The sequence below is a fragment of the Methylobacterium sp. CM6257 genome (assembly GCF_054611515.1).
In genome coordinates this window covers 3407125-3464667 of sequence record NZ_CM137735.1, presented here as the reverse complement: position 1 = coordinate 3464667, position 57543 = coordinate 3407125, and the positions used below count along the sequence as shown (strand labels likewise).

The 57543-nt window shown below is 66.6% G+C and carries 47 protein-coding genes, 4 pseudogenes and 1 riboswitch (1 of these 52 only partly in view); of the genes and pseudogenes, 21 read left to right on the top strand and 30 right to left on the bottom strand.

Annotated features, from left to right (window positions below; translation table 11 throughout):
• Positions 1–29: 29 nt before the first annotated feature.
• From ACYCO6_RS16950 to ACYCO6_RS16925, 6 genes are all read left to right on the top strand, one after another.
• Positions 30–1013: a GlxA family transcriptional regulator gene (locus ACYCO6_RS16950; protein WP_459773093.1), complete on the top strand. Its 984-nt coding sequence runs from the start codon at positions 30–32 to the stop codon at positions 1011–1013.
• Complete coding sequence (locus ACYCO6_RS16945; RefSeq protein ID WP_459773092.1) at positions 1010–1366, top strand: hypothetical protein; 357 nt, start codon at positions 1010–1012, stop codon at positions 1364–1366. Before ACYCO6_RS16950 ends, ACYCO6_RS16945 begins: the two co-directional genes overlap by 4 nt.
• A gap of 90 nt (positions 1367–1456) precedes the next feature.
• The gene (locus ACYCO6_RS16940) at positions 1457–2272 is read left to right on the top strand and encodes an HD domain-containing protein (RefSeq protein ID WP_459773091.1); all 816 of its coding nucleotides are present in this window, start codon (positions 1457–1459) and stop codon (positions 2270–2272) included.
• A gap of 543 nt (positions 2273–2815) precedes the next feature.
• Entirely contained in the window at positions 2816–3412 is a 597-nt protein-coding gene (locus ACYCO6_RS16935; RefSeq protein WP_459773089.1) for a hypothetical protein, read from the top strand.
• Between the two features lie 49 nt (positions 3413–3461).
• Positions 3462–3526: riboswitch (Fluoride riboswitch) on the top strand.
• 100 nt (positions 3527–3626) lie between these two features.
• Positions 3627–3758 carry a hypothetical protein gene (locus ACYCO6_RS16930; RefSeq protein ID WP_459773087.1) on the top strand — a complete coding sequence of 44 codons (132 nt, stop codon included), beginning with the start codon at positions 3627–3629 and terminating at the stop codon, positions 3756–3758.
• Entirely contained in the window at positions 3755–4354 is a 600-nt protein-coding gene (locus ACYCO6_RS16925) for a cation transporter (RefSeq protein ID WP_459773085.1), read from the top strand. Before ACYCO6_RS16930 ends, ACYCO6_RS16925 begins: the two co-directional genes overlap by 4 nt.
• A gap of 337 nt (positions 4355–4691) precedes the next feature.
• Here the strand turns inward: ACYCO6_RS16925 and ACYCO6_RS16920 are convergent, their stop codons facing one another.
• The 4 genes and pseudogenes from ACYCO6_RS16920 to ACYCO6_RS16905 all read right to left on the bottom strand — a co-directional run.
• Positions 4692–4868, bottom strand: coding sequence for a hypothetical protein (locus tag ACYCO6_RS16920; RefSeq protein ID WP_459773083.1), 177 nt, complete (start codon positions 4866–4868; stop codon positions 4692–4694).
• Positions 4869–4895: 27 nt separating this feature from the next.
• Positions 4896–5597 (bottom strand): GntR family transcriptional regulator, encoded by a 702-nt coding sequence (locus ACYCO6_RS16915; RefSeq protein ID WP_459773081.1) that lies wholly within the window; start codon positions 5595–5597, stop codon positions 4896–4898.
• 302 nt (positions 5598–5899) lie between these two features.
• The gene (gene oxlT / locus ACYCO6_RS16910) at positions 5900–7216 is read right to left on the bottom strand and encodes an oxalate/formate MFS antiporter (protein WP_459773080.1); all 1317 of its coding nucleotides are present in this window, start codon (positions 7214–7216) and stop codon (positions 5900–5902) included.
• Positions 7217–7573: 357 nt separating this feature from the next.
• A pseudogene (locus ACYCO6_RS16905) lies at positions 7574–7726 on the bottom strand (IS5/IS1182 family transposase); the annotation flags it as partial.
• 839 nt (positions 7727–8565) lie between these two features.
• Between ACYCO6_RS16905 and ACYCO6_RS16900 the strand changes: the two are divergent.
• The 6 genes from ACYCO6_RS16900 to ACYCO6_RS16875 all read left to right on the top strand — a co-directional run bounded on the left by ACYCO6_RS16900 (position 8566) and on the right by ACYCO6_RS16875 (position 15258).
• Positions 8566–8823: a hypothetical protein gene (locus ACYCO6_RS16900; protein WP_459773079.1), complete on the top strand. Its 258-nt coding sequence runs from the start codon at positions 8566–8568 to the stop codon at positions 8821–8823.
• Positions 8824–8930: 107 nt separating this feature from the next.
• Positions 8931–10174 (top strand): IS3 family transposase gene (locus ACYCO6_RS16895; protein WP_459761871.1). Its coding sequence is split into 2 segments (ribosomal slippage): positions 8931–9255 and positions 9255–10174, totalling 1245 coding nucleotides; the frame shifts between segments, so codons are not numbered across the junction.
• 553 nt (positions 10175–10727) lie between these two features.
• On the top strand, positions 10728–12071 hold the full coding sequence (locus ACYCO6_RS16890; RefSeq protein WP_459773603.1) for a glycosyltransferase: 1344 nt from the start codon (positions 10728–10730) through the stop codon (positions 12069–12071).
• A gap of 655 nt (positions 12072–12726) precedes the next feature.
• Positions 12727–13158: a YybH family protein gene (locus tag ACYCO6_RS16885; RefSeq protein ID WP_459773077.1), complete on the top strand. Its 432-nt coding sequence runs from the start codon at positions 12727–12729 to the stop codon at positions 13156–13158.
• A gap of 262 nt (positions 13159–13420) precedes the next feature.
• Complete coding sequence (locus ACYCO6_RS16880; protein ID WP_459773076.1) at positions 13421–14401, top strand: ABC transporter substrate-binding protein; 981 nt, start codon at positions 13421–13423, stop codon at positions 14399–14401.
• 626 nt (positions 14402–15027) lie between these two features.
• Positions 15028–15258, top strand: coding sequence for a DUF6429 family protein (locus ACYCO6_RS16875; RefSeq protein WP_331327277.1), 231 nt, complete (start codon positions 15028–15030; stop codon positions 15256–15258).
• A gap of 21 nt (positions 15259–15279) precedes the next feature.
• On the opposite strand, the gene tnpC is transcribed toward ACYCO6_RS16875, so the two are convergent.
• The 3 genes from tnpC to tnpA form a co-directional block, all read right to left on the bottom strand.
• Entirely contained in the window at positions 15280–16800 is a 1521-nt protein-coding gene (gene tnpC, locus ACYCO6_RS16870; protein WP_459764270.1) for an IS66 family transposase, read from the bottom strand.
• Between the two features lie 68 nt (positions 16801–16868).
• The gene (tnpB, locus tag ACYCO6_RS16865; protein ID WP_042671684.1) at positions 16869–17225 is read right to left on the bottom strand and encodes an IS66 family insertion sequence element accessory protein TnpB; all 357 of its coding nucleotides are present in this window, start codon (positions 17223–17225) and stop codon (positions 16869–16871) included.
• Positions 17222–17626 carry an IS66-like element accessory protein TnpA gene (gene tnpA, locus ACYCO6_RS16860; RefSeq protein ID WP_459764273.1) on the bottom strand — a complete coding sequence of 135 codons (405 nt, stop codon included), beginning with the start codon at positions 17624–17626 and terminating at the stop codon, positions 17222–17224. Before tnpA ends, tnpB begins: the two co-directional genes overlap by 4 nt.
• Positions 17627–18266: 640 nt before the next feature.
• On the opposite strand from tnpA, the gene ACYCO6_RS16855 reads away from it, so the two are divergent.
• A complete protein-coding gene (locus ACYCO6_RS16855; protein ID WP_459773073.1) occupies positions 18267–21416 on the top strand; it encodes a PAS domain-containing protein in 3150 nt (1049 codons plus the stop codon).
• A 48-nt stretch (positions 21417–21464) separates the two neighbouring features.
• Here ACYCO6_RS16855 and ACYCO6_RS16850 read toward each other — a convergent pair whose 3' ends face one another.
• The 6 genes from ACYCO6_RS16850 to ACYCO6_RS16825 all read right to left on the bottom strand — a co-directional run bounded on the left by ACYCO6_RS16850 (position 21465) and on the right by ACYCO6_RS16825 (position 31797).
• Positions 21465–23210, bottom strand: a complete 1746-nt coding sequence (locus ACYCO6_RS16850; protein ID WP_459773071.1) for a methyl-accepting chemotaxis protein — start codon at positions 23208–23210, stop codon at positions 21465–21467.
• Positions 23207–23575 carry a hypothetical protein gene (locus tag ACYCO6_RS16845; RefSeq protein WP_459773070.1) on the bottom strand — a complete coding sequence of 123 codons (369 nt, stop codon included), beginning with the start codon at positions 23573–23575 and terminating at the stop codon, positions 23207–23209. The genes ACYCO6_RS16850 and ACYCO6_RS16845 overlap by 4 nt, the downstream gene beginning before the upstream one ends.
• 97 nt (positions 23576–23672) lie before the next feature.
• Positions 23673–26060 carry an EAL domain-containing protein gene (locus ACYCO6_RS16840; RefSeq protein WP_459773068.1) on the bottom strand — a complete coding sequence of 796 codons (2388 nt, stop codon included), beginning with the start codon at positions 26058–26060 and terminating at the stop codon, positions 23673–23675.
• 534 nt (positions 26061–26594) lie between these two features.
• Positions 26595–29093 (bottom strand): GAF domain-containing protein, encoded by a 2499-nt coding sequence (locus tag ACYCO6_RS16835; RefSeq protein WP_459773067.1) that lies wholly within the window; start codon positions 29091–29093, stop codon positions 26595–26597.
• Positions 29094–29870: 777 nt separating this feature from the next.
• The gene (locus tag ACYCO6_RS16830) at positions 29871–31223 is read right to left on the bottom strand and encodes an IS701 family transposase (RefSeq protein WP_459763495.1); all 1353 of its coding nucleotides are present in this window, start codon (positions 31221–31223) and stop codon (positions 29871–29873) included.
• Between the two features lie 292 nt (positions 31224–31515).
• Positions 31516–31797, bottom strand: coding sequence for an ADP-ribosylglycohydrolase family protein (locus ACYCO6_RS16825; RefSeq protein WP_459773601.1), 282 nt, complete (start codon positions 31795–31797; stop codon positions 31516–31518).
• A 156-nt stretch (positions 31798–31953) separates the two neighbouring features.
• Here ACYCO6_RS16825 and ACYCO6_RS16820 point away from each other — a divergent pair, with 156 nt between their 5' ends.
• From ACYCO6_RS16820 to ACYCO6_RS16810, 3 genes are all read left to right on the top strand, one after another.
• Complete coding sequence (locus tag ACYCO6_RS16820) at positions 31954–33129, top strand: YncE family protein (RefSeq protein WP_459773066.1); 1176 nt, start codon at positions 31954–31956, stop codon at positions 33127–33129.
• A 1229-nt stretch (positions 33130–34358) separates the two neighbouring features.
• On the top strand, positions 34359–35696 hold the full coding sequence (locus tag ACYCO6_RS16815) for a DUF2157 domain-containing protein (RefSeq protein ID WP_459773599.1): 1338 nt from the start codon (positions 34359–34361) through the stop codon (positions 35694–35696).
• The gene (locus tag ACYCO6_RS16810; protein ID WP_459773064.1) at positions 35693–36355 is read left to right on the top strand and encodes a GDYXXLXY domain-containing protein; all 663 of its coding nucleotides are present in this window, start codon (positions 35693–35695) and stop codon (positions 36353–36355) included. Before ACYCO6_RS16815 ends, ACYCO6_RS16810 begins: the two co-directional genes overlap by 4 nt.
• Positions 36356–36746: 391 nt before the next feature.
• On the opposite strand, the pseudogene ACYCO6_RS16805 reads toward ACYCO6_RS16810, so the two are convergent.
• Positions 36747–36905: pseudogene (locus tag ACYCO6_RS16805) on the bottom strand (transposase); the annotation flags it as partial.
• A 115-nt stretch (positions 36906–37020) separates the two neighbouring features.
• Positions 37021–37239 (bottom strand): annotated as a pseudogene (locus ACYCO6_RS16800) (integrase); the annotation flags it as partial.
• A 327-nt stretch (positions 37240–37566) separates the two neighbouring features.
• On the opposite strand from ACYCO6_RS16800, the gene ACYCO6_RS16795 reads away from it, so the two are divergent.
• Complete coding sequence (locus ACYCO6_RS16795) at positions 37567–39462, top strand: potassium transporter Kup (protein WP_459773062.1); 1896 nt, start codon at positions 37567–37569, stop codon at positions 39460–39462.
• Between the two features lie 7 nt (positions 39463–39469).
• Here ACYCO6_RS16795 and ACYCO6_RS16790 read toward each other — a convergent pair whose 3' ends face one another.
• The 5 genes and pseudogenes from ACYCO6_RS16790 to ACYCO6_RS16770 form a co-directional block, all read right to left on the bottom strand.
• On the bottom strand, positions 39470–39940 hold the full coding sequence (locus ACYCO6_RS16790) for a 4-hydroxythreonine-4-phosphate dehydrogenase PdxA (RefSeq protein ID WP_459773597.1): 471 nt from the start codon (positions 39938–39940) through the stop codon (positions 39470–39472).
• 289 nt (positions 39941–40229) lie between these two features.
• Positions 40230–40760 (bottom strand): annotated as a pseudogene (locus ACYCO6_RS16785) (four-carbon acid sugar kinase family protein); the annotation flags it as partial.
• A gap of 57 nt (positions 40761–40817) precedes the next feature.
• Positions 40818–41870, bottom strand: a complete 1053-nt coding sequence (locus tag ACYCO6_RS16780; RefSeq protein ID WP_459773061.1) for a 2-keto-3-deoxygluconate permease — start codon at positions 41868–41870, stop codon at positions 40818–40820.
• Positions 41871–42717: 847 nt separating this feature from the next.
• Positions 42718–43635, bottom strand: a complete 918-nt coding sequence (locus ACYCO6_RS16775) for an inositol monophosphatase family protein (RefSeq protein WP_459773060.1) — start codon at positions 43633–43635, stop codon at positions 42718–42720.
• Positions 43636–43913: 278 nt separating this feature from the next.
• A complete protein-coding gene (locus ACYCO6_RS16770; RefSeq protein WP_459773058.1) occupies positions 43914–44447 on the bottom strand; it encodes a DUF1003 domain-containing protein in 534 nt (177 codons plus the stop codon).
• A 455-nt stretch (positions 44448–44902) separates the two neighbouring features.
• Between ACYCO6_RS16770 and ACYCO6_RS16765 the strand changes: the two genes are divergently transcribed.
• The 4 genes from ACYCO6_RS16765 to ACYCO6_RS16750 all read left to right on the top strand — a co-directional run bounded on the left by ACYCO6_RS16765 (position 44903) and on the right by ACYCO6_RS16750 (position 47381).
• Entirely contained in the window at positions 44903–45514 is a 612-nt protein-coding gene (locus ACYCO6_RS16765) for a cysteine hydrolase family protein (RefSeq protein ID WP_459773057.1), read from the top strand.
• A 138-nt stretch (positions 45515–45652) separates the two neighbouring features.
• A complete protein-coding gene (locus ACYCO6_RS16760; RefSeq protein ID WP_459773055.1) occupies positions 45653–46285 on the top strand; it encodes an SGNH/GDSL hydrolase family protein in 633 nt (210 codons plus the stop codon).
• Between the two features lie 47 nt (positions 46286–46332).
• Positions 46333–46644, top strand: a complete 312-nt coding sequence (locus tag ACYCO6_RS16755) for a hypothetical protein (protein WP_459773053.1) — start codon at positions 46333–46335, stop codon at positions 46642–46644.
• A gap of 497 nt (positions 46645–47141) precedes the next feature.
• Positions 47142–47381, top strand: coding sequence for a hypothetical protein (locus ACYCO6_RS16750; protein ID WP_459773052.1), 240 nt, complete (start codon positions 47142–47144; stop codon positions 47379–47381).
• A gap of 84 nt (positions 47382–47465) precedes the next feature.
• Here ACYCO6_RS16750 and ACYCO6_RS16745 read toward each other — a convergent pair whose 3' ends face one another.
• The 10 genes from ACYCO6_RS16745 to frc all read right to left on the bottom strand — a co-directional run.
• Entirely contained in the window at positions 47466–47633 is a 168-nt protein-coding gene (locus ACYCO6_RS16745; protein ID WP_459773051.1) for a hypothetical protein, read from the bottom strand.
• A gap of 213 nt (positions 47634–47846) precedes the next feature.
• Positions 47847–48092 (bottom strand): hypothetical protein, encoded by a 246-nt coding sequence (locus ACYCO6_RS16740; protein WP_459773049.1) that lies wholly within the window; start codon positions 48090–48092, stop codon positions 47847–47849.
• Positions 48093–48108: 16 nt separating this feature from the next.
• Entirely contained in the window at positions 48109–49158 is a 1050-nt protein-coding gene (locus tag ACYCO6_RS16735; RefSeq protein WP_459773047.1) for a ketopantoate reductase family protein, read from the bottom strand.
• 506 nt (positions 49159–49664) lie between these two features.
• Positions 49665–51062, bottom strand: coding sequence for an NAD(P)(+) transhydrogenase (Re/Si-specific) subunit beta (locus ACYCO6_RS16730; protein ID WP_459773046.1), 1398 nt, complete (start codon positions 51060–51062; stop codon positions 49665–49667).
• 4 nt (positions 51063–51066) lie between these two features.
• Positions 51067–51522, bottom strand: coding sequence for a proton-translocating transhydrogenase family protein (locus ACYCO6_RS16725; RefSeq protein ID WP_459770243.1), 456 nt, complete (start codon positions 51520–51522; stop codon positions 51067–51069).
• A gap of 22 nt (positions 51523–51544) precedes the next feature.
• On the bottom strand, positions 51545–52714 hold the full coding sequence (locus ACYCO6_RS16720) for a Re/Si-specific NAD(P)(+) transhydrogenase subunit alpha (RefSeq protein ID WP_459770240.1): 1170 nt from the start codon (positions 52712–52714) through the stop codon (positions 51545–51547).
• Positions 52715–52720: 6 nt separating this feature from the next.
• Positions 52721–53605: a succinate--CoA ligase subunit alpha gene (gene sucD / locus ACYCO6_RS16715; protein ID WP_459773045.1), complete on the bottom strand. Its 885-nt coding sequence runs from the start codon at positions 53603–53605 to the stop codon at positions 52721–52723.
• Between the two features lie 2 nt (positions 53606–53607).
• Positions 53608–54804 carry an ADP-forming succinate--CoA ligase subunit beta gene (gene sucC / locus ACYCO6_RS16710; protein WP_459771942.1) on the bottom strand — a complete coding sequence of 399 codons (1197 nt, stop codon included), beginning with the start codon at positions 54802–54804 and terminating at the stop codon, positions 53608–53610.
• A gap of 349 nt (positions 54805–55153) precedes the next feature.
• A complete protein-coding gene (oxc, locus tag ACYCO6_RS16705) occupies positions 55154–56899 on the bottom strand; it encodes an oxalyl-CoA decarboxylase (RefSeq protein WP_459768642.1) in 1746 nt (581 codons plus the stop codon).
• Positions 56900–57164: 265 nt separating this feature from the next.
• On the bottom strand, positions 57165–57543 hold the 3' end of the coding sequence (frc, locus tag ACYCO6_RS16700) for a formyl-CoA transferase (protein WP_459768638.1). It continues 872 nt past the right edge of the window; only the last 379 of its 1251 coding nucleotides appear in the window; its start codon lies beyond the right edge, outside the window — the gene reads right to left on this strand; it ends in the stop codon at positions 57165–57167.

The window sequence follows — 57543 nt, the reverse complement described above, 5'->3', positions numbered from 1 at the left end:
GCTACACATCTGCGATCTCGGAGGTGGCAATGCCCGACCGTAGTGTCGCAATCGTGATCCATGCCGGTGTCCAGGCGCTCGACGTCGCAGGCCCGGTGGACGTCTTCGCCGAGGCGAACGGCCTTGTGGACGGGAATGGCCGCTACCGGACCGTGCTGGTGGCGCGGACGCGTGCGCCCATCACCGCATCGAACGGCATGCGCCTGCTTGCCGATCTCAGCTTCGAGGAGGCGCAGCAGCCCTTCTCGATCGTACTCGTGGCTGGTGGACCCGAGCTTCCGGCGTCGCCGCCTGACGCGGAACTCTCAACTTGGCTGAGGACGGCCGCCGCCCGTGCGGACCTTTACGGCTCGATCTGCACCGGCGCCTTCGCGCTCGGCCATGCCGGGCTCCTCGACGGCCGGGCAGCGACGACCCACTGGCAGATCGCCCAACATCTCGCCGCCCTCTTTCCGCGGGCCAAGATCGATCCCGACAGGATCTACCTGCGCGACGGCGGCCTCATCACGTCCGCCGGCGTCACGGCGGGGATTGATCTCGCTCTGGCTCTGGTTGCGGAGGACCACGGCGCTGCGGTCGCGCAGGCCGTCGCCAAGCGACTGCTGGTCATCGCCCAGCGACAGGGCGGTCAGTCACAATTCAGTCCCTTCCTGATGGCCCCGGTCGGCGCGGATTCACCGCTCGCCCGAGTGCAGCAATATGTGCTGGAGCATCTCGGGGAGGCGCTCACTGTCAAACAGCTCGCCGCCGTCGCGCAGACCAGCGAGCGAACGTTGTGGCGACTGTTCAAGGACGCTGGCCTGACGCCGCACGACTTCGTGGAGGGAGCGCGGGTGGACGTGGCGCGCAATCTGTTGGAGGGCAGCGAGATCCCACTGAAGACCGTCGCCTACGATTGCGGCTTCGGTAATCCCGAACGGATGCGCGCGGTCTTCTGCCGACGGCTGGGTCTCTCGCCCGCGCAATACCGCGATAGCTTCCGCATGCGAACAGGCAGGTTCAACGCCGCTTGATCGGCGATGAAGAGCGCCGGATTCCCTGTCAGGAGCCGGCGGCGCGTGCAGCCAAGCGGGATCACGACAAAGTTCGTAGAAGATCACGACGCCGTTGCAATCGCGCCAGCCAAAGCACCGGTTGCTATCAGGCGCATATGATTGAGCTTCCCAAGCGCGTCGACTCGGCGACCGGGGCAATTTCAGACTGCGGGTTTGTGCGCCAAGAACATGCTCTCAGAGCGCTGTTGGACGGTGCAGCCATACTCTGTTCCGGTCTCACCCCAGTTGAGCAAATCGCCTCGGCCAAAGCGTTCGCCGCTGCCGCGCCACCTGCCCCAGCCCTGCCGATTTGGCAGAAAATGCAGGCGTGATGGCGGCGATTGGACGGTCCGACCCGTTGAAAGGGCAGGGCTGTACCTTCACCATCTTACCAACAAGGGTTTCTCAGTTCCCGACGCGATGTGAAGCAGGCCGATGGCGGGGCAACTTGCGGCCGTCAGAAGGCGGCATGCTTCGGGCTGAGTGCCATTGCGGCCTGGCACGGGCTGGACACTTCCGCCACGGCTGACGGCCAAGCACGAATGCACCCAATCGTGCGGGCGATGAACATCAAAACAGACGGAAAACGGAGCTGCGCAATGGCCGACATGATTTCCGGCATCAAGATCCCCGATAGCAACATCGCGCGCCAAGCTGCCGAACTGGTGAGGCAGCATGAATCTGAAATGTTGTTCAACCATTCCGTCCGGGTTTACGTCTTCGGCGCGATGAGGGGGATTCGCGAGGCCCTGAAATTCGATTCGGAATTGCTCTACGTGGCAGCCTTGTTCCATGACTTGGGGCTTGTAGACGCCTACCACACTCAGACGAAGCGCTTCGAAGTCGATGGCGCCGATGCTGCGCGAGAATTCCTCAGGAGCCATGGGATTCCCGAGCCGAAGGCAGATCTTGTTTGGGAGGCGATTGCGCTTCATACGACACCCGGGATTCCCGAATATATGCGGCCGGAAATCGCCCTCACGCGGGCGGGCGTCGCGATGGATGTGGTGGGAGTTGGATATGACGAGTACACGTCAGAACAACGCGTCCAGACCCTCGCCGCATTTCCGCGGGGCGACTTCAAGAGGGAATTTGTTCAAGACCAGCTTCGTTCGGCCTTGAAGAAGCCTGAGACGACTTTTGGAACGGTCAACGTCGAATACATTGAGCATTTCGACCACACATTCTGCAAGCCAAACGTCTGTATGCGCATCCACGATGCGCCTTGGCAAAGTTGAACACAGAACGAAGCTGTGCCGGCATCCACAGGCGGCGTAGATCTGACCGAGAGATCCTGTTCGATCCAGATTACGTCCGCAAAAGCACTGCTCGGTCAGCCGCCTGAGAACTGACCGTACGGACAACCGGGGCGGATTCACTTTCAGCCGGCCGCGTGAGCCGCAACGAAGGTCCGCTCCTGCGGTTTGAGAGCCTGGATCGGTCGGGCGGCTTTTGGGCCAGATCCGGCCGGCCGCTTCGTGGTCAAGGCAGCTGCCGAGCGGAGCGGCTGGCCTGCTCCGAAGCGGACACGTGGTGCAAATGGGCGAACGTCACAGAAGGGTGGGTAGCGGACGCTCGACCGTCTAATCTCGCAAGCCTGCTTTCCTACCGGATGCGGACCTTCGCCCATTGAGCGTTATGGAGGCTCCAAGCTTCGCCCCAGTGGGATCCTGCTGGCGCCCTGTCCTGCGGCATTCAGACCTCCCCGAACGAGAGTAAGTCCCTTGAGACCGGACCTGTGCTAAAATGACAGATGGGGTCTTCGTTAGCAGGCGACCGTGATGAGCATGCTCGGCGTGTTCGTGTTGGGCCTCGTGGTGGGCGGCCTCTTTGTTCTGGCCCGTCTGAACTTCACCCACCTGACGCGGCGGCGGGAGTGCCGCAGCCTCACGTCAGCCCTGATCGGCGAGATTGTCGCCCTGCTGGATGCGGTCGAAGCCCACGCGGTCGTGCAGAGGCTCGATGCGATTGCCCAAGGTGAGCAGGCAGTACTCAGCCCACCCGCGTCGTTGCCCATGATCGTCTTCAGCGCCAACGCCGACAAGCTCGATCGCTTCCCGGCCCCGCTGCCGCGCAAGCTCGCGTACTTCTACACACGCCTTGCAACCCTCTGGGGCCGGCTCGAGGCGGTAACCGCGACCTTGGCGACCCAGCAGAGCCTGACCGCACAGGAAGCCTTGGCACTCTCCCAGGCGCTCAAGGGCACGTTGGACTTGGCCGACGACATCTTACGGCAGTTGCGCCGGGGCCTCGCGCAGCATCGCCTGCGCCTCCGCTTCCGGCGGGAGATTATCTCGACCCTACCCGCTTATCGACGGTTCGCCCGGCCGACGCTGCTTCACCCGTTTGCCAAGCGGCCGTTCGTGCCGCGCCACTGAACTGCTGCGCGGGACTTTCACACTTCGGTCAAGGTTGATAAGGGGTCGGCCGTGTGATGGGGATGGAGCTCCCCGACAACCGCCTGTGCGAAGGCTGATAGCTCCTGCTGCGAGGGCACGAGATTGCCTGCTCGTGGCGGGAGTGCGCCCTACGCGAACCCGCTGTGAGGCGGGTCTTATGTTGCCCTTCGACCAATGGACGAAGGAGCAGAGTGTGGGCTTCTTGATCGTGTTCCTGGGCGCGGGGATCGGCGGCGCCTGCCGTCACGGGATCATCCTCGCCATCACCGCCTTGTTTGCTGCCCTCATGCCGATGCGCCTTCTGCTGAATGGAGGTGCGGCATGAAACCGATGGATGCCACTGCCACAGGGCTGCGCCGGGTCGTCCGGCTCGTGGCCCTTCTGAACCTCGGGTACTTTGGGGTCGAATTCGCCGTCGCGCTGGCGATCGGCTCGGTATCGCTTTTTGCCGACAGCGTCGATTTCCTCGAGGACGCCTCGGTCAACTTCCTGATCGTCGCAGCACTCGGTTGGACGGCTCGGAACCGGGCACGGATGGGGATGCTGCTTGCGGGTATCCTCTTGGTGCCGGGCTTGGCGACGATCTGGACGGCGTGGGAGAAGCTCTGGGCTCCGATCGCTCCGGAGCCGATCCCGCTCTCGCTGGCCGGCCTGGGCGCACTGGCGGTCAATCTCTCCTGCGCGTTCATGTTGGCCCGCTACCGCCACCACAGCGGGAGCCTCACTCGGGCGGCATTCCTGTCTGCCCGCAACGATACCCTCGCCAATGTGGCGATCATCGCTGCTGGGTTGGCCACGGCCTTCGTGTGGCGCTCGGCATGGCCGGATTTGATCGTGGGTCTCGCCATCGCGGCGATGAACGCTGACGCCGCTCGCGAGGTTTGGGGAGCGGCGCGCGAGGAGCATCGAGCAGCAGCTTGACCGGCTTTCCTACCGCGCACTCAGAATACCAGCGTTCCGATCAGGCAGGCCCGTATATAGTGCTCTGACGCCGACAAACAGCACACAGAGCAACGCGCTTTTCGAAATGCTAGCAGCACGTTAGCGGCCAAGCACGTGGTGCGTTCGTCGGCGCCCGTGCGCTAGTAGACTCAACCTGGCCTGGATGGACGAGGAAGACCAGGAGCTGATCGCGAGCACGGCCGATCTTGACTTGGAGATCGCAAATCAGGACACGGGGTCGGCGCCGATCTCGGCGCCGCCGGCAACACCGCGGGCCAGATGGTCGAGGCAGGTCTGACGTTCGGTCCCGTGCTTCTCATTCGGCCAGCACGAAGATAAGGCCGAGGATTGCCAGCAGCAGCGCTCCGCCCGCAAGGTTCTCCCCGGTCTCCTCCACAAGATGCCTAGCCCTGCTCGCGACGCTTGCAGCGATGAGCGCGGCGATCAGAAAGCCGAGCCCGAGCAGGTCGGTACTGTGAGCGGACGGCAGCATGGATCAGTTCTCCGCCAGAGACAGCTCTCACTTCTCCGGGAAGGCCCAGTGCTCTTCGACATGCGTGGCTAGACCCAGGGCATGGTCCCGAACCAGGATGGCCGCGCGCTCGGCGTCCCGAGCCCGCAACGCCGTGATGATAGCAGCATGCTCGCGCAGTGAGCGCTCGGCGCGGTCGGCCTGATGGATCGCCCGCGTCCGGATCGCCCGCACATGGACGAACAGGTCGCCGGCCATCTCGGCCATCAGCCCACAGCCGCCGAGCTGAATGATGGTCTGGTGAAAGGTCAGGTTGGCCTGCGAGTAGTCCTGCAGCTGATCGGCCAGGTTCGCGGACGTGAGAGCCTGGAATTCTCCTCCGAGTGCAGCGAGCTGTGCATCGCTGGCGGCTCCCGCCGCTGAAGCGGCCGCTGCGCTTTCGAGCGCGGCCCAGACCGCAATGATGTCGAGGATCTCGCGCTTGGTCTTGCGTACCATGATGGTGCCGCGCCGCGGCACAGAGCGCACGAAGCCTTCACGCTCCAGCAGCATCAGCGCCTCCCGCACCGGCGTTCGACTGATACCCAGGTCTCGCGCGATCCGTCGCTCGTCGAGCTGGATCTCGCCTGGATCGCTCCAGGGATCCGTTGTGATGATCGACTGCCTGATCGCGTCGTAGGCGAGCGTGCGCAGGCTTGTGGCCCGCTTCAGCGCCGTGACGCGAAACATCGGGTCGGGACGCTCAAGCATGGCGGGATCCCGGAAGAGATGGGAACCTCGAATGACGTGCGCCACGCGGGCGCAGCATTATGAAGGGGCGAAGCATCATCGAAAAGCCCACGGCCACGCATCAGCCGCCCACATACTCGAGCGGCCACCAAATTGATCAGCGCCAAGTGCCCTCTGCGAGCTGTTGCGACGACCTTTGGATCTGCCGGCTGGGCACCGCACGTCGCGTCGCAGGGCGAAGCATTGCGGGGAAGCCTCGGCAGAAGGGGCACCGGATGGTGATCCGGTGCCCCATATCGCTCGGTAGGGTCGCAGGCCTCCGTTCAGGCCGTCGCAACCTGTTTAGCGGCTGAGACGTCCGTGCTGATCTGTGCACCAGCGACGACGCGCTTGCGCCAGGGCTTCAGCACCGCGATGGCCAGGATCGAGGCCAGGATGTTAGCGCCTGAGGCGGCCAGGAACACGCCATTCCAATTGCCGGAGCTCTGCTGCAAGTAATTGGCGAACGGCACGAGCAACGCCGCCGTCCCCTTGGCAGTGTAGAGCAGCCCTGCGTTCGTGGCGGCGAACTTCGAGCCGAACGTGTCCGTGCAGGTGGATGGGAACAGGGAGTAGATTTCACCCCACGCAAAGAACACGAAGCCCGAGAGGAGCACAAACCACAGCGGATCGCTACCCCAGAGGTAGAGCATGTAGATGCCGAAGCCTTCCATCGCGAAGGCGATGAACATCGTGTTCTCCCGCCCGATCCGATCCGAGACCCAACCGAAGAACGGCCGCGTCAAACCGTTGAGGACGCGGTCGATCGTGGCCGCGAAGGTGATCGCCACCATGGTCACGCCCAAGAGCGTCACTGGCACCTTGTCGACGCCGATGTCAGCCGCGATCGGCTTCAGGTTGGCGGTGATCATCAGGCCGCCGGCGCCGACGATGACGAACATGAAGTACATCAGCCAGAAGATCGGCTGCCGCACCACCTCGCTCGGCGTGTAGTTGCGCCGCGTCTGGATGACGGCACTGTTATTCGTCACCTCAGGGATCTGCCCTTTTCTCGGCGAGGCGAGCAGAAAGGCGAGCGCGGCTACGATCAAACCTTGACCGACGCCGAAGTAAAGGAAGGCGGCCTGGAAGCCCTTATCGGCGATCATCCACTGGATCGGCGCGACGGTGAGTGCGGAGCCGGCTCCGAAGCCAGCGGCCGTGATGCCGGAGGCCAGCCCGCGCTTGTCCGGGAACCATTTCAGCGCGTTGCCGACGCAGGTGCCATAGACCGCGCCGGCGCCGATGCCGGCGATAACCTGGCCGAGGTAGAACATGCCGAGTGTGCCGGCATAAGCGTTGATGACCCAACCGATCCCGCATAGGGCGCCGCCGAACAGGACCACGACCTTAGGGCCGTACTTGTCGACGAACCAGCCCTCGACGGGCACGAGCCAGGTCTCAAACAGCACGAACAGGGTGAACGCCCACTGGATCGCTGCGCGGTCAAACCCGAATGTCTTTTGAATCTCGGGAACGAAGAAAGTCCAGCCATATTGCAGATTGGCAATCATCACCATGCAGACAACGCCGATGAACAGCTGCATCCATCGGTAGCCGTCGCTCACGCGCTGTGATTCCGCCTCGATCGGTGTTGGCATTGTCATCCTCCCTGTTGAGCGACCGACGTGCAGTCAGCCGCATCTCGTCTGGTTATTTTTGTCTTCACTCGTTTTCGCACGAGTTATTGCCATCGAACATTGCAAAGCGCAGGGTTACGACCCGGCGGCGGGCAATGACCGACGGTTTCGAAGATGAAGTCGGCCTTGTACGCAGGTCGCGGCTGCGCGAATCGCGATCCATATCCGGTCGGTCGCATCGACCGCCCGTTCTTGTATATGGTATGCCAATCATATGACATACCAGGCCCGCGTCAAGCGCATGCTGCGGGAATTTGATTTTGCGGTGCAAACCTCGAATGTGAACAGCGGCTCGTGAGAACTGACAGGCTTACAAGGTGTCGAGGCGTAGAACGGGGCCAGCTCCTGGCGCAGTACCGTCAGGTCGACGAAGCGATCGATGGAGCGCAGCAGATGGTCGCCGGGAACGTCGGTGCCGAGCGAGAGCTCGTGGAACATGGCACCTTGCTGGACTTGCCGAGGTCCCATCATCTGCTTCGATCTCCGTCTCTCGACCGAAGTGAATCACCCCGCAAATACCGCTGCAGCGCCGCAATTTTTCAACACAATTCGCCCATTTCGGTCATTGGACCGAGGTCGCGCACTTCTCCGAAGCGGGCGCGCCACCAATTCCTGTTATGGTCCGCCTCACCCAATCGCTGGAGCCTCGCTTCCTGCTAGAAAGAAGCGCTCGCCTCACAGTATGCGGCGCCGACATCAGGTTCTTTGAATTCGCTCCTGCGGCCTCGTCTCCAGCATGTCTGGCCACGAGGGCAGGAAAAGTAGGTTCAATCGCGTCCAGGTGGCCGCCGACGTGAACGGTTCTTCGGTTTCATGGCCTACATCCATACGGCAGCCGTCCTATCGGAGGCGTAGCATGACACCCAATCACCTCGCTCCAATCCGCCATGCGGAAGAACACGAAACTATGGGCGCGGCAGAGGATGGCAGCCCTGAAGAGCAAAGCATGATGCTCCGAGGATGGCAGCGTGCCGGCGCGCTTGCCCGGCTCTTCTATCCTGCGGGGCGAGGACTGCAGACTCCAAACACCATCGTTGCATCATCGAGCGCGTGAGATGGCGAGAACCGTCGCCCTGGGCAGACGGTAACGCCACTCCATGAGCTGTTGCAGACCAAGGGCGGGATCGTCTTCAATCGGGGTTTCGCTAAGCCGGATACCGCCAGCCTCATGGAGGCGGTGATGGCATGTTCTGGAACTGTGCTGATTGCCTGGGCACACTCGCGTATCCCTGATTGTATCGCTGCGCTCCCAAACCCGCCTCCCGCTCCCGATGAATGGCCGGCCGACCGCTAAGATTTGATGGGGGTCCTTGATCGAGGGGATGATGGCTGGGAATTCCAACAAATCACGCAGGATCTCCCGGCCGGTGATCGGTCCTATCTGTGAAAGCCAGCTGGAGTACTTCGTGAATGCGCGTGTGATGGGTTCCGAGATTCATGCGCGAGCCAGGGAGCTTCTGGTAGCGATGCTGGTCATGGATGCGATTTTTGGGATCCCCGGCGTGGCTGCGGCTCCAATCTACTATGCTTATCCCAAGAATGAGCTCTCCGCGCGAAGCCTGATCTGACTGGAGCGACCGGAATATAGGGTGTTGGCGATGCGCATCCGTCCTCCGCCTCCCGGTTGCTTGAGACACCCCGTTAGCGGACGGTCTCCGCGACAGGGGTGAGGACGATGAGCTCGGATACGAAGGCAGATGCAGGCGCAGTCGGTCCTGGTCGCGGCGGGCGCATGTCCCGGCAGCGCAAGCGGGATGCGGTGCTGCGGCTGCTGCGCGGCGAGGACCTGGAGAGCGTCTCGCGCAGCTTAGGCGTGACGGCCGCGACCTTGTCGGGCTGGCGCGACGCCTTCCTGACGGCGGGCGAGGCCAGTCTCTCCACCCGGTCCCTTGATGCGGACGCGCTGGAGAGCGGGCGACTGAAGGCCAAGCTCGGCGAGATGCTGATCGAGCGCGAGTTGCTGGAGGCCAAGATCGCTGCCCTGGAGGCGCGCGGCCCCGGCCCTTTGGCCCGCAGGAGGTCGCGGCTATGAGCCGGGCCGTCTCGCCTGCCAGCGGCAAAGCTTACGGACTGGCCCGGGTGTGCCGGATCTGGCGCGTGTCGCGCGCCACCGTCCACCGGCACCTCTCACCCGCCCGGCCCGAGCCGTCGCGCCGTCCCGGCCCGGTCGGGCCGATGCCGGATGCGGCGCTACTCACGCAGATCCGCGCCACCCTCACGGACAGCCCCTTTCACGGCGAGGGTCACCGCAAGGTCTGGGCGCGGCTGCGCCACAAGGGCGTGCGCACCTCCAAACGCCGCGTGCTGCGCCTGATGCGCGCCCATGATCTGCTCGCCCCCTCTCGCGTCGGCACACCGCGCGGCCCGCGCAACCACGACGGCACCATCGTCCCGGAGAGGGTGGACACGATGTGGGGCACTGATCTGACCACCACCTGGACGGCTGAGGGGCAGGTCGCGGTGTTCGTGGCCGTCGACCACTGCTCGGCCGAATGCGTGGGCCTCCATGCGGCGCGCCGGGCCACGCGCTTTGAGGCGCTGGAGCCGATCCGCCAGGGTGTGCGGCAGCGCTTCGGCGGCTTTACGGCCGAGATCGCCTCCGGCCTGAGTGTCCGGCACGATCACGGCAGCCAGTACATGTCGGACGATTTCCAGGCGGAGCTGGCGTTCCTGGGTATCGCAAGTTCGCCCGCCTTCGTGCGAGCGCCGGAAGGAAATGGCTGCGCCGAGCGCTTCATCCGCACGCTCAAGGAGAACCTGCTGTGGGTGAAGCACTTCGACACGGTCGAGGACCTGCGCCGCGCGCTGCTGGCGTTTCGCGACCTCTACAATAAGACGTGGCTGATCGAGCGGCACGGGTTCCGACCACCAGCCGCCATTCGCACCGCGCAGCTTCCACCCGCGGCCTTGGCCGCATAGGCTTCAGATCGGTGTCTCACAATCCGCGGGCGGTACATCCGGGCTGCACCACAACGGCCGAGATAGGCTCTCCAGACGCTAGTCCGCGAACGTTTGCTTCCGATGGTGATGCAATTCGTTGCTGGCGCTTCGCGGAATGCCGCCCGGCCAGTCTTCAACGCCTGCCGTCGCCGACTGAGCCAGATCCGGCCGGCAGCTTTGCGCCCGCGATGGTCATTTAACGAGCATCGGGCGCGGCTTCGGAGCGGACGATCAGTGCGACAGCTGCCAGGTGACGATCGTCGCGGGGTGCGATGCCGCTTCGGCTAACGCCTCGCCGCTACTACTCGCAGTCGGCATACAGGACACCGCGCCGAGTTACAGCACGTCCTTGTACCCGCCGTAGGCTCGCATCGATGGCAAAGGCGCCGACAACGAGCCTGCCGACGTGGTGGTTCCGCTGAGGAACCACCCATGTCTTCATGGCGCTGAAGCACCCAACGGTGAGCATGAATGGGGCAGCCGAGGAGACTGGCGCGCCAGAAGGCGTTACGATCCCTCAGCCTTGAGCGAGGTGCAGGATGATCTCGCAAAGAGCTCACAGCGCAGCCCGCAACGAGGTAGTACGGTGCGGATCGCGCTGACCAGCTTCGGGACCCGCGGCGACGTACAGCCCTTCCTAGTCCTCGCGCTAGCTCTGCAGGCGCGCGGGCACGATGTGATCCTGGCGGCTCCCCCCAACGTCGTGGGGTGGGCCGCTCGATGCGGAGTTCGCACGGAGCGCATTGGCTTCGACACCCAGGCCTATATGGACTCTCCCGAAGGCCAAGCCCTGTTTGCATCCGGCAACGTCCGGGCGATCATGAAACGCATGCAGGCGCTGATGCACGAGCATCAGGATCTGCTGATGGCGGACCAAATGCGTATCTGCGACGGTGCAGATGTTATCGTGGCAGGCGTCCTGACAGAGGATCACTCGGCGGTGATGGCCGAGGCGCAGGGTAGTCCCCTGATCGCGCTGCACCTCGCCCCGTTCAGGCCCACCGGTGACTTCGCCCACAGTCTCGTCACCACGCGAGACCTGCGCTCGCGCCTGCTCCACCGCCTGACCTACACTGTGGTGGAGCGGCTGTGGTGGGCCGCTCATCGCGACAGCATCGCGGCTCTGCGCCGTCGCGTGGGACTCGCCCCCACACGTCAGCCGACCCAGCAGCGCCTCGCCGCGGCGCGGTTGTGCACCGTGCAGGCTTTCTCGCCACAGCTCGTTTCTCGGCCTTCAGACTGGGATCCGATGCAGCGGATGATCGGCGCTTTTCAGCTTCCGAAGGCAGTGTGTGCGAGCCTCGGGGAAGCAGCCTCGCCGCCGCACCTCGCCGCTTGGCTTGAGGCCGGTCCGGCACCGGTCTACGTCGGTCTTGGCAGCATGCCGGTCAGAAACCCTGTCGGGATGCTGAACCTCCTCAGTGAGGTCGCTCGCCGCTGCGGTCGCCGCATGGTGGTGGGCGCCGGTTGGTCGCACATGGCAGCACTAGAGGAACCATCGCCGGAGATCCGCCTCGTCGGCGCGGTCGACCACGACTGGCTCCTGCCCCGTTGCTCAGCCGCCGTCCACCACGGTGGTGCTGGAACGACTCATGCCATCGTAAGGGCGGGCTTGTCGTCTGTGGTTGCATCGGTCTTTGCCGATCAACCGTTCTGGGGCGCGCGACTGATGCGGCTCGGTCTCGGCTGCCATGTGCCGTTCGGAAGACTGACAAGCGACAGCTTAGAGCGCGGGCTACGCCATGTCTCGGACGCTGCTGCGGTCGCGCGTGCGGCGGTGTTCGCGGCGCGCATGCGATCCGATCCCGATCCTGTTTCAGAGGCTGTACAAATCATCGAAGAGAGCACGTCGACTGCCTTTCGCTATCCTCCCTGAGCGTCGCCGGCGAGCTCCTGTGAACGTTGAGCCGTGGATCGCCGCCCTGCTCAACCGCCCTCGACCCCGGTCGCAACCATGCCGATACGCTTGAACTGCGGCCAGCCGGAGCCGTCGTGCTGGCCAGTGCCACTAGGGGCCGGGCACAGGTTCACGTTGATTTCAGGCGTGCCAGGGATCGCTCCGTCATCAGTTTCGTAGAGGCTGAGTCATCCTTTGGTCTGCTCCGATGTGGTGAACAGACCGAAGGACTTACGCACCGACCCTGAGCAGCTGCTCGCCCACCCAGCCGCGATCATGAGGTTAGAACTCCGCCGTTGACCACATCACGCTTGGCATATGGGCTCGAAAATGCGTCACATGGCGAGCGGCTGCCCGGATGTTTTTTCCAAGCCAGTTTCCGAACGCTTATCATTTCTACAGCCAGACAGCGGCGACGCCGCAGGTTCGCAGCCCGACGTAATGCCGAGCCTCGCTTCTTCAGCTTGTTGTCTGAATCTCTCGCTCAAAGCTGGATTAAAGCCAGCCCAAAAACGTATATAGCTCGTCTGCTGACCATAATGGGAATAATACAGTGTTCGTGCGCAGACCGGATACGGTACTTGCCGCAATGCCAGCGCCCGCACTAAGATGAGTATGCAGAGGGGAGGGTTCGATGCGCCGGAACTTTGTTTTCCCGATAATGGATCTCGGGATGCTGGCGGCCTCCAGTCCAGCCCTGTCCGATACTCTGCAATCCGATGCACAGGGCGCGGCAATCAAGTGGGATGAGGCCTACAACAGCGGCGACATGAGCGTCCTTGGCAAGCTCTATACCACTGATGCTATAGTCGCGACGAAGGGCATGCCGCAGTCGGGTGGGGGCATACAGAAATTCTTCTCGGGACCGAAGTCGAAAGGTTGGGCGGATCACAAAACGACTGTGCAGATGGCTCTATCAAGAGACAACTTGCTCATCGTGCCTGGGCGTTGGGAGATGACCGGCCCCGTCGAGGGCGGAACGAAGAAGAAGTTCGAGGGGAACTGGGTGAACGTGATGGGACGCCGCAACGACGGCTTGCGCACGGTCCTTCATACCTGGAACTAAGTATCGCTCCGGAAAGCTTGTTTCACCTGGGCACGGCCAGCATCGACTTCCGACAGAAATCATGGAAGGACGCCGCGAAATCATGCGTTCTGTTCACGCTCCCCGTACTCAATGTCACCTCGGCCCAGGCACTCCAAGCAGACGGCCTCCCATAACTTGGCCTCACAAGAGGTGCGATTTCTCATCATTACTGCATTCAACACGCGCACGAAGCGCCATATTCCTCACATTCGACGTTTGCGTCGACCGAGCGCAAACAGCGATGATGAAGGTGATTACCATACCGATCTTGTCACTCATGTTATGCTCAAGTATCGCCGTTGGGGAACAGCACTACATAGAGAAAAAAGTGGCGATTGTCACAAATTTCTCAGAAAACGATCCCATTGCAGAGAACCTTGTAAGGGGATTTTCAGAAACTTTGGACAGCAAGAAGCAAAAAGATATCACGATAAAGTACGAATATTACTGGTCAGGGGGCAGTACAGACATCGCTAAGCTTCATGCCACAAATATCGTTTCCAGTCGTCCCGACGTGATCTTTGCTGCGACCACTCCAGTAGTGAGAGCGCTATTGAATGAAACCAAAACTATACCCATCGTATTTGCGACTGTAGCCGATCCGGTCGGGAGCGGCTTCGTAGAAAATTTGGCTGCCCCTGAAAAAAACGTGACTGGATTCATCAATTCGGAGGGCAGCATCGCTGGCAAGTGGGTTCAATACCTTAAGGAGCTTTTGCCAGAGATGTCATGCATATCGATGATGTATAATCCTCGCACGGCGCCATACTTTAAATACTATATTGGACCATTCGAAGAGACCTCGAAGTCCATGAAACTTTCACCTATGCTGTCACCTGTTGACAGCGAACGAGAAATTGAAGAGACGATAACCTCTCTGTCGAACGGCAAATGCGGCCTGGTGCTGATGAACGATAGTTTTAATTTTGTCCATCGTCATAATATTAGCAAAATATCTGAGAAGTACGGCGTTCCAGTGGTTGCTTATAACAAGGCCACAGTTTTGAATGAGGCACTCATAGCTTATGGCCCAGAGGAGCTGGACGCATACAAGAATGCTGCGGGATATGTAAAGAAAATAATTGATGGAGCTCAAGTATCTGGTCTTCCTGTGCAGCTAAATACCCGTTTTTATTTGTCTATAAATCTTGGAAAAGCTAAAAAACTCGGCATACAAATCCCCGCCTCATTCCTGTCCCGTGTTGATGATGAGGTCGAGTAAGTTCGCACAGCTCTTGCATGCGGAACGTGCCTTCGTCGAAGTCCCTTTGTGGAGTGACCGTCTTATTTAACCTGAGCCGAGGAAGAGGGACGCTTCGACGCCGATCCACACCTGACAATGATGGCGGCTTCAGTACGGTCGCTGCGCGGAAGCAGACCGGCCGAAATCACCCGTACCGGCCGGTAGTTTGCTGCCTGACCGAACAGCCTGCAAGCGGACGTTCCCGGCTTCGGCAATGGGTCGAGAGCGGCCGTCACACCGACGCCCGCTTTTCTGGTCTCCAGTTCGGAAGTGGACGGGCCGCAATCGGCCAGCCTCGGTCATCGCGCAGCCCTGCGTGAGTGTCTCAGATGGGTGGCAAGCAGGCACTCAGCCAGACGCCGCCGCATCGAGCTGCTTTGCTACCAAGATCGGACGTTTGCTGACCGAGCGTGCTGGAGCCTGTTACGAGCTGCTCTGCCAGGTTCCGAGAAGCTTCTCCAGCGACCGCCGTAGCTCTGGGCCGCGGATCGGTTTGGCCGGGCGCAGTCGATCTCCGTAGCCCGGATCGTTCCTGACCGTCACTTCACCGTAACCGATCGGCTGGGACCACGCCCGGTCTGAGCGCGGCGTGCTAATCTGCTCGGATGGCGGTCGACGAGGAGCGCATCGACGAGGCGGTGCTCGCCCTTCTGTGGCTGACGCTCCACGACGGGCGTCGGGCCTGGAAGGGCTTCGACTGGGCCGTGCTTGGCCGTCTCCACGCCAAGGGGCTCATCGCCGATCCGGTCGGACGCGCCAAGTCGGTGGTGCTGACCGACGAGGGACTGCGCCAATCCGAGGCGCTGTTTCGGACCCTGTTCACGCGGCCCGACTGACGCGCCTGGGCTGCAGCGTTCTCAGGCGACCGCTTGGAGCGTGGGTGTGCTCGGGTAGGCCCAGGGCAGAAGCTCGTCGAGGCGCCGCTGCGGATGGCCGTCGACGATGCGGGTGATGACGTCGGCCAGGTAGGCCTGCGGCTCGACTTCGATGAGCTTGCAGGTCTCGACCAACGAGGCGATCACCGCCCAGTGCTCGCCCCCGCCGTCCGAACCAGCAAATAGGGCATTCTTCCGATTCAAGGTCAGAGGCCGGATTGCGCGCTCGACGGTGTTGGAGTCGATCTCCACACGCCCGTCGTCGAGGAACAGGCTCAGCCCCGCCCAGCGGCTCAGGGCGTAGCGGATCGCATCCGCCAAGTTGCTCTTGCGGCTCAGGAGGCCGAGCTTCTCCCGCAGCCACGCCTCCAGCGCCTCGACCACGGGCCGGCTTCGTTCCTGCCGGGCCGCCCGTCGCTCCTCGGCCGAGCGCCCGCGGATCTCGGCCTCGATCCGGTAGAGCGCGGCGATGCGCGACAGCGCCTCCGTCGCGATCGGTGAGGCGGCGGCGAGATCATAGAATTGCCGACGCACATGGCTCCAGCAGTAGGCCAGCCGCACCGCGCCGCCCTTGGCCAAGCTCTCGTAGGCCGCGTAGCCGTCGACCTGGAGCACGCCTGCAAACCCGCAGAGATGCGCGATCGGTCGTCCAGCCTTGCGGTCGGGGGCGTAGACGTAGGCGACGCCGGGCGGATCGGTCCCGCCCCAGGGCCGGTCGTCGCGCGCATACGCCCAGAGCTGGCCGGTCTTGGTGCGGCCGCGGCCCGGATCGAGCACCGGTGCCGTGGTCTCGTCGGCAAACAGCTTGCCCGAGCGCTTGAGCGTCTCCAGGAGCCGCTCGTGCACGGGCCGGAGCAGGAAGGCGGCGCGCCCGACCCAGTCGGCCAGCGTCGAGCGGTCGAGGCTGACGCCCTGGCGGGCGAAGATCTGCGCCTGTCGATACAGCGGCAGGTGGTCGGCGTATTTGGAGACGAGCACCTGCGCGACGAGAGCGTCGGTCGGCAGGCCGCCCTCGATCAGCCGCGCCGGTGCCGGGGCCTGCACGACCGCGTCCCCGCAGGCGCGGCAGGCGTAGCGCGGGCGGCGGATCACCAGCACCCGGAACTGCGTCGGCACCACGTCGAGGCGCTCGGATACATCCTCACCGATCCGGTGCAGGGCACCCGCGCAGCACGGGCAGGCGAGGCTGTCGACGTCGACCACGCACTCGACCCGCGGCAGGTGGGCGGGCAGTGCCCCACGGTTCGTGCGCCGCTTGACCCTCTGGGCCTCCTTGGCGGGCTCCGTTTCCTCGGCGGCAAAGCCCGCGGCCTCGACCTGCTCGGCCTCCTCCAGCCCGAGCAGGAGCTGATCCTCCGGCAGGCTCTCGGCGCGGCGGCCGAAGCGGTGGCGCTGCATGGCCAGGATGATCTGGCGCAGCCGCTCGTTCTCGGCGCGCTCCTCGGCGAGCAGCGCCTTGAGCGTCTCGGGATCGTCGGACGAGGGCGAAGCAGGCGCGGCCACGAAGCGGATGAGAGCAGATCCGCCAGTGACTTACTACCGCGATTAAGCCTGTCCGCCAGTCTTTTTGCTCAGCCGGCAACCGCCGGCACGCCCACGGCACGAGCCGCATGGACGCGCTTCCAGTCCAAGCCTTCGACGAGCGCCGCGAGCTGCGCCGCGCTCAGCCGAACCACGCCGTCCTCGATCTTCGGCCAACAGAACTGGCCAGCCTCCAAACGCTTGGTCGCGAGGACCAGCCCGCTTCCATCCCAGACCAGGAGCTTCACCCGGTCGGCGCGTTTTGACCGGAACACGTAGACCGTGCCGGAGAACGGATCCGCGCCCATCGCGTCGCGCACCAGAGCGGCCAGCCCGTCCATGCCCTTGCGGAAGTCCACCGGCCGTGTGGCCAGCATCACGCGCACCGCGCCGGAGGGCCCGATCATAGGGGAGCCTTCAGCGCCCGGATCACCGCGGCGATCTGAGCCGCGCTCGCGCCCTGAGCGATGCGGACCGTGGCGCCTGCGATCTCAACTTCGATGCCGTGACAGCCGCGTTGCTCACGCAGCCCGGAGCCCGTCTGCGCAGACACCGGCTCCTGCGGGCCCACACTCAGGACGGCCGGCACGAACCGTACTGTGCGGTCGTCGTGCCTCCCAGCCTGACGCGCCAAGCGCCGCCACGTGAACAGCTGCGAGGCGCTCAGTCCGTGTCGGCGTGCCACCGCGCTGATCGAGGTGCCCGGCCCATCACTCTCGGCGACGATGGCGGCCTTTTCCTCATCCGACCACGTCCGCCGCCGGCCGGCCCCGGTAAACAGCTCCAGGCGCCGGATCGGCTCCGACATAGCCATACGCCCTGGCATCGACATGTGACGGAGCTCCCATTCCGCTCCGTATGTCGCCTTCACACCGCTTGCCGGAAGGTGCCGCCCAGACAGCGCTTACACTTCACCCGTGGCAAACAGGAAGGGCACACCCAGAGCGGCCAGCCGGCTGGCGAGCGGGTAGGCCGTCTCCTCCAAGGTTCACGTCCAGCACGGCTGCGTCGGGGGCACGCTGAGACGCTGCTCCCGGCCCGCCGCATCGACCAGGGGGAAGTCCGTCGCGCTGATCCAGCGCTCTTCGCCGTCGGCCGGGCGGCGGCAGCGACAGGAAGCGGCGGTTCAGCCAGCCGAACAGGGCCGAGAGGGTCAGGAGGAGCGCGGCGAGGTCGAAGAGGGAGAACACGTCTGCTCCGGGGGCTGGCAGGGCTCGCTGGGCCGCATCGCCGTCCCGGACAACGCGGATCGGCAAGAAGCCGCAGGCCGGGTCCGTTCGTTCAGCCTTGCCACGCTCTAGGTTATGGGCCCAGGTGTCATGCCGAGATGCGGAACCTGGGCCGGGCGCGCGGCAGGGACCTCCCGGCGATAGTCGAGGCAGCCCCCGGGACCCATGTTCGATAGCGCCACCTCAATGGTCCCATTCTTCCTCGCAGGAGGCGGGGGGATGGGCGCGATGATGCGCGGCCACGACTGGTCCGGTTCGCCGCTCGGGCACCCGGACACCTGGCCTCCTTGCCTGCGCTCGACCGTGAGCCTGCTGCTCGGTTCGCGCTTCCCGATGTTCGTGGCCTTCGGGCCCGAGCTCGGCTTCCTATACAACGACGCCTATGCCGAGATACTCGGAGGCAAGCACCCGGCCGCGCTCGGTCGGCGCTTCCACGAGATCTGGGCGGAGATCTGGCCCGACATCGCCCCCCTCATCGAGAGGGCGCTGTCCGGAGAGCCAACTTGGTCGGAGGATATGCCGCTGACCATAAACCGGCGCGGCTACGACGAGCTGACCTGGTTCACCTTCTCCTACTCGCCCGTCCGCGACGAGGAGGGCCGGGTGACCGGCATGTTCTGCGCCTGCACCGAGACCACGGGCCGCGTCCGGGCCGAGGTGGGCCTCCGGGAGGCGGAGGCGCGGCTGCGGGCGCTCGCCGACCACCTGCCGGGCGGCTACGTCTATCAGCTCGCCACGCCTCGGGACGGCTCGGGGCGCCGGTTCCTCTACGTCTCGCAGGGTTTCGAGCGCATGACCGGCCTGCCGGCCGAGGCGGTGCTCGCTGACCCGGCCGCCGCCTACGACCTGTTCCTGCCCGAGCACCGGGAGCGTCTCGCGCAGGCCGAGGCCGTGGCCATTCGCGACCTCGCGCATTTCGACGTCGAGGCGCCGATGCGCCGGCCAGACGGCGGCATCGTCTGGACCCGCGTCATCTCGGCGCCCCGGCTCGTCGACGACTATGTGGTCTGGGACGGCCTGCACCTCGACGACACGGCGCGCCGCCAGGCCGAGGACCAATTGCGCGAGAGCGAGCGCCGCCTGCGGCTGGCGACCGAAGCGGCCGAGGTGGGGCTGTGGGACGTGGACGAGGTCGACCAGACCCTGTTCTGGCCGGCGCGGGTGAAGGCGATGTTCGGGATCTCGCCGGACGTGCCGGTCTCCATGGCCGACTACTACGCCGGCCTGCACCCCGAGGACCGGGACGCCACGAGCGGGGCCTACGCCGCCGCCGCGGACCCGGAGCGGCGCGCCATCTACGACGTCGAGTACCGCACGGTCGGGAAGGAGGACGGCGTCGTGCGCTGGGTCGCCGCGAAGGGCCGTGGCGTCTTCGAGGGCGACCGCTGCATCCGCGTGCTCGGCACCGCCATCGACATCACCGCGCGTAAGCAGGCCGAGGCGGCCCTGCGCGCCAGCGAGGAGCAGTTCCGCGTCCTCTCCCAGGTGCTACCGAACTTCGTCTGGGTCACCGGTCCGGATGGGCTCGCGAACTGGTTCAACGAGCGCGTCTACGCCTACGCCGGCGCCGCGCCCGGCGCGCTCGACGCCTCCGGCTGGCGCGACATCATCCACCCCGACGACCGGGAGTCGGTGACCGAGACTTGGCTTGCGGCGGTCGCCGCCCGCTCGGACTACCAGAGCGAGTACCGGCTGAGGCGCGCGGACGGCACCTATCGCTGGTTCCTGGCCCGGGCGCAGCCGGTCCTGGCAAGCGACGGCACAGTGGTGCGCTGGGTCGGAACCAGCACCGACATCGACGACCAGAAGCGCGTGATGGCCGAGCTCGTGCGCTTCAACGAGACCCTGGAGCAGCGCGTCGCGGAACGCACGGCCGAGCACGACCGGGTTTGGCGCAATTCACGCGACCTGCTCGTCGTGGTCGGGGCCGATGGCGTCTTCCGGGCGGCCAACCCGGCCTGGGAGGCGATCCTGGGGCACAACCCCTCCGAGGTCGTGGGCCGCCACTTCGGCGCGTTCATTTGGGCGGACGACGCCGAGATCACGCGGGCCGCCCTGGAGCGTGCCGTCACGGTCGGGCCGCTCACCGACTTCGAGAACCGCTACCGGCATCGGGACGGCACCCCGCGCTGGATCTCTTGGCGCACGTCCATCGAGGGCGACCTCGTTTACGCCTACGGGCGCGACGTCACCGCGGAGAAGCAGCAGGCCGAGGCGCTGCGCCAGGCCGAGGAGGCGCTGCGGCAGTCCCAGAAGCTGGAGGCGGTCGGGCAGTTGACCGGGGGCGTGGCGCACGACTTCAACAATCTGCTGACCATCATCCGCTCGTCGGTGGATTTCCTGCGCCGCTCCGACCTGCCCGAGGAGCGCAGGAGTCGCTATCTCACGGCGGTCTCAGAGACCGTTGACCGGGCGGCCAAGCTGACCGGCCAGCTCCTGGCGTTCGCGCGGCGGCAGGCGCTCAAGCCCGAGACGCTCGACGTTGGCGCCCGCCTGCGCAGCGTCGCAGACCTGCTCGACACGGTCACGGGCGCGCGTATCCGGGTGGTTACGGAGCTGCCCGAGCGGCCCTGCTTCGTCCGGGTCGATCTCAGCCAGTTCGAGACGGCGCTGGTCAACATGGCCGTGAACGCCCGCGACGCGATGGAGGGCGAGGGCACGCTGAGGCTGCGCCTCGATTGCGGCCTGCCATTGCCCGCGATCCGCGGCCATGCGGGCGCGCCGGGCCCATTTGCGGCGGTGTCGCTGCACGACACCGGGTCGGGCATCGCCCCTTCCATCCTAGCGCACGTCTTCGAGCCCTTCTTCACGACGAAGGAGGTGGGCAAAGGGACCGGCCTCGGCCTCAGCCAGGTCTTCGGCTTCGCCAAGCAGTCGGGTGGCGACGTGGCGGTCGACAGCGCTCCCGGCCGTGGCACGACCTTCACGCTCTACCTGCCCGAGGTCGAGCCGGAGGACCCAGCTGACGCGTGCGACGGCGATGTCGGCTCCGTCGAGACGCGCGGCATCGGTCAGCGGGTGCTGGTGGTTGAGGACAACGTCGAGGTCGGGCGCTTCGCCACCCAGATCTTGGAGGATTTCGGCTACGCCACGACCTGGGCGGCCAACGCCGAGGACGCGCTGGACAAGCTCGGCTTCGATGGCGCCGGCTTCGACGCGGTTTTCACCGATGTGGTCATGCCGGGCATGGGCGGGATCGAGCTCGCCCGGCTCCTGAAGCGGCGGCTGCCGCACCTGCCTGTGGTGCTGGCCTCAGGCTACAGCCACGTGCTCGCTCAGGAGGGCGGGCACGGCTTCGAGCTGCTGCAGAAGCCCTACTCGGCCGAGCAACTCTCTCGCATCCTCCAGCGCGTCATCCGGCGTCGGTAGAGTGTGGGCGCGAGGGACCGCCCCGCCGCGCGGGACGGCTGACCCGGGTCAGGCCGCGAGGTTTGGCACCACATTCACGGCCGGGTGGCGAAGGCCGTCGCGGACATCTAGGCCCGCTTGTCCTCCCGCGCTCCACGCGACGGTCGCCGGCATGCGGCTTCCGTCGTCCGTCTCGATCTCGACCGCCTGGCCGCTTGTGAGATACGGCGCCTCCGAGAGGCGCGCGCCGTGGGAGGAGATCTCGACGACGCGCACCGGGTGCCGTCGCCCGCTCACATGCAGGAAGCCTGCCTCATCGACGCCGACGCGCACGGTCCCGCGGCGCTCCTCCAGGTCCGTTGTGACGCGCTGCACGAACTGCGTCACCGAGCGCGCAAGGTCCGCCGCGACCGCCTTGAGCGACTCCGATGCGGCCAGGGCCGTCCCGGCATGACGCTGCGTCTCCTCGGTGGCGCGCGAGACGGACATCGCACCCGCATGCGCCTCCGTGCTGCCCTGGGCAACCTGAGAGACGGTGCGCGAGATCTCCTGCGTCGCCGCACGCTGCTGGTCGACCGATGCCGCGATGGAGGTGGTCAGGGCGTTCACCTCATGGGTCGCGGAAGCCATCGCCTGAACCGATCCGACGGTGCGCCGCGTGGAGGCTTGGATCGCCTCGACCTCCGCGACGATCTCGTCCGCCGCCTTCATGGTCTGGCCCGACAGCGCCTTGACCTCGGAGGCAACGACCGCGAAGCCGCGGCCCGCCGCGCCGGCGCGCGCCGCCTCGATGGTGGCGTTGAGCGCCAGGAGGTTGGTCTGGTCGGCCACCGACTTGATCAGGCCCATGACGGTGCCGATGCGGTCGGCCACGACAGCGAGTTGCTCGACCTCGCCGCTCGTCGTTCGGGCGATCTCGGTCATGTGTGCGATCAGCTCCTGCGCCCGCACCGTCTGCCCGGCGATGTCGGCGATGGAGGCGCTGAGCTCCTCGGCGCCTGCCGAGACCGAGAGCACGTTCTGCGCCGTCGCCGACGCCGTGATCTCGGACGCCGCGGCCTGCCGGCTCGATTGCACCGCGACGTCGCTCAGGGCAAGCGCGGTCTCGCGCATCCCGCTGGTCTCACGCTCGACCTTATGCTCGATGGCGACCAACTCGTCGCGGAACTCGGCCACGACCACGCCGAGCCGGCGCTGACGGTGGGCTTCCAGGTTGCGGTCCTGGCTCGCTGCGGCCTCGGCGCGGCGCTGTGCCAGCACGCTGTCGGCGGCCTGCCGGGTCGCCGTCTCGGCCGAGGAAAGCGCCTTGGCGAGTTGGCGAGCCGCCAGCACCAGGGCGGCCGCTTCCGTGACGAGGACGACGGCGTGCAGGACGACGCGCAGGTACTCGGCCCCGTTCGGGAACACCGCGGCCGGGTAGAGCACGTTCAGCGCGAGGTGGTGGACTGCCACGACCCCGGCGGCCACCAGGATGGAGGACCAGCAGCACCAGCCCGCAACGATCGCGAGGGCGGCAAAGAAGACCATGTGCATGTCAATCTGGAGATGCGTGCCGGAGGTGACCAGCACCAGCAGACCGACCAGCATCATCAGGGTGGCGGCGGAAAGGTGGCGCGTGCCTGCGGCGGGCCCCAGGCGCCGAGCGCTCGCGACCGTCGCGGCGAGCAGGAGGCCGGCGAGACCTGTCACGGCGACGGGCATGACGTCCCGCCACCAAGCGAGCGCCGTCACCAGCATCGCAAGGATGCCGAGCGCGCCCAGCATGATCGGCAGGAAGGCGATGCGGAGGCGGTCGAGGCTGCTGCTGTCGGTCACGGCTGGCGCGTTCCTGCGAGGGTGGAGGGAAGCCGGAAGCCTGGCAGGCACGGCCCGAGGGGGCCGGCGGCGAGGACGAGAACGGCGCCGGACCGGCGCAGGACGGCGACCAAGTCGGGTTCGGTCCCGTCCAGGACCGCGACATGGCCGGCGCTGGAGAGCCACAGGATGGGTGCCCCGGTGGCAGCGACCGCGCGCGGGACCGCCGCATCGGGGAAGGGCGTGAACACCGCAACTGGCTCGCCGGCCCGCGGTGTGAGGGCGAGCGCGACCGGGGCGAGGCCGCAGCCCGCGACCAGGGCGGAGGTCAGGGCGGCAGCGCGGAGCCGGGATTGCAATCGTGGGGGATGTCGCGCCGCGAGCACCAGGTCTGCCCTCCCATGCACCACCTTCTTCGAAGGCAGTATTCGCGGCCGTTTTACTCGGCCGAACAAAGTTGATAATTGCTTGTCCTCAGCCGACTCAGGCGCGTTTTCTGTCCTCGGTCGTGGCCGGGAGCGTGCCATGCGTGTGTAAGGCGAACTGCCCGATGGGCGCGGGCCGGCCCATCAGGTAGCCCTGCGCCGCGTGGCACCGTTCGGCGGCGAGGAAGCCCAGTTCCGCTTCGGTCTCGACGCCCTCGGCCAGCACCGGCAGCCCGAGACCGCGCCCCAGGCCGAGCACGGATCGCACGATGGCTGCGGTCTGCTCGTTGCTGTCGACCGAACGCACGAACGAGCCGTCGATCTTGATCTTGTCGAACGGGAACGAGCGCAGGTTCGACAGGGACGAGTACCCCGTGCCGAAGTCGTCCATGGCGATGTGCAGGCCGAGCGCCTTCAACTGCCGCAGCGTCAGGAGGGCCCGGTTCGGGTCGCTGATCAGTGCCGTCTCCGTCACCTCGATCTCAAGCCTGCCCGGGGCGAGCCCGGTCTGGAGCAGGACCTCGTGCACCAAGGTGACGAAGTGGATGCTGTGGATCTGCACCGCCGAGACGTTCACCGCGATGGTGAGGGGCTGCGGCCAGGTCGCCGCCTCGCGGCAGGCCTCGCGCAGCACCCACTCGCCGATCTGCAGAATGGCGTCGCTTTCCTCCGCGATGGGGATGAACACGGCCGGCGAGATGAAGCCGCGCTCTGCATGCTTCCAGCGTAGCAGCGCCTCAAAGCCCGTGACCTCGCCGGTGCTGACCGCGGTCTGCGGCTGGTAGACGAGGTGCATCTCGCCGCGGGCCACCGCGTGGCGTAGGTCGTGCTCCAAGAGGCGACGCTCGCGCACCTCGATGCCCATCTTCGCCTCGAAGAAGCGGTAGGTGCCGCGTCCCTCCGACTTCGCCCGGTACAGCGCCGTGTCGGCATTGCTCAGGAGTGTGGCCCGCTCCCGCGCGTCGTCGGGATAGAGCGCGATGCCGATGCTGGTCGCGACCTGGGGCCCGCCTCCCTCGGCCCGGCCGGAGCGTAGCGCCTCCAGGATGCGCTCGGCTAAGCGCCCGGCGGCTGACGCGTTCTCACACGGCATCAGGACGGCGAACTCGTCGCCGCCGAGCCGAGCCATCATCTGCGTGTCGTCGAGCGCGCCCGAGACGATGCGGGCCACACTCTCCAGCATGGCGTCGCCTGCGGCGTGGCCGAACAGGTCGTTGACCTCCTTGAAGCGGTCGAGGTCGAGGCAGAGCACCGCCAGCTTGCGCCCGCCGGCATCGGCGGCCCGCATCTCCTGTTCGAGCCTCTTGCCGAAGCTGGCGCGGTTGGCCAACCCCGTGAGCGCGTCGTGGTGTGCCAGGAACTGGATCTGGCTCTCGGCCTGGCGCCGGGCGCGGAGGTCGCGCACCGCGACGGCGTAATGCGGCCGCCCGCCGTACTCCACCGGCTGCATGATGACCTCGACCGGCACCATGGTCCCGTCGGCGAGCCGCAGCTCGGCCTCGACCGGCCGTTCCGGCTGGCTCGCCAGGGCGAGCCGGGTGGCGTCCCCCGGGAGGTATGTGGACAGGGCGGTGCCTGCGAGTGCGTTCTGCTGCAGGCCGACGAGCTTGGCGAAGCTGCGGTTCGCGCTGACGATAGCGTCGCCGGTGCAGACGACGAGACCTTCGACTGCGGCGTTGGCGAGGCTGCGCAGGCGGTCGGCCTCCAGCTTCGCGTGACGTCGGTCGCGCACGTCGAGGGCGAGCGCGGCGCCGGCGAGCAGCAGGATGGCGAAGCTTGCCAAAGCGACCGCGACGGCGAGCCAGGTATTCGGGACGGCGGCCTCGGATACGGTGAGCGCCGGGTCGGGCGTGACTGTCACCGCACTCATCGCGGTGAAGTGGTGGCTGCAGATGGCCAACAGCAGCAGGAGCGCGGCGGGCAGTTGCCGCGACAGGCCCCGCGCGCCGACCTGCGCTGCCAGCGCCGCGCCTCCTAGCACGCCGCCGAGAGCCAGCGAGACGGCGACGGTGGCGGGATTCCACGCCTTATGGCCGGCGACGTCGTAGGCGGCCATGCCGGTGTAGTGCATCGCCGCGATGCCGAGGCCGAGGATCATGCCGCCGCCCCAGGCGGCGGCTCGGCCGCCGACGAGGACGGCCAGCGCGAGGCCGGAGCCGACCAGCAGGATTGCGATGACGAGGGAGAGGCCGGTGAGCGCGACCTCGTACCCGCTCGGCACGCCTGGCGCGAAGGCGAGCATGGCGATGAAATGGGTCGCCCAGATGCCTGAGCCGCCGGCAGCGGCGGCCACGGCGAGCCACCCGGCCTGCGCCCAGCCCGCGGCCCGGCGCGCGTGGCTGACGAGGCAGACGGTCGTCAACGCCGAGAGTGCGCAGATGCCGGCCGCCAGCGCCACGAGGCGAAGGTCATGGGCCTCGACGAGACAACCGACGACAGTGAGCATGGGGCAGCCCCGGGACCGTTCGAATCCCGATGATCGGCTACGCTTGTGTAGAACGATTTAATCGCGAGCGCCCGCAGCGCGGGCTCACAGCCGGATTTGCAGTCTGCGGGTGTGGTGAGATGTCACTGGAGTCGCCCAAGACTGGCCAAGCGCGTGCGTCGAGGGCCGCAAATTGGTCGCCCCGCCGCGCTGGGCACGACAGCGTGAACGGCAACTTCCTGGGCGAGCGCACGTAGCCGGCGACCGCCTCGACGAAGCCCTTCTATGCCGGCGCCCACCCGATGGCACGGGTGCGGCTCGCCGTGCTCGACTTCGCCGAGGGCAACGCGATGCAGGCGCCGGGCGGGAGGGCGGGCATGCGGGCAAGGCACGTTTCAGGTCCGCGCTCCATGCAGCTTCGCGCCGTCCCTTTCGTTCGCAAGTTGACCGAACGATAGAACTCGCCCCGATACTCGCCACCCGAGGCTGCGATGCTCGGGATAAGGGGGGCGTTCGAGGGCTGGTTGCCTTGACGCAAGCTCGCGCCCCATGCCCTCATCTCCCGTCCTGGAAATTGCTTAGCGGCGCCTCGACGACGCAGGTCACGCCCTCGGGCGGGTAATCCAGCGAGAGGATGCCACCCACCTGGCCGGTCAGCCCCCGCTCGATCAGGCGCGTCCCGAAGCCCTTGCGGGTCGGGGGATGGACTGGCGGGCCGCCCCACTCACGCCAGGATAGCCTCAGAACCGGCTCACCCCCGACCTCGAACACTAGCCAGGACAGCTCGACATGCCCCCCGGGGACCGCGAGCGCGCCGTACTTAAGAGCGTTCGTGGTCATCTCGTGCAACATCAGCGCGAGCGAGAGCGCCGCCGTCGCACCGACCTCCACCTCGGGTCCGGTGACCCGGACGCGGCCTGAGGCCTCCTCCAGGACGCCGATGCCCTCGCGCGCCACCGCCGCGAGCGAGGCGCGCTCGGCCGCCCCGCCGAGCAGGATGTCGTGCGCCTTGCCCAACGCGATCAGGCGCTTCGCCAGCACCTCGCGCGCGGCCTCGATGTCGGTGGCGCCCCGCAAGGTCTGCCCAGCGACGGCCTGCACCATCGAGAACAGGTTCTTCATGCGGTGCGAGAGTTCGTGGTTGAGCAGGCGCTGCCGCTCCTCGGCCCACAGGCGAGCGACACCGACTTCGGCCCGGTCCGCCACCGCGCGCATGAACGCCAACTCCTGCGCGGTCCAAGTCCGGGGCACGCAGTCGTGCACGAAGAACAGCGCGACGGTGCTGCCGCGCTCGCGCAGCGGGACATCGACGAATGCCGCCACGCCTATGGCCTGCAGGGCTGGCGCATGGGAGGTGGTGCGGAGATCGGTGGTCACGTCGTCGACCACCAAGGGCTCGCCCCGCCTGAAACCGTGATGGAAGTCGCCATAGTCGGCGAAGCGATGGCGGCCGGCGACGCTGGCCTGCCCGGGCGCCGTCCAGTCCGGCTCAATGGTCACGTGCTCGCCGGTTGCGTCGAGCCGGCCGAAGCCAGCCCGGCTGGCGCGAAGGGCCGTGCCGGCGACCTCGGCCGCCACCCGCGTCACCTCGGGAACGTCGGTAAGGTCGCGCAGCCGGTCGCCGAGCTCCAGCAGCACCGTCTTGTATCGCTCGCTCTCGGCCAACGCATCCCGAGCGGCCCGCTGCTCGGTGATGTCGCGGGCCACGCCGACGAAGCGGATTGGCCGGCCGGCTTCGTCGTGTTCGACCTCGCCCTTGCGGGCGATCCAGCGCAGCTCCCCCGTGTCGGGCCGGCGGATGCGGTACTCCACGTCGCGCGGAGCCTCTCCGCTCCGCCGCGTTTCCGCCGTCGAGATGAGGTGCGCGTCCTCGGGAATGATGAGATGTTCGAAGACCGTGGAGGGGTAGCTGTCGCGTGGGGGGAGGCCGTATAGGCGGCAGAACTCGGGCGTGGCGTGCAGGATGCCGTCGCGGCCGATGGAGAACACGCCGACGCCGCCCGCCTCCTGCGCCCGCTGCAACCGGGTCTCGGCGTCGAGCCGGGCCGCGGCCTCGCCCAACTCCGCAAGCCCCGCCGATACGGTGCCCGCGAGAACCTGGGCGAGCTTGAGGTCCATCGCGGTGAAGGCGTCGCGCCGGCTCGACTGCAGCTTGAGCACCCCGACAGCCTCGCCCGCGCGCCTGACCGGCACGAGGACGCACGAGCGCAGGCGGAGGCGGTCGACGAGGTCGCGCTTGACCCGCGGGTCCTTCAGGACGTCAGGCACCAAGAGCGGCTCACCGGAGAGCAGGCACGCGCCCGCCAGGCTGCCGCGCAGCGGTACCCGCAGACCGGCATGCGGGACCAGCACGCCCTTGGTGGCGCGGTAGACGAGCTCCTCGTCCTCGCGCGTCTCGATGACGGCGCCCTCCGCATGGGGCACGGCCTCCATAGCGCCGGTCACCAGGGCGTCGAGCATGACGGCGCGGTTGCCACGGGCGAACGACATGGCCGTCTGGGTGCGTATGAGCTCCTCGCCCTGGCCGAGAAGGCTGCGCTGGTCGGCAAGAGCGCGCCGCAGTTCCATCTGCGCCATGACCTGGCCGGCGAGCGCCCGCAGGGACTCGGCCTGGATCTCGGTCAGGCCGGCGTGTCGCGGCTCGAAATCGATGACGCAGAGGCTGCCCAGCGCCACACCATCCGGCGTGCGCAGCGGCGCGCCGGCGTAGAAGCGGATGCGGGGGCCGCCGGTCACCAGGGGATTGTTCCGGGTGCGCGGATCCAGTGTCAGGTCCGGGATGACGAGCAGGTCCGGCTCGGCCAGCACATGGGCACAGACGGACGCGTTCAGGTCCGTCCCGCACGCGGGGAAGCCGACCCGCGCCTTGACCCATTGCCGGTCGTCGGCAACGAAGCTGACCAGGGCGACGGGCGTATTGCAGGCGTTGCGGGCGAGCAGGACGATGTCGTCGAAGCCCTTCTCCGGAGCCGTGTCGAGGATGGCGTAGGCGTTCAGGGCGGCGAGCCGGGCCGGGTCGTGGACGTCGGCCGGAAGAGCTTCGAGCACGGTCATCAGTCGGGTCGGCGGTCCGGAGTCTCGCGCGGGCTCGCCGTGCGTGAGGCGGTTGTTAGGAATGAGCACCTGTGCGGCATGCCGGACGCCGGCCGACTGCAAACGGCTCCCGCTTGCATAGCGCAGAATGGACATTCCGTGCAGCTTCGCCGCCCGCTTCGGTTATCGCCGCACCTCAGGCATCGGCTGTCCATCAAAGAGCCTCACCGGTCCAGGCCGTTCCGCAACCGGGGCGCCCGAGGTCAGGGCGCCGCCATGTGCTCCTTGATGTGTGAATGGCATCACGACGATCCCCGCGGCGTGGCCATCCCGCGGTGGCTTCAGCGCAATGCCGAACTTGCGGCGGTCGGTCTTCGAGTCTCCCTGAGATTGCGCAACGACGCAGGCGACCTTCTCGCTCGGACGGACGCAGGTCATCATCCAGTCGCCGTAGCTCTCAGTGACTGTCGTTGCACCAGTAGGCCAAAGCGCGGCGGCCGTCGACGGCGGCGTGGGCGACGGGCTGGTGGAGCCTTCGGGTGGGCCAGTCTCGGCTTGGACTTGGGCTTCGGCCGCGCCTTCTCGACTACGGGCGCTGCCGCACCGGGCTCAGCATCCTGGGCGTGGATAGGCCCGGCAAAGTCTATAAGCACCAGGGCAGCCAGGAGGATGATGCGGGCAGGTACGCGGGTCGGCGGCATGCAAATGAGCCTTGAGTGCCGGGAACACCGGAAGGCGCCTAGAGCCGTTTCCGATCGCGTTGCAATCGGAAGCGGCTCTAAGCTCGACTTTGGCCATTCATGCGGCGTGGCAGAGGGCATAGGCCCAGGGCGCGGGCAAACGGAAGCGGGGTTTTGTTCGGGCGCGTCGGCGCGGTGATGTTGCCAAAGTCCGCTCGCGCCAGATCGCGCAGCGCACGGCGGCCAGAGCATCGGCGAAGGTCGGGCGCGGTTTGGGGTACCACGCGGCGGCCGCGATCCGTCGCCGTTGGCGGGCCGGGAGCCGTGCGGCCAGCAGCGTGACGATCGAGAACAGGGCGAGCAGGCAGGGTGTGGTGCGGGCAATCGCCGTGTCGGACCACTGCCGCTGCGTCTCGACGCCGAGATGAGCGCGCACTTCCTGGAAGGTGACCTCGACGGTCCAGCGCCGCACGAACCACCCCACGATCTGCGTGGGCTCGCGCGTCGGATCAGTGCAGAGCAGGGCCTGGGGCGGGAAGCGTGCCTTGGGATCGCGGATGAGTACCCAGCGGATCGGCACGACCGGCAGACCGCCGTGCCGCCACACCGCGGTGTCCGAGGCGATCTCGATCGTGCGCTCGCCCGCCCCGTACCAGCCCGGCACCACGACCGCGTGCCAGCGCGTGTCCTTGGCCGCGAGGGTCGCGGCGAGCGTCGGCCGCCGAGCGCCTTTGGTCCGCGGGCGCCCGATCGTGCCGGGTGGCCGCGGCGGGGCGGGATCGTAGAGAGCAGCATCCAGCCGCAGGCGGGTGATTGCCGTGATGCGGGCGCGGCGCATCGCGTCGAGGAACAGCAAGGCCGAGAAGCCGCTGTCGCCCACCACCACGAGGTCGCGTGCGCGCAGCCAGCGGCGGGCCTGGAGGGCAAGTTGGCGTCCGACGTCGAGCAACGGCTTGTGCCGACGGCCCCGGTCGCGACAGGCGCGCTCTGATGGCACCAGCGCGGTCAGGAACGGCAGCGCCCAGACGCGCCCCGCCCAGGGGATCGGGGCGAGCAACATCAGGCTCATCCAGCGCAGCCCGCTCGCCTTGACGAAGTGGCTGTCGGAGGAGCGAACCGGATCACGGTAGATGCCCTTGGCGGCGATCCGCTTGCCGCGGCGGCGCTCAATCGTGTCGTCCAGTCCCAGGACCACGGGGCCGCGTTGCGCGAACGCGTCGACGAGGAACCCGAGCAAAATGCGGCTGCCGCTGCGCGGGCACCACGCCGCCCGGTTGAGGATGCGGTGGGCGTTCACGAACCGCCGCTCCTGCGCGCGGCCCATGATGCGCAGGACACTCGCCACCGTGCGGCGGCCCGGCGTCAGGATCGCGCCGATCAGCAGAAGCTGAGCATGGCGCCACGAGCGGTGGACGAACAGCGGCGCGAACGCCAGGATGATCCCGGCGAAGCGGGTGGGCAGGTCCAGCATGGCGGTGTCTCTTGGCGGGGACGCCACCAGCCTATCCGTCACACCCGCTTCGTCACCTCACATCCTCGACGACCCGTCCGATTGGCCAAAGTCGAGCTAAGGTCTTGATCTGACGCGCTCGCCTGCGCCGAACCGGCGTCCACTTCGGCGACGAGCGCTCTAACGATCGGTCGGAGGCCAAGCGATTGCCAGATTGCCCTACGTCGTCCCGCCCTCGCCGAAGACGCCGGTATTCACCCACAGGCGGTTGCGGCAGGTGAGCCGTTGGTCTCGTTCGAAGGCCTGCTTAGGGTCAGCTGCTTCCCCTCCTCTGGGCATCGATAAGAAGCCGATCTGCGGTCTCAGAAATTTCCCTGCGCCAGGCGAGCGGATGAAGCCAGCGCTCCGGGATGGCAGAGGCGCCGCAGAGGGCGCGGGCGAGCTGGCCGGTGACGGCACCGACGGTGTCAGCGCTTTCAGCCAGATTGGCCGCCTGGATGGGAGCGTTCTCGAAGCTGGTGGTGGTGCCGACGGCCCAGAGAGCGGCTTCGAGCGTGTCGGTGCAACGGTCGTTCGCGACCGAACCGGCAGTCAGGTTGAACCGCTTTCCCGAGGTTTGAACTCTCGCAAATCGTAACCGGCAGCCTCGGAAAACAGTCGAGCTGAATTGTGTAAGCTCGCGGCACCGCTACACTGACCTGCGGGAGAAAACGCAGTCGGAAAGCGACTCAGGCCGCGAGGGGAAGCAGCGATGGCACGTGTGTTGAGAGCGGCAGGTTTCGGCGCCTGGCTTGTGACCGGTTTGTGCAGCACGACCGTGCTCGGCGCGCCTTACATGATCGTCGGCAATGACGAGAAGCTCGTCTGGAATGACGAGGGCAAGCCGGTGATGTCGCTTCCTGGCAAGGACAACGTGCTCGTCGTCGATCTGGCCAACCCGGAAGACCCCAAGATCATCGCCAACCTGCCGCTGAAGAACTCCGTGGTGGGTCCGCCCGCCAACATCGCCATAGACCCGAGCGGCTCGATTGCCGTCGTGGCGGATTCCGTCAGCGTCATCCAAGAGGGCGAGGCGCTCAAGCAGGTGCCGGACGACAAGGTCCACGTCATAGACCTGAAGGCGAATCCGCCTAAGCTCGCCGCTACAGTGCAGGTCGGCAAGATGCCGTCGGGACTGGACATCAGCCCGAAAGGCGACATGGCCCTAGTGGCCTTGCGGGGCGACAACGCCGTCGCCGTGCTGTCGATCAAGGGCACCGAGGTGAAAGTGGTCGATACCGTGCCCATGGGCGACGTCGTCTCGCAGGTGGCCTTCACGCCCGATGGCCGCCACGCTGTGGCGGTCAAGTTTCCAACGGGCAAGGCCTCGCTGCTCGACATCGGCGCGGACGGTAAGGTGACCTACAACAAGCTCGATCTGCCGACCGGCCCCTGGCCCTACAATGTCGTCGTGAGCCCCACGGGCAAGATCGCGCTCACCGCGGATAACGGCAATTCCGGCGCCTCGGACGGCAGCGTCGACACGGTGAGCGTCATTGACCTTGAAGCCCAGCCGCCGCGGATCACGGACCGCGTCGTGGTTGGAGATGGTCCGGAAGGCATCGCCATCAGCCCCATGGGCGACGTCGGGGTGGCGGTCATCCTCAGAGGCTCGAACGCGAGCAAGAAGGCTTATTTCTACAACAAGAATGGCAGCCTCGACGTCCTGAAGATCGACGGGAAGGCGGTGACGAAGATCAAGGAGCTTGAGGTTGGCGGATTGCCGGAGGCGGCGGCGTTCACCCCGGACGGACGCTATCTGCTCGTCGGCAACTATCTCGACCAAGACTTCTCGATCTTACGGGTCAACGGCACCGAGATCACCGATACGGGGAAGCGGTTCAAAGTGCCTGGCCACCCCGCCTCGGCGCGGATAAGCCCCCGCTGACAGCGAGTGACTTCGGTCGCTTTGACACGTCCCTCGCCGGCGCCGCCCGACCCGCGACGCTTTTGCGGCTCGCGCCCGCCGTTAAGGTCGGGTGCGAGCCGCAGAGGCGATCATAACCAGCAGCTTCAACGCCAGACGGCAGATCCGACGGGCGGCGCTTCATGCCTTCGGCCAAGGCCGCCCAAGGAACGCCTGCAGCGCGCCAGATGCCGTGGCACCGCAGATATGAGCGATCTGACGGTGATGTTCAGGAGCAACGACAGGTCGCCGCTTCGGCCACCCTCCGCCGTTCGCCGCCGTTCAACCTCAAGAAAGCGGTCCTGCTGAATACCTGCGTTGGGCGGGGAGCCGTCATTGGGCTGCCACGCCTCAGGGCCGACATTCAGCTGAGCGCCCATTCCGGCCGCTCAGCCGAGCGCGGCGGCTTCTCTGAAGCGGACTCTCTGCAGAAGCTCAGTTTGTAGGTCTGAGCTGCGCCAGGGTTGCCACAGCCCGGAAACTAATCGCCATCTTAATCCATCCTGCCGGACGGAATACCATGGCAGACCGTTTGACCGGCAAGACAGTCGCTCAGCTGGTCCGGTCCAAATCACCGGTCCGATCACCCCTACGAGGCGCCCCAGTCACTCTGGTGAAGGCCGGCATTCCTCTTGGCGAGGAGAGCCGCCTGGCTCCTTGCCGTTGCCGCTCTGCGTGCGTGAATGGCGCCGAGAGCCCTCAACGTCCGAGCTGCCGCCGGCGACCCGGCTCGAGCAACTGTCTCGGCGGCGGCGATTGGTGGCCGGAAGGCCCGATCCGAGAACGTGCTCTCGGGAAGGCGGACGAGAGAGAGGCTGGGTTCGCTCTGGAGCGACATCACCACATTCCAGCAACAAGGGAGAACACTCCTGAAACACGGCGAGCGTGCAGCGGGATCTCCTTGGCCTCTACTCACAAGGCGGACGTTGCGCACCCGATTCAACCTCGCCGCAGACAACAATCCACGCTGTGCCTGGAAGCGGGCATTCGTCCCAGCGTAAAACCGGTCCCGTTCCATCCTCTCCTGATCTCCATACGGCGTCCGAGTGATAGGCGTCTTCAGCGGATCATAGACCTAATATTTTAATGCCGTCCGAGATATTCAGACGGCGGTAAGCATTTTCTAATGTGCGAAAAATCGCATCCAATACCGGCAGCGGTGTCTTAAGTTTTCGGTCCGCATATAGCGCAGGATCGCATCAAGGTTGGCCATGCCGCTGTCCTATTCTGCACGTCTGCGGCGCGACCTCCGCGACTGGCAGGAACGCGGTCTGATCCAGCCAGAGCAGGCTGAGCGCATCGTCGCCCATGCGCTCGCGCCTCGCGGTCTCCGGCACCTTCAGACTGCTCTAGCGCTCTGCATCCTCCTGCTCGTGGCGCCGTCCGTCATCGCATTCGTGGCCGCGAACTGGTCCGCCATGCCGCCCCTCACGCGGCTGATTGTGCTCGTCCTCGCTAACACCGCGGCTGTGACCGGCGCCTACCTGGCGGCGCGCCGGCTTGCTCACGATCAAATCGGCTCGTCGCGAAGGCTCGTGGACGGACTGGCGACCTTGTCCCTCGCCATCGCGACGGGCACGCTCGCGCTGGTCGGCCAAACCTTCCACGTGGCCGCGGATCCCCGGGGCTTTGCCGGAACCGTCGCTGTCCTCGGCTTGGCGACGGCGCTCGTCGCGCGCTCGGGCGGTGCGGCCACCATCGCCTGCATCGCCCTCATCGCGGCCGATGCGGGCCTAGGCGGGCTCGACCTCGCCCTGATGCAGGGAGAACCCGTCTCCGGATCAGGAGCTTGGTTCTGGACAGTGGGTCCCGCGCTTTTCCTCGCGAGCCTGTCCGGCTGGCTGCCGGCGCGGGAGTCCACGCTGCTCCTGCTCCTGATTGTGCTCACCAACCACCTCGGCGGCGCACCCGCAGGCTTGACGTTTCTGCTGCCGCCCGATCGCATCCTGACTGTTGCGGCCCTCGCACTCGCGCTCGGCCACACGCTGTCCCGCTTCTCACTCCAGGGAGAATGGGGATCGCGCCTTCACGACGGGGCTCTGGCACTCGCGCGCGCGGCGGTCGGCCTCAGCCTGATCGGCATCGCCATGGTATCCGTGCGCACGCTCGGCTTCGGCGGCGCGCGGCCAACCTTCACGGCAGCTCTGGCGTTCGCCGCGCTCGCGCTCGCCGCCCTCATCCTGTCCCGCTTCCGATGGCCCACATGGGCGACGGCCCCCACGGGGGACCTCCTCGTTCTCGCTGCGGCTGCCCTGGCACTTCTGGTGTGGCTGATCACTGGCTCCAGCCGGGAGCCCTCGACGTTCTGGACCGTGTGGGGCGGCATCGTGCCGGCGCTCACGCTGGTGATCGCCGGCGACCTTGAGGACAGGCGCGAACTGTACGGCTGGGGCTTGGCGCTGACGGCCGGCCTCACGATCAGCATGCTCGCCGCCTCCGGCAATCTCATCGCCTTCTCGGGCAGCCTGCTGCTCTGCGCGCTTCTCCTAACCCTCGCGCTGGTGGCCTGCCGCTGGGCTGCGCGCCGCATCAATGGGAGCGCCGCATGAGGGGTTATGGTCTCGGTATCGCCTTCGCCGGCCTGCTGGCGATCCAAGTGCTACCGTCCGTGCACTTGGCATGGCAACAAACGGCACGGCTGAACGACGGGCGCTCGGTCCGCCTCGCCGTCGAGACGCGGGATCCACGTGAGCTCCTGCGCGGCGAGTACAGCGTCCTCGCCTACGAGATCGGACGCCTACAGGGAATAGGCGCAGGAACGAAGGTAGCGGGCTGCGATCTGGATGCCCGCGAGAGCTGCCGGCTCGAGGCTGGGCGCGTCGTCTATCTTCGGCTCGCCGCCGACGCTGAGGGCATCCACAGGGCAGAGGAGGTGCTGTTCGAGCCTCCGGCGGAAGCCGTTCCGTTCATCAAGGGTCACCTGGGTTCGGCGACGCTGGTGCGCCAGGGGGCTCCGCTCGGCATTCGGGCCCGGACGGGCGGCCAGCCGAGCGAGCCCGCCACCTGCCAGCGTCCCACCTGTCTAACGGGCGTGGTGAACTACGGCATCGAGCGATGGTACGGAGCGCAGGGTGTTCCGGCCAAGCTCGATCGAACGGCGCGCAAGGACGTTCTCGTCGAGGCGCGTGTGGCGTCAGATGGACGTGCGGTGATCGACGGGATTACGGTGGCGGGCAAAGCCTTCGCCAAGACCGCGCGCCTCTGGTGAGGATCTGCATTGATCACGGGAGCAGACCCAAGGAGCAGGCGGCCATTCCCTGTGCTCGTTTCACCGCGCAGGCTTCTTGAAGCGACCCGACCTCTGCTTGTTCGCTTTTCTTCCCGGAAGCAGAGCGTCGCCGATCCAACCATCCCAGTCGAACAACTCTGTTTCACCAAGCGCCTGGAAGCGAACCGACTCGGGGCCTGCCTCGGGTCGTTTTCTGCCGTTCAGCCGGTGCTGCGCCAGCGGCCGCTATCCTCTGCCTTGACCCGGAAGCGGACAGGCCGTTTTCGTGAAGAGTTTCGGGCGCCGTGAGGCGTACGAAAGTCTCCAAAGAAGGAACCCGCGGGGACCGAGGCACTCAGCTATGGGGCTTGGTCGTTTCGGCCCGATGGCGGCGGGTGGAGCTGGCGAGCAGGCCGTAGTGGCGGATGCGGTGGAAGCCCTTGGGCAGGACGTGCTGGAGGAAGCGCCGGATGAACTCGTCCGTGGCCAGCGTCAGGGTGCCGTAGCGCTCGGGCCCGTCGCGGCGAAAGTCCTTGACGCGGAAGGTGATCCGCCATGACCTTGCGCTCGTGCAGGCTCAGATGCCCGGTCCGGGCAGCCCGGTAGGCCGGCCCGGCGGTGCGGAAGACGTCGGCGACCTCCAGCGCGGGGGCCGGCCCGGCGCGTCAGCCGCCGGCCGCGATCTCCCCGGCCTCGCACAGGCCGAGCCGGTCGAGGGAACTGGTCACGGTGCGCACCGTGCGGGTGGCGACCTTGGTGCAGAAGGCGGTGTTGTCGAGCTTGGCCTGGCCGAGCGGGACCGGGATCACCCGGATATCGGTGCCGTCCTCCAGGAGGTGGGCGGCGAAGCTGTGGCGCAGGGTGTGGTCAGATCGCCGGAGCGCGCACGACAGGACGTTCGGCTTCGCGCCCATCCCGATCATTCGGGGCAGCAGGGCGAGATCTCCGAAGCGGACGTGAAATCCCCGGTCATCGGCCACGGCTGTTTGCGCGGCATCCGGACCCGACGCGCCTAATTCGGCCGGACGCAATGAGACTGATGACATCTTGCAGCCGACCCGATCTCAAGCGGGGGTGGTGAACACCGAAGAGACCTCCGCGTTGCCTATCGCTGAAGCCGAGCCGGAAGCCGGCAGATTGTTGGCGTAAGGCTCGCCCAACGTGAGATGGTCTCCGCCACCCCCCCGACGACCTGCACTAGCGAGGGCACGATGACGAGCTCGGCCGAAGCGATCTCGACTCCCGCAGCGGCCCCGCACCCGATCCGGTCCGCCCTTATGCTTGGCGCGCTCGGTGTTGTCTTCGGCGACATCGGAACCAGCCCGATCTACGCCTTCCGCGAGTCTCTCAAAGCGGCAGGAGACACTGCCACTGAGACGACCGTCTACGGCGTCCTCTCGATGGTGTTCTGGGCCGTCATCCTCGTCGTCGCGCTCAAATACGTCGTCTTCGTCATGCGCGCCGACAACCAGGGCGAGGGCGGGACGATGTCCCTCCTATCGTTGGCACTACCGGTCGCGGGACGGTTCCAACCGGCGCTGTTGATCGTCGGCCTTGCCGGCGCCTCTCTGTTCTTCGGCGACGCTATGATCACGCCAGCCATCTCGGTGCTGAGCGCGATTGAGGGCCTCCAGGTAGCCACCCCCATCGTCGCCCCCTACGTCGTGCCGATCGCCGCGCTCGTGCTCGTTGGGCTGTTCGCGATCCAGCGGTACGGCAGCGGTCACGTCGGCTCCCTGTTCGGGCCGGTGATGGCGGCGTGGTTTCTGACGCTGGCGCTGGCCGGGTTCGCGCACCTGCTGCAGCGACCGGGCGTGCTCCTCGCGCTCGACCCGCGCTACGCCCTTGCCTACGTCGCTCACGCCGGCGGCGCGACGACGTTCACGGTGCTTGGCTCTGTGTTCCTGGCGCTCACCGGCGGCGAGGCGCTCTACGCCGATATGGGGCACTTCGGGCGTGGCCCGATCCGCGTCGACTGGTTCGCCTTCGTCCTGCCCGCGCTCGTGCTGAACTACCTCGGCCAGGGCGCCCTCGTGCTGACCGATCCGGCGGCCGCGGCCAATCCCTTCTTCCTACTATTCTCCGGCTCGCTGCTCGTGCCGGCTGTCGGCCTCACCACGCTTGCCACGGTGATCGCCAGCCAAGCGGTACTCTCGGGCGCCTTCGCGCTGGTGCAACAGGCGATCCAGCTCGGCGCGATCCCGCGGCTCGAGGTCCGCCAGACGTCTGATGAATCGGTGGGGCAGGTCTACGTGCCGCAGGTCAACTGGCTGCTGGCCATCGTGGTGCTCGGCCTTGTGTTCGGCTTCCGCTCGTCGGACGCACTGGCCAACGCCTACGGCATCGCGGTGGCGGGCGATATGACGGTGACGACGCTGCTCGTGGCCACCGTGGCTCACGGTCTGTGGCGTTGGCCGGCAGCCCTCGTGTTCCCAGTTGCCGGGCTGTTCCTGGTGCTCGACCTGACCTTCGTGACCGCCAACGTTCACAAGATCCCGGCCGGCGGTTGGTTTCCGCTGCTGGTGGGGACGGTCGCGCTGACCCTGATGCTGATCTGGCGCAAGGGCCGAGCGATCGCCTTCGCGCGGCGAGCCGAGAACGCGGTGGCGCTCAGCGACTTCGTCGCCGGTCTCGACAAACCGGACGCACCCGTGCGGATGCGCGGCACGGCGGTCTATCTCACCACCCGCACGGATGTCGTGCCCTCCGCGCTGGCGCTCAACGTCCGGCACAACGGGGTGGTGCACGAGCGGGTGCTGCTCCTGCGGGTGACGACCGAGCGGGTACCGCGGCTGACCGAGGCCGAGCGCGTGCGGATCGAGGCGCTCGGATCCGGGTTCAGCCTCGTGCACCTTCGGTTCGGATTTGCCGAGAAGCCGGACGTCATGACTGCGCTGCGGCTGCATTCCGCTTCGGTCGGCTGCGATCCCGATACGGCATCGTTCTTCATCGGCAGGGAAAAGCCAGTGCCGTCGCTGCGGCCGGAGCTGAGCCGGTGGCAGGAGCCGCTCTACGCCTTTATGGCGCGCAACGCCGTGCGCTCGCCGGACTACTATCGGATCCCGCCGGCGCGGGTCGTCGAGTTGGGGACGCAAGTTGAGATGTAGGTGGCGGTCAGGCCGTCACCAGCTTCGGAGCGAGGTCGACCGCCTGACGCAGTGCCTCCACCAGGCTCCGCTCGTCCGCGATCCCCTTGCCGGCAATGTCGAAGGCCGTTCCGTGATCGACAGATGTCCGGATCACGGGCAGGCCCACGGTGATGTTCACGCCGGATTCGAGCCCCAGAACCTTGATCGGGCCGTGACCCTGATCGTGGTACATGGCGACCACCATGTCGGAGTCGCCGCGGGCGGCCAGGAAGAACAGCGTGTCGGCTGGCAGCGGGCCGCGCACGTCCCAGCCCCCGTCTTGGTAAGCCGCGACGGCCGGCGCGATCTTCTCGGCTTCCTCACCGCGGCCGAAGAGGCCGCCTTCGCCCGCATGCGGGTTGATGGCGCAGACGCCGATCTTCGGGTTCGCGATCCCGGCCTTTACCAGCACGTCGTGGCCGCGCGTGATGACGCGCTCGACGAGGCCGGGCTCGATCTTCGCGATGGCGTCGAGAAGCGGTACGCGCGGCGAGCGCCGCCCTGTCGGCAGGGTCGCCGAGCAGCGTCTTGGGCGCGACCGGAAGGTGGGTCACGCTTCCTCCTGCGGCGAGATTGCGAGCTGCCGCGCGAGAGGCTGCCGCGAGCGACCCGACCACGATCAGAGTGCCACGCGTGCTCGGTGCGATGCGGACTGCCTCGGCGGGTTGCGCCGTGTCGTTGGCCGCGAGGGCATGGGCAAGGCCCGCGCTGCCGATGAAGAAGATCGCAGCTGCGTCCGACAGGCTCGCCCGAGCAATGCGGCCGAGATCCTCTTCCGTCTCAGCATCGCAGACAGCGATCATGCCGCCCCGGGTGGCCACCCGCGCGAGCGCGGTCGCGCGGTCGCCGTGCATGGTCGAGAGTGGAAGCGTCTCGGCCCGGATGTCGGCCGAGGCGAGGACCGCCGCAAGGTCGGCACTGGCATAGGTGTGATCGCGATGCCAGACCTCCGCCTCTTCCAGCGGACGACCGTTGACGCGGACGCGACCACCGACCGTCGTCCTGCCCGTCGCCGGGAAGGCGGGCGCGCAGACCCCGAAGCCCGACCCCGCCCGCGTTTTCAAGGCCGCGATCGCTGTGGCCGTCTCGGCAGCCGGTTGGCCTCTCAATGTTGAATCGATCTTCTTGAACAGTATCCGATCCGGTTCGAGCAGGCGGGCCAGAAGCCGTGCGTGGCGTCGCGCAGCATCTTCCGCGGATAGATTGCGGCTGTCGGCGTCGTAGGACAGAACCGCCGGCTGATCCGGTCCGACGATTGCCGCGTCGCCCCAGATCACCGCCGCCTCGCGGCCCCACGTGCGAACGCGATCGCGCAGTCCGCAGCGCCGGTCAGATCATCGGCGAGGACGAGCCGACGGCCAGCCATTTCGGCGGCTGCCGGCCCGCTGCGCCGGGACGGTGTCCGACGCGCCCGGCGGCTCGGCCTCCGCCTCCTCGGCACGGCCGAAGGCCCTTGCAGCCCAGGCGGTCGCGATCGGGACGAGGATCGCCGTCACCACGACGCAGGCCGCGACCAGGATCGTGGCAGGGCCCGCCGCGTCGGCATAAGCTGGATTGGCGGAGGCGACGATGGCCGGCACGGCCGCGGCGTTGCCGGCGGTTGAGGCAGCGGCCACGCCCGCGACACCCGTCCCCCCAGTCAGGCGGTCGGCGAAGAACAGCGGGATTCCCGTCACGATTACGACTGCGACGCCCATTGCGAGGCCGAGCAGGCCCGCCTGCCAGACCTTCGACAGGTCGAGGCCGGCCCCAAGCGCGAATGCGAAGAACGGGATCATCACCGGGATCGCGCGGCTCAGGAAGTCGCGCATCTCGCGGTCGAGGTTTCCAATGATCATCCCGACGAGGAGCGGCAGGATTGCGCCCACCAACGTCTGCCAGGGAAAGGCCGAGAGGCCTGCGACGCCGAGCGTCACCATCGTGAGGAAGGGTCCGCTCTCCAGCGACATGATGGTATAGGCGCCGACGTCACGCGGATGACCATATTGGCCCATCAACGCCATGTAGAGCCCACCGTTGGTGTCGTTCATGCTGGCGACGATCGCCAGGGTGGAAAGACCCGCGAACATACCGGCAGCCACCGGCGGCTCGCCGAGAATACGGCCGAAGATCAGGCCGAGGATGATGGCAACCCCGATCTTCACGGCAAGGAGCGTACCGCCCTTCTTCACGATGTAAGGGGTGGCTCGGAAATCGATGCTCGCACCCATGCACACGTAGAAGACGGCGAGGATTGTCAATGCACCGGAGAACAGCGCTCCAGTGAATGAACCGAAGAACTTCGGAGTTCCAGGAAAGAACGTTGCGATCAGCGCGCCGGCAAGCAACGGTACGACCATCATGCCCCCGGGCACGGCTTCGATGGATCGCTTAATTGGGATCTGCATGCCGGCATCCTCCTCGCGCAGTGTGCGTAATCTTCTTGGTTTTGACGTACTCGCTCAACAGGCCAGCCGAGAAATACCGAGCCGGTCCGCATATTCTGCGCAAAGCGCGCATGCAGTCACTTGTTCCGGCCGTTCTGTGCAAGTGCGATTGACCCAGTCGAACTGCGGCGCCCCGCAGAGCGTGCGCTTAGCCGCAGCTTGAGCTTCGAAGCGGATGAGCTGTTACCGGCCAGATCCGGCCGACCGCTTCGTGCCCATCCCAGTCATTCCTGGCGTCGCCGGCGATGCTCAGAAGCGGTCATTCGCATAAGGCGAGCTTACGAAACGGCATCAGCCTGCTCCCCTGCGCTGCTTCATCACTTGCTTCCGTTCGGCACATTCCTGAATGAGCAGGATCGATCCGTCAGCCGCCCTGAGGTCCTTCGTATACTTAAGGCGGGCCGCGGCTTCTGATGAAAACAGCACGTCCTATCATGCAGCAGAAACAATTTATCTGCTGACCGCATCAAACTCGCCTTTCGAGGCGCTCTACTCAGCCCTCGGATTGAAGCTCCGCTCCGAGCTCGCGCTCGCGTTGGGGCTGAGCACGGTGATACAGGCGCGCTCATGGTCGACGAGCACAACCGCACGACGGTGCCTGGCCTCTACGCGGCCGGCGGTGAGGTGCGCGGGCTCGACCCAGTCGTCGTCGCCGTGGGGCATGGAGCGGTCGCGGCGACAGACATCCACAACCGCTGCGAGCGACCCACCGAGGAAGAGTCGATGTGGCCGAGGAAACGACCAGCCCCGCATGATCCTTGTGTCGAGAGGCGGGCTCGGGCGCTGGACCAGCGCCGGCTGATCAACGTCAGGAGGTCTGCACCTCCCGGTTGAGCAAACCCTGAGAATCCGGAATGCCCTTGATGAGAGCCGTCCAGACCTGATCCCAGATCTGCGCGCTTCGTGCTGCCAGGAGACCGAGCCGCTTGGCTCCGGGCCTGAACGGATCCCGGTTCAGATACGCGGCATGGCCGCCGCTCTCCTGTAGCAGGAGGATCCCTGCCGTGTGGTCCCACGGCATGCTTCGCCAGAACAGCACGAAGTCCTGCTGCTCCTGGATGAGAGAGAGGTACTCCGCTCCCGTGCACTTGCAGCCTGACGTAACGTGACCAACAGCTGAGAGGCGCCTCTCGATGGCTTGCCGCAATCCGGCGTCGAAATAGCGGGTCCAAGCGGCACCGCGCAGATCGCTCGTCGAGGGGGAGGCCGCCGCTGCCCGCCCTGCTGAGAGGCCCTCGCTTCGGCCTGCGGTGAGCAGGACGTCCTCAAGGGGATCGAGGATCCAGGCCAGAACCGGCGCGCCGCGGTACAGAAGCGCCACCATCATGGTGATGGGCTTCCGCCCCTCTGTGAAGTTCGCTGTGCCGTCGAGCGGATCGATGAGCCAGACCCATTCATCATCGAGGTGCAAGAGCAATTTGGGATTGGCTGCGACCGCCTCCTCGCCAATCACCCGTGAATGCGGAAGGAGGGTCCCGACGGTTGCGGTCAACCGGCTCTCAACCTCACGGTCGATCCGCGTCACAAGCGTGCCGGATGCCTTCCGTGAGACCTCCGCAGGGCCAGAGCCACCGAAGCTGGGGATGACCAGTGAGCGCGCCGCTTCTCGCAGCGCAGATGATACGGCCTCTTGAAGGTCGGTCGAGAGCAGAGCGCGCCACGCGTTGTCCTGCCCACCTACCTTCGCTAAGCCGGGCTGCCCTGGCCTCCTCGCAGATTGGTCCATCTCACAAGCTCATCTTTTCGTGCAGTCCTCTTGCGCGTTGGACACACGGGAGCTGCAAGCCATGGTACGCTCCTGAACGCCGGGCCGCGAGAGTGCGGTGCGGCGCGCAACCTCGAACCAGATCGACGGCTCCCTGGCCCGAAAGGTCGGGCGTGGCAGCCGCGTATTGCCTTCGTGCTGCAGACGCGGTCGCTGAGCCGCTTGCGCGGGAGAAGGCTCCGCCGCTGCGAGGATCTGGGTTCGGCGGCCACCCGACCGAACAGAGCCGGTGGGAGGCCTCACGAGCCGCCATTCCGCTCGATCTCGTCGAGCACAGCGTCCGGGGCGACGTCCTGCTGAAGCTCCTCAACCTCGTCGTCCGCCCTCGTCTCGATGCCGAGATGCTTCGTGATCGCGGAGACCATGGTTACCAGCTTAGTCACCTCGTGCTCAGCCAGGAGGCTGATGTGCAGGTCGAGGTCGGCGCGCTTGTCAGCGGCGGCCGCCATGCGGTTCTGACTGATCAGCACGAAGGTCGACAGGAAGATCGCTTCAACGGAAGCCGCGGTACCGAGGATCACAAACGACTCGTCCCACTTCGGCAGCAGCGTCACCAGGCCCGAGTTCACGAGGATCCAGAAGCCGAACAGCACCACGTGCAGATAGACGAAGGCCATGCTGCCGGTGAAGCGCGTGATCGCCTCGGCGACACGCTCCTGCAGTGACGCCTGCCGCTCCTCATGGCTGCGGCGCTCCTGGAGCGTGCGGATGTTGCGCGCGAGCGCCGGCGACAATCCGCTCGGCTGGGGCGGTGGGAAGGTCGGTTTCGGCATCCGGCGCACACGACGCTCGGATTGGACATTCATTGGCGTGCACCCCGTCAGCACCTTTACAATCCAACCCTGCGAACGCCCTACCCGATCCCGTCATCCGGATCTCAGCCCGCATTCGGCGACCGGGAACCTCAAGCTGTGCGAAGGCGGCCGGATCGAGTGGCTGTCACAAGCAGCGCACTGGCTGCACCACGAAGTGGCGGACCAAATTGGCAATGCAATTGCGAGCTTCACGGGTCAGCGACTGAGGCGCCGATCCGTGTCTGATCGGCTATATACAGGGATTACGGTCGACATTTTCCGTTCATCTCCCGATAGGCCCTGGAACGCACTTCAGCGTATGCTGGCCACACCTCGGGACCGACGTGACTTGATCCATGTTTGTCGCGGAACTCGCCCCGACGCGCCTGGTTGAACGGTCCACAGGCGGGTCAAGACCTCGGGGTGAGCGCCGGATGGCAGGAGATGACGAGCTTCGGTTCGGAGCATTGGGTGACAGCTGCGCGCATCTCTGCGTCGACATGCAGCGGATGTTTGCCGAGCATACGGACTGGTGCACGCCGTGGATGCCGCGGGTCCTGCCGAAGGTTCAGGCGATCGTTGAGGCCCACCCGCATCAAACCCTGTTCACCCGCTTCATCCCGGCCCAGGAGCCCGGCCAGGGCGAAGGTACCTGGAAGCGATACTACGAGCGCTGGGCCTCCATGACGGTCGAGCGGCTCGGCGCGGACCGGATCGAGCTGGTGCCGGAACTCGCCCGGTTCGTGCCCCCCGCCGAAACGATCGACAAGCACGTCTACTCGCCCTGGGTCGAGACGGGCCTCCACGAACGCCTGCGCGGGCGCGGCATCGACACGCTCGTGGTCACGGGTGGCGAGACGGATGTCTGCGTGCTCGGCACGGTGCTGGGGGCCGTTGACCGCGGCTACCGCATCGTCATCGTCACGGACGGGCTCTGCAGCTCCTCGGACGAGGCGCACGACGCGATGCTCACCCTCTACCACAGCCGCTACGGCCAGCAGGTCGAGACCGTCACCACGCGGACCCTGCTCCGCCACTGGGCGTAGCGGAGGCTGGATCCGGGAACGCGAGACGATGCCGGCGTGCAGGCTGAGCCGATCTGTCCGCCGGCGCGGCATCCTCGCGGCGGCTCTCCTGTTCGCGCCGCGCGCCCGGTCCCGGACGCTAAACCCCGAGAGGAACCCATGCCGCACGTCGTGCTCCTCGGCGATTCCGTCTTCGACAACGCCGCTTACCTGGGCGGAGGGCCGGACGTGGTCTCGCAGCTTCGAGCAATTCTCCCCGCCAGTTGGCAGGCGAGCCTTCTCGCCGTCGACGGCAACGTCATCGCGGACGTGCCCCGTCAGCTCGCCGGTCGCCCTCGGGACGCGAGCCACCTCGTGGTCAGCGTCGGCGGCAACGATGCGCTGCGGGCCGCCGCCGTGCTGGATCGGGCCGCCCGATCCGTGGCCGAAGCCCTGGCTGTTCTGGCCGACGTGCGAGACCGCTTCCGGGCCGAGTACGGCGCCATGCTGGACACGGTGCAGGCGACGAGCCGGCCGGTGGCACTCTGCACGATCTACGATCCGCGCTATCCCGACCCGCAGCGGCGGCGCCTGACCGGAGCGGCCCTCGCCCTGCTCAACGACGTCATCACACGCGAGGTCTTCGCGCGCGGCCTCCCGCTGATCGACCTGCGCGTGCTCTGCGGCGAGGACGCGGATTTCGCCAATCCCATAGAGCCCTCGGTCGAGGGTGGGCGGAAGATCGCAAAGGCTGTCGCGGCGCTCGTGCAGGCGCCCCCCGAGCATCCGGGCAGCCCGGTCTTCGCGCGCTGAGGACAGAGCGCCCGCTGCCCCGCCGATCCCCACTGTGAATCCGCGCCATGCCCCACCACCTGATCCAGATCCTCCTGCCTCTCACGGACAACGAGGGCCGGTGCTTCCCGCCCGCCGCGTATGCGCGCGTGCGCTCTGAACTCATCGAGCGGTTCGGCGGCATGACGGCTTTCACCCGCGGCCCGGCTGAAGGCCTCTGGGAGGAGAACGGCAGGACGGCTCGCGACGACATCGTCGTGTTCGAAGTCATGACGCCCGATCTCGACGCTCCCTGGTGGGACGGCTACCGGCGCAGCCTGGAGACCCGGTTCCGACAGGAGCGCATCGTTATCCGCGCGCAGGATTTCGCGCTGCTCTGATCGAAACGGGATGAAAGGCGCGGGATCCGGTGCCGGTGTCGGTCTTACGGTCAAGACGGCTCCGCCATCGCCTCTCGCAGGAGGGCAGGGACCCCATCAGCGATCTCCCCGGGGCGCGCCGCCTGGTGCTGGACCGGGTCGAGGAGGGCATCACCGGGCCGCGCAAAGATGATCCTGTGGCGGCGCAGCGAGGCTACGGACGCGAACTGATCGAGGGGCGCTACCCTACGCTCTGAAAGCTCTGACCAGCTACGATTTCGGCGAGACTGAGCTGCGCTGCAGGATCGATCTACCGCTGAGCCAATTTGCTTGATGGATGCCCAAATCGCACCAGTCGGACCGGACACTTCGGAAAGCCAGTGGCCATCCGCCACGCTTGAGTGTGCCAAGGGTGCAAGCCCCTTTCCACAGCCGCATCCCGGGCCAACACCAGAACCCACCGTGCTACTGACCGCGTTGTACGTCTCAGCCAATCCTCGTGAGCTGGGGAGGCGAACATGGGCATGGATCGCGAGGCGGAAGTTCAGCGGCTCAACGAGGCGGATAGCCATATCGCCAAGACCGAGCGGCACATCACGGCACAGCGGGCCCTCGTGGAGAGGCTACGGACGGGCGGCCACGACACGCACGAGGCCGAACGCCTCCTCAAGACGATGGAGGAGACCCTCGCCGCCGAATACGAGCACCGCAAACTGACCTTGGAGATGATCGACCAGATCGACGCTGGTCTCGCCTGACTGACCGCAGACGCAAAAAGCCCCGCCGGGCGCTGGGCCAAGCGGGGCAATTCCTTTTGCGGCGCAGCAGCGGCGCGGGGGCGATCAGGCGGCGAGCTTCGTCACCGCCCGGACGTTCTCGTTGCTGGCGACCAGGCCGGCCCCGGCCATGGGAGCGCTGCTCTTCGAGCTCAGGCGGTCAGCCACGAAGGGGAGCAGGGCGACGTTGGCGGCAACGGCGGCGACGAGCGCTGAGGCGAGAAGAGCAGTCATGGTGGGCAATCCGTTTGGCGTTTGCGTTGCAACATTTATGACGGAAGCCAGCCCACACTGGTATGCCAGATACCAGATGCCGGACATGCAATATTTGCACGGCCAGGGCCGTCACATAGCCAAGCCACACGTGGCGAACCTCCTGGTGCCTGTCGGGAGGCATATTCGGCGCGGCATGTTTCCCAACGCCGGTTCGGCGGGCAGCGTGACGGCTCAGGTCTGCTTGGGGTCGTGAGCGGGCGTAACGACTACGTCCTGTGCCTGGCAGCAGGTCAGGTCGGCCTCCTCGAACGCGCCCAGATCTGCCAGCAGCGCGCCGAGAGCCACGCGGTCTTCCGGCCGCCCGGTTTCCGCAGCGATCCCGCGCCGTTCGTCCAACGCCGCAGTGAGGTTCAAGCCGCAGGCTTGGTCGACCGCCAGCGGCACACCCCGGATGTCTTCGAGCGGCGCGCCGGTCACGCTCGCGCGAGCTTGATCAGCCCTCGATGACGCGCTCGTCGAGCTTTTGGTCGACGATCTCGACCGTGCGGTCGATCTCGGCGCTGGGCTCGCCGAGCTGGTGCGCGATCAGTTTCACGAGCAGATCGACCCGCTCGATGTAGGGCGCGCCGTTCGCCACCGCCCGCGCGGCCGAGGACGGCTTCAGCAGGCTCTCGGCGGCCTTGGCGTATTTCTCGAACGGCACCTGATCGGCCGGATCGGCGCCGAGCTTCCGGGCGATTGCGTCGACGTGATCGTAGATCGCCCGCGAGCGCGCCAGATCGCCGTGGACGGCGTCGTGGATCGACTGCGGCTCGCCCGGGGTGATGCAGCGGTAATTGCCGGTCAGCAGCATCGACCACTTCGCCAGCGGCACGAACAGCGAGTCGAACACCTTGAGCTTGACCGGCACGTCCTGCCCGTCGAGGCGCACCGCGTCGATGTCGGCCTCCAGCTCCCGGAGCATCCGGTTGTGCGCCGCGTCCGCGAAGGTCGCAGCCTTGAAGTTCGTCGGCAGCCCGACATGCAGGACGTTGGCCTCCTCCTCGGGCGGCCGGAAGGCCTGCGGGTCGGGGGAGCAGAGCGACATCAGCCCCGGCTCGAACCGGTCCCAGACGCCGGCATTGGTGTAGGCGTCCTCGAGGTCCATGGCGGCCAGCGCCGGGATCCGCTTGAGATAGGGCAGCGGCGGCATGTTCATGATCGACAGGCACGGCAGCCTCGCCGCCGCGATCTTGATCATGAGGACGCGGATCGTGTGGTTGTTGTACTGCGGCTCCTGCATGGCGAGACCGACGAGGTCGTAGCGCGACACGTCGACGTCTTCCGGCGGCATCGCGTCGAGCTTGCCGGGCAGGTCGCGCGACAGGATCGAGCGGTGGTTCGGCTCGTCGCGCAGCTTGATGCGGACCTCGGTGCCCGCCCGGTTGATCAGGTCGGCGGTCTTGCGCCGGCAGACCAGGGTCACGTTGTGACCGGCCATCAGGAGCTTGGTCCCCAGCAGCGAACCGTAGGAAGCCCCCAGGATCAGCGTATTTCGCGGCATGTTCTCTCCCACGACCGTAAATGTCTCGCCTTAGCCGTCTAAAGGCGGTCGGTAAGCTCGTGTGACTGGCGTGCCGCCGCCTCAACCAGGCCAAGGAGATAGACGAGAGATTCCGCCAACAAAAATCATTTTATCTGACGATATGCGTAAAATATTTTACTGATGTCGGACGCTTTCGCGCCGAAGTATCTGATCAATTTTAATCTGGCACAGAACAATTTGCGTGTCCTGGCGTATCGACGATGCTTGCGGATCCGGTGCTTGATCCGCAAGCTCCAACGCAGGGCGAGCGCGCTGCGGCCGAGATGGAAATCGGCAGGAGTGGTTCGAAGATCTCCTGCGTCACGACTGAGGGCCACCACCGCAAACCATTCGGATCGAGGAGCAATGCCGATCGACTCGCATTAATCTCACGCCCATCGGCGGGGCGCCGATCTGAGATTGAAGAGATCGGGCCCCGACCATGCGCTCAACGCGCCCTCAGGCCTGTGGCAGGAATGGACGTATCAGAAGGATTTGAGCACCGAGTCGACGACTTTCTTGGCGTCGCCGAACAGCATCATGGTGTTGTCGCGGAAGAACACCTCGTTCTCGACGCCCGCGTAGCCCGAGCCCATGCCGCGCTTGATGAACAGCACGGTCTTGGCCTTTTCCACGTCGAGGATCGGCATGCCGTAGATCGGCGAGGCCTTGTCGGTCTTGGCCGCCGGGTTGGTGACGTCGTTGGCGCCGATCACGAAGGCCACATCGGCCTGCGGGAACTCGCCGTTGATGTCCTCCAGCTCGAACACCTCGTCGTAGGGCACGTTCGCCTCGGCCAGCAGCACGTTCATGTGACCCGGCATGCGGCCCGCCACCGGGTGGATGGCGTACTTCACGTCGACGCCTTCCTTCTTCAGCATGTCGGCCATCTCGCGCAAGCTGTGCTGCGCCTGGGCGACCGCCATGCCGTAGCCCGGGACGATGATCACCCGCTCGGCGTTCTTCATGATGTAGGCCGCGTCGTCGGCCGAGCCCTGCTTCACCGGCCGCGTCTCGACCTGGCCCGTGCCGGCCGCGGCGGTGTCGCCGCCGAACCCGCCCAGGATGACCGAGATGAACGACCGGTTCATCGCGTGGCACATGATGTAGGACAGGATCGCGCCCGAGGAGCCGACCAGCGAGCCGGTGATGATCAGCGCGAGGTTGCCCAGGGTGAAGCCGATGCCGGCCGCCGCCCAGCCCGAGTAGGAGTTGAGCATCGACACGACCACCGGCATGTCGGCGCCGCCGATCGGGATGATGATCAGACCGCCCAGAACCAGCGCGGCGATGACGATCAGCCAGAACAGGGCCTTCGACTCGGTGCCGATGAACAGCGCGATCAGCAGCACGAGGCCCGCGGCCAGCAGCCCGTTGATCAGGTGGCGCTGCGGCAGCAGGATCGGCTTGCCGGACATCCGCCCGTCGAGCTTGGCGAAGGCGATCACCGAGCCGGTGAACGTGATGGCGCCGATGGCCACGCCCAGCCCCATCTCGAACAGCGACTGCTTGTGGAAGTGGCCGTTCTCGATGATCCCGAAGGCCTGCGGCGCGTAGAGCGCCCCGGCCGCCACGAACACCGCCGCCAGACCCACCAGCGAGTGGAAGGCCGCCACGAGCTGCGGCATCGCGGTCATCGGCACGCGCTTGGCGATCACCGCGCCGGCGCCGCCGCCGATCCCGAGGCCGAGCAGGACCAGCACCCAGGCGCCGATCCCAGCCGGCGGATGGCCGATCAGGGTGGTCAGGATGGCCAGCCCCATGCCGACCATGCCGTACAGGTTGCCCTGACGGGAGGTGGTGGGGTGCGAGAGCCCCCGCAGCGCCATGATGAACAGGACGCCGGCGACGATATACAGAAGGGAGGAGACGTTCTCGGACACCGGCTCAGCCCTTCTTCTTGTACATGCCGAGCATGCGCTGCGTGACGAGGAAGCCCCCGAAGATGTTCACGCTGGCGAGCACGATGCCGATGAAGCCGAAGAACCGGGCGAGCCCGGTGCCCTTCTCGATCAGCGGGACGCCGACCGCCAGGATCGCGCCGACGATGATCACCGACGAGATCGCGTTGGTGACCGACATCAGCGGCGTGTGGAGCGCCGGGGTCACCGACCAGACCACGTAGTAGCCGACGAAGATCGCCAGCACGAAGATCGCCAGCCGGAACACGGTGGGATCGACCGCGCCGCCGGTGGCGGCGCTGAGCCCGTGGCCCATGCCGTCGGCGATGGCCTGGGCCTGGTCGGCGGCGTTGCGGGCGACCGCGGCCGCGGCGCGCGCGGCGTCGGCCAGCACGCGGGCCTGATCGGCCGCCTGATCGGGAGGAACGACGACGTTTGCCATGCTGGTTTCCCTCGCGATCGGATCAGGCGGCGCCGACCGCCGGCGCGGCGGTCTCGGCCTTCGGCTGGAAGGACGCGTGCACGACGGAGCCGTCACGCGTCAGGTTGGTGGCCTTCACCAGCTCGTCGTCCCAGTTGATGGCCAGCGCCTTCGTCTCCTTGTCGATCAGCGTCTCGACGAAGGCGTAGAGGTTGCGCGCGTAGAGGCTCGACGCGGTGGCGGCGAGGCGGCCCGGCACGTTGGTGTGGCCGACGATCTTCACCCCGCGCTCGGTGGTGACGACCTCGCCGGCCTTCGCGCCGGCGACGTTGCCGCCGCGCTCCACCGCGAGATCCACCAGGACCGAACCGGGCTTCATCGACGCGACCATCTCCTCGGAGACGAGCTTCGGCGCCGGACGGCCCGGGATCAGGGCCGTGGTGATGACGATGTCCTGCTTGGCGATGTGGCCGCGCACGAGCTCGGCCTGCTTCTTCTGGTACTCGGCCGACATCTCCTTGGCGTAGCCGCCCGCGGTCTCGGCCTGCTTGAACTCGTCATCCTCCACGGCGACGAACTTGGCGCCGAGCGATTCGACCTGCTCCTTCGTGGCCGGGCGCACGTCGGTGGCGGTCACGACCGCGCCGAGGCGGCGGGCCGTGGCGATGGCCTGGAGGCCCGCGACGCCGACGCCCATCACGAAGACCCGGGCGGCCGGAACCGTGCCGGCGGCGGTCATCATCATCGGCATGGCGCGGCCGTACTCGGCCGCGCCGTCGACCACGGCGCGGTAGCCCGCGAGGTTCGCCTGCGAGGACAGCACGTCCATGACCTGCGCGCGGGTGATGCGCGGCATCAGCTCCATGGCAAAGCCCGAGACGCCGGCCTCGGCCATGGCCTTGAGGGCGGTCTCGTTGCCGTAGGGGTCCATGATCGCCACGACCGTGGCGCCGTGCTTGAAGAGCGGCAGCTCCTCGGCGCCCGGGCGGCGGACCTTGAGGACGAGATCGGCGTCGCGGGCGGCGTCGGCGGCACTCCCGGCGATGCTCGCCCCGGCAGCCTCATATTCGGAATCGAGGATCCCGGCCTTCATGCCGGCGCCCGACTGCACCACCACGTCGGCGCCGAGCGCCTTGAACTTCTTGACGGTCTCCGGGACCGCGGCCACGCGCGGTTCCGCGGAGTCCGTCTCGGACAGCACAGCAATGCGCATGGTGCTTCAACCTTTGAGCACGTCGACCAGGGTCGAGCCCAGCCGGGCGGGCGACGGCGAGACGCGGATCCCGGCCTCTTCCATGGCGGCGATCTTGTCCTCGGCGCCGCCCTTGCCGCCCGAGATGATCGCGCCGGCATGGCCCATGCGGCGGCCCGGAGGCGCCGTGCGGCCGGCGATGAAGCCGACCATCGGCTTCTTGCGCCCGCGCCTGGCCTCGTCACGCAGGAACTGCGCCGCCTCCTCCTCGGCCGAGCCGCCGATCTCGCCGATCATCACGATCGACTCGGTCTTCGGATCAGCCAGGAACAGCTCCAGCACGTCGATGAACTCGGTGCCCTTCACCGGGTCGCCGCCGATGCCCACCGCGGTGGTCTGACCGAGACCGGCATTCGAGGTCTGGAACACCGCCTCGTAGGTCAGCGTGCCCGAGCGGGAGACGATGCCGACCGAGCCCGGCCGGAAGATGTTGGCCGGCATGATGCCGATCTTCGACGCGCCCGCCGTGACGATGCCCGGGCAGTTCGGCCCGACGAGCCGGGACTTCGAGCCGGTCAGCGCCCGCTTCACCTTCACCATGTCGAGCACCGGAATGCCTTCCGTGATGCAGACGATCAGCGGCACCTCGGCGGCGATCGCCTCGCAGATCGCGTCGGCGGCGCCCGGCGGCGGCACGTAGACCACCGAGGCGTCGGCGCCCGTGGCCGCGCGGGCCTCGGCGACCGTGTCGAAGACCGGCAGGCCGAGGTGGCTGGAGCCGCCCTTACCCGGGCTCGTGCCGCCGACCATCTTGGTGCCGTAGGCAATCGCCTGCTCGGAGTGGAAGGTCCCGTTCTTGCCGGTGAAGCCCTGGCAGATGACCTTGGTGTTGGCGTCGATCATCACCGACATGATCAGGCTCCCTTCACGGCGGCGACGATCTTCTGGGCGGCGTCGTCGAGGTCGTCCGCCGGGATGACGTTGAGGCCGGAACTGCGGATGATGGCCTTGCCCTGCTCGACGTTGGTGCCTTCCAGCCGCACCACCAGCGGCACCTGCAGACCCACCGCCTTGACGGCCGCGATCACGCCGTTGGCGATCACGTCGCACTTCATGATCCCGCCGAAGATGTTGACGAGGATCCCCTTCACGTTCGGGTCGGCGGTGATGATCTTGAACGCCGCCGTGACCTTCTCCTCGGAGGCGCCGCCGCCGACATCGAGGAAGTTCGCCGGCTCCTCGCCGTAGAGCTTGATGATGTCGAGGGTCGCCATGGCCAGGCCGGCGCCGTTGACCATGCAGCCGATCGTGCCGTCGAGCGCGATGTAGGCGAGGTCGTACTTCGACGCCTCGATCTCCTTGGCGTCCTCCTCGGTCTCGTCGCGCAGCGCGACGATGTCGGGGTGCCGGTAGAGGGCGTTCGAGTCGAAGGCCATCTTGGCGTCGAGGCACTTGAGGTGCCCGTCCGCGGTCAGCACCAGCGGGTTGATCTCGAGCAGGCTCATGTCCTTGGCGACGAAGGCCGCGTAGAGCTTCTCGGTGAGCGCGGCGGCCTCCTTGGCCTGGGCGCCCGACAGCCCCAGCGCCTTGGCGACGGCGCGGCCGTGATGGGGCATGACGCCGGTGGCCGGGTCGACCGCGATCGTGTGGATCTTCTCGGGCGTGTCGTGGGCCACCGCCTCGATGTCCATGCCCCCCTCGGTGGAGACCACGAAGGCGACGCCGCCGGTGGCGCGGTCGACCAGCATCGAGAGGTAGAATTCCTCGGCGATCTGGGCGCCTTCCTCGATGTAGAGGCGGTTGACCTGCTTGCCGGCCGGGCCGGTCTGGATCGTCACCAGCGTCTGGCCGAGCATCTCGCCGGCGAACTGCTTGACCTCGTCGATCGACTTGGTGACGCGCACGCCGCCCTTGGCGCCCTCGGGTGCCCCCTTGAACGTGCCCTTGCCGCGACCGCCCGCGTGGATCTGGCTCTTCACGACCCAGACGGGACCGCCGAGCTCCTTGGCGGCGGCCTCGGCCTCCGACGGGTTGAAGATGGCCACGCCGCGGGAGACCGGCAGGCCGAACTCCTTCAGCACGGCCTTGGCCTGGTATTCATGGATATTCATAGAATAATAGCCATTTATCTAAGATGATAAGCTTCGTTATATCAATCGGAACTCGAAAACATTAAAAATAATCTGTCTTCAAGAGGAAATTAAATTCGAACCGGTGCGCGCAAGAATTCTGCCTCATTCACGCCGTGATGGAAATTTCTTAGTATTGTACTCGACGGTTTCTGTCGGGAAGACACGAGCCGGCAGCGGCTGGTGGGCTGGCAGGAGTGGGCGGAAGTGCAGGCGTCTTGCGAGGTCGGGATCGACCATCGCAGGTTCTTCCTGCGACAGGCACAGGCCGGCTCGCGCGACGCGAGCCGGCCCGCTTGCGTTTCTAGGCGAGCGGGCGGACCCGCTGCCCTCACTTCTTCTTCTTGATGCCGCTCTGCGGGTTGAGGCTGCCGATGTTGCCGCTCTCGCTGCCGGCGGCCGGGTCGATCACGGCGTTGACCAGCGCGGGCCGGCCGGAGTTCATCGCCTCGTTGACCGCGCGGGTCAGCTCGTCCGGCGTGGTGACGTGGTAGCCGACGCCGCCAAAGGCCTCCATCATCTTGTCGTAGCGGGAGTCCTTCACGAACACCGTCGTGGCCGGGTCACGCCCGGTCGGGTCGGCGTCCGTGCCGCGGTAGATGCCGTTGTTGTTGAACACCACGATGCAGACCGGCAGCTCGTACCGGCAGATCGTCTCGATCTCCATGCCGGAGAAGCCGAAGGCGCTGTCGCCTTCCACCGCCAGGACCGGCTTGCCGGTCTCGATCGCGGCCGCGACGGCAAAGCCCATGCCGATGCCCATGATGCCCCAGGTGCCCACGTCCAGGCGCTTGCGCGGCTGGTACATGTCGATGATGCCCCGGGCGAGGTCGAGGGTGTTGGCGCCCTCGTTGACCAGGATCGCGTCCGGCCGCTCCTTGATGATCGTGCGCAGCGCCCCCAGAGCGGCATGGAAGTTCATGGGCGAGGCATTGTTCATGAGCTTGGGCGCCATCTTGGCGATGTTCGCCTCACGCTTGGCCTTCAGCGTGTCGATCCAGTCGGCCGGCGGCTGCTGCCAGCCCTGGCCCATCCCGTCGAGCAGCGCCTGCACGCAGGAGCCGATATCGCCGACCACCGGAGCGACGATCTCGACGTTCGAGTCCATCTCGCGGGGCTCGATGTCGATCTGGATGAACTTGGTCGAGCCGGGCTCGCCCCAGGTCTTGCCCTTGCCGTGGGACAGCAGCCAGTTCAGCCGGGCGCCGATCAGCAGCACCACGTCCGAGTCCTTCAGCGCCGTGGAGCGTGCCGCGCCCGCCGAGAGCGGGTGGGTGTCGGGCAGGAGGCCCTTGGCCATGCTCATCGGCACGTAGGGGATGCCGCTCGTCTCCACCAGCGCCCGGATCGCCGCGTCGGCCTGCGCGTAGGCGGCTCCCTTGCCCAGCACGATCAGCGGCCGGCGGGCGGATTTCAGCACCTCCAGGGCCCGGGCAATCGCCTCGGGGGCAGGGTGCTGGGCCGGGGCCGGATCGATCACCTTGACGAGCGACTTGCGGCCCGCCTCGGCGTCCATCACCTGGGAGAACAGCTTGGCGGGCAGGTCGAGATAGACGCCGCCCGGGCGGCCCGAGCAGGCCGCGCGGATCGCGCGGGCCACGCCGATGCCGATATCGGCCGCATGCAGCACCCGGAAGGCCGCCTTGCAGAGGGGCTTGGCGATGGCGAGCTGATCCATCTCCTCGTAGTCGCCCTGCTGCAGGTCGACGATCTCCCGCTCGGAGGAGCCCGAGATCAGGATCATCGGGAAGCAGTTGGTGGTGGCGTTGGCCAGCGCCGTCAGGCCGTTCAGGAAGCCCGGGGCCGAGACGGTGAGGCAGATGCCGGGCTTCTTGGTGAGGAAGCCCGCGATCGCCGCGGCGTTGCCGGCGTGCTGCTCGTGCCGGAACGAGATGACCCGCATCCCCTCGGCCTGCGCCATCCGGCCGAGGTCGGTGATCGGGATGCCCGGCACACCGTAGATGGTCTCGATGCCGTTGAGCTTGAGCGCGTCGATGACGAGGTGGAAGCCGTCGGTCAGGTCCGGCTCGGCCTCGATTTCGGGTGTGTTGTGAACGATCTTGGCCAGAGCGGTCATCGGGGTATCTCCAGAATGGTCAGCTGCGGTGCGGGCGACCCGGGCCGGGTCAGGGCGTGCGGCCGGGGCCGAGGTGCCGCTCACGTCACCCCGGTTTCGAGCCGCGCGTGCCGCCGCAAGTCGCCGGGAGTCGGCGAGTAGATCTCGCCGAACTCCCGGAAATACACCGCGGCGGTCAATACGAAGACCGTTAGGTTGTGCCCGCAGGTCAGGAGAACGATCGCCGCCAGCGCCGCGGCTGCGAATACGACTGAGCGGCGATCGATCAGACTGCGCGGGCCGCGTGCATGGCCTGGATCTGCTCCTGCGTGTAGCCGAGGCCGGCCAGCACCTCGTCGGTGTGCTCGCCGAGCAGCGGCGAGGCCTTCACCTCCACCTTCATGTCGGAGAACTTGATCGGGCTCCCGACGGTCAGGTACTTGCCGAGCTTCGGGTGCGCCACCTCGACCACGGTGCCGCTCTCGCGCAGGGACTTGTCCTCGGCGATCTCCTTCATCGACAGCACCGGCGCGCAGGGGATGTCGTAGGTGCGCAGGATGTCCACCGCCTCGAACTTGGTCTTGTCGGCGAGCCACTCCTCGATCGTCGCGAAGATGTCGAAGATCTTGTCCTGGCGGGCGCGGGGGGTGTTGTAGGCCGGATCG

Excerpts from the sequence above, each read along its gene's own strand:
- ACYCO6_RS16795 (WP_459773062.1), top strand. The coding sequence starts at position 37,567 with ATGACGAGCTCGGCCGAAGCGATCTCGACTCCCGCAGCGGCCCCGCAC.
- ACYCO6_RS16830 (WP_459763495.1), bottom strand. The coding sequence starts at position 31,223 with ATGCTGGACCTGCCCACCCGCTTCGCCGGGATCATCCTGGCGTTCGCG.
- ACYCO6_RS16750 (WP_459773052.1), top strand. The coding sequence starts at position 47,142 with ATGGGCATGGATCGCGAGGCGGAAGTTCAGCGGCTCAACGAGGCGGAT.
- tnpA (WP_459764273.1), bottom strand. The coding sequence starts at position 17,626 with ATGTCGGAGCCGATCCGGCGCCTGGAGCTGTTTACCGGGGCCGGCCGG.
- ACYCO6_RS16760 (WP_459773055.1), top strand. The coding sequence starts at position 45,653 with ATGCCGCACGTCGTGCTCCTCGGCGATTCCGTCTTCGACAACGCCGCT.
- ACYCO6_RS16915 (WP_459773081.1), bottom strand. The coding sequence starts at position 5,597 with ATGCTTGAGCGTCCCGACCCGATGTTTCGCGTCACGGCGCTGAAGCGG.
- sucC (WP_459771942.1), bottom strand. The coding sequence starts at position 54,804 with ATGAATATCCATGAATACCAGGCCAAGGCCGTGCTGAAGGAGTTCGGC.
- ACYCO6_RS16765 (WP_459773057.1), top strand. The coding sequence starts at position 44,903 with ATGGCAGGAGATGACGAGCTTCGGTTCGGAGCATTGGGTGACAGCTGC.
- oxlT (WP_459773080.1), bottom strand. The coding sequence starts at position 7,216 with ATGCCAACACCGATCGAGGCGGAATCACAGCGCGTGAGCGACGGCTAC.
- ACYCO6_RS16885 (WP_459773077.1), top strand. The coding sequence starts at position 12,727 with ATGCGCCGGAACTTTGTTTTCCCGATAATGGATCTCGGGATGCTGGCG.
- ACYCO6_RS16780 (WP_459773061.1), bottom strand. The coding sequence starts at position 41,870 with ATGCAGATCCCAATTAAGCGATCCATCGAAGCCGTGCCCGGGGGCATG.
- ACYCO6_RS16725 (WP_459770243.1), bottom strand. The coding sequence starts at position 51,522 with ATGGCAAACGTCGTCGTTCCTCCCGATCAGGCGGCCGATCAGGCCCGC.
- ACYCO6_RS16950 (WP_459773093.1), top strand. The coding sequence starts at position 30 with ATGCCCGACCGTAGTGTCGCAATCGTGATCCATGCCGGTGTCCAGGCG.
- ACYCO6_RS16720 (WP_459770240.1), bottom strand. The coding sequence starts at position 52,714 with ATGCGCATTGCTGTGCTGTCCGAGACGGACTCCGCGGAACCGCGCGTG.
- ACYCO6_RS16770 (WP_459773058.1), bottom strand. The coding sequence starts at position 44,447 with ATGCCGAAACCGACCTTCCCACCGCCCCAGCCGAGCGGATTGTCGCCG.
- ACYCO6_RS16745 (WP_459773051.1), bottom strand. The coding sequence starts at position 47,633 with ATGACTGCTCTTCTCGCCTCAGCGCTCGTCGCCGCCGTTGCCGCCAAC.
- ACYCO6_RS16935 (WP_459773089.1), top strand. The coding sequence starts at position 2,816 with ATGAGCATGCTCGGCGTGTTCGTGTTGGGCCTCGTGGTGGGCGGCCTC.
- ACYCO6_RS16755 (WP_459773053.1), top strand. The coding sequence starts at position 46,333 with ATGCCCCACCACCTGATCCAGATCCTCCTGCCTCTCACGGACAACGAG.
- ACYCO6_RS16855 (WP_459773073.1), top strand. The coding sequence starts at position 18,267 with ATGGGCGCGATGATGCGCGGCCACGACTGGTCCGGTTCGCCGCTCGGG.
- ACYCO6_RS16920 (WP_459773083.1), bottom strand. The coding sequence starts at position 4,868 with ATGCTGCCGTCCGCTCACAGTACCGACCTGCTCGGGCTCGGCTTTCTG.
- ACYCO6_RS16840 (WP_459773068.1), bottom strand. The coding sequence starts at position 26,060 with ATGCTCACTGTCGTCGGTTGTCTCGTCGAGGCCCATGACCTTCGCCTC.
- sucD (WP_459773045.1), bottom strand. The coding sequence starts at position 53,605 with ATGTCGGTGATGATCGACGCCAACACCAAGGTCATCTGCCAGGGCTTC.
- oxc (WP_459768642.1), bottom strand. The coding sequence starts at position 56,899 with ATGACCGCTCTGGCCAAGATCGTTCACAACACACCCGAAATCGAGGCC.
- ACYCO6_RS16815 (WP_459773599.1), top strand. The coding sequence starts at position 34,359 with ATGCCGCTGTCCTATTCTGCACGTCTGCGGCGCGACCTCCGCGACTGG.
- ACYCO6_RS16775 (WP_459773060.1), bottom strand. The coding sequence starts at position 43,635 with ATGGACCAATCTGCGAGGAGGCCAGGGCAGCCCGGCTTAGCGAAGGTA.
- ACYCO6_RS16810 (WP_459773064.1), top strand. The coding sequence starts at position 35,693 with ATGAGGGGTTATGGTCTCGGTATCGCCTTCGCCGGCCTGCTGGCGATC.
- ACYCO6_RS16735 (WP_459773047.1), bottom strand. The coding sequence starts at position 49,158 with ATGCCGCGAAATACGCTGATCCTGGGGGCTTCCTACGGTTCGCTGCTG.
- ACYCO6_RS16820 (WP_459773066.1), top strand. The coding sequence starts at position 31,954 with ATGGCACGTGTGTTGAGAGCGGCAGGTTTCGGCGCCTGGCTTGTGACC.
- tnpB (WP_042671684.1), bottom strand. The coding sequence starts at position 17,225 with ATGATCGGGCCCTCCGGCGCGGTGCGCGTGATGCTGGCCACACGGCCG.
- ACYCO6_RS16880 (WP_459773076.1), top strand. The coding sequence starts at position 13,421 with ATGATGAAGGTGATTACCATACCGATCTTGTCACTCATGTTATGCTCA.
- ACYCO6_RS16835 (WP_459773067.1), bottom strand. The coding sequence starts at position 29,093 with ATGACCGTGCTCGAAGCTCTTCCGGCCGACGTCCACGACCCGGCCCGG.
- ACYCO6_RS16925 (WP_459773085.1), top strand. The coding sequence starts at position 3,755 with ATGAAACCGATGGATGCCACTGCCACAGGGCTGCGCCGGGTCGTCCGG.
- ACYCO6_RS16875 (WP_331327277.1), top strand. The coding sequence starts at position 15,028 with ATGGCGGTCGACGAGGAGCGCATCGACGAGGCGGTGCTCGCCCTTCTG.